This window comes from Paracoccus sp. MBLB3053 (assembly GCF_031822435.1).
Classification (GTDB): domain Bacteria; phylum Pseudomonadota; class Alphaproteobacteria; order Rhodobacterales; family Rhodobacteraceae; genus Paracoccus; species Paracoccus aurantius.
In genome coordinates, this window is the sequence record NZ_JAVQLW010000002.1 from 341018 (window position 1) to 398688 (window position 57671).

General features: G+C 63.9%; 42 protein-coding genes (1 of these 42 cut by a window edge). 16 read left to right on the plus strand and 26 right to left on the minus strand.

Annotated features, from left to right (window positions below):
• Positions 1–45: 45 nt before the first annotated feature.
• Complete coding sequence (speB, locus tag RGQ15_RS15780) at positions 46–996, minus strand: agmatinase (protein WP_311161526.1); 951 nt, start codon at positions 994–996, stop codon at positions 46–48.
• Between the two features lie 267 nt (positions 997–1263).
• Here speB and RGQ15_RS15785 point away from each other — a divergent pair, with 267 nt between their 5' ends.
• Both RGQ15_RS15785 and RGQ15_RS15790 read left to right on the plus strand, forming a co-directional pair.
• Positions 1264–2715 carry an aldehyde dehydrogenase family protein gene (locus tag RGQ15_RS15785; protein WP_311161527.1) on the plus strand — a complete coding sequence of 484 codons (1452 nt, stop codon included), beginning with the start codon at positions 1264–1266 and terminating at the stop codon, positions 2713–2715.
• Positions 2716–2806: 91 nt separating this feature from the next.
• Positions 2807–3778 (plus strand): LysR family transcriptional regulator, encoded by a 972-nt coding sequence (locus tag RGQ15_RS15790; protein WP_311161528.1) that lies wholly within the window; start codon positions 2807–2809, stop codon positions 3776–3778.
• Here RGQ15_RS15790 and RGQ15_RS15795 read toward each other — a convergent pair whose 3' ends face one another.
• Positions 3779–4351, minus strand: coding sequence for a cupin domain-containing protein (locus tag RGQ15_RS15795; protein WP_311161529.1), 573 nt, complete (start codon positions 4349–4351; stop codon positions 3779–3781). It lies immediately after the preceding gene.
• Positions 4352–4493: 142 nt separating this feature from the next.
• On the opposite strand from RGQ15_RS15795, the gene RGQ15_RS15800 reads away from it, so the two are divergent.
• Together RGQ15_RS15800 and RGQ15_RS15805 are read left to right on the plus strand one after the other, a co-directional pair.
• A complete protein-coding gene (locus RGQ15_RS15800) occupies positions 4494–5771 on the plus strand; it encodes a 4-aminobutyrate--2-oxoglutarate transaminase (protein WP_311161532.1) in 1278 nt (425 codons plus the stop codon).
• Positions 5771–7237 (plus strand): NAD-dependent succinate-semialdehyde dehydrogenase, encoded by a 1467-nt coding sequence (locus RGQ15_RS15805; protein WP_311161534.1) that lies wholly within the window; start codon positions 5771–5773, stop codon positions 7235–7237. The genes RGQ15_RS15800 and RGQ15_RS15805 overlap by 1 nt, the downstream gene beginning before the upstream one ends.
• Positions 7238–7289: 52 nt before the next feature.
• Here the strand turns inward: RGQ15_RS15805 and epmA are convergent, their stop codons facing one another.
• A complete protein-coding gene (epmA, locus tag RGQ15_RS15810; RefSeq protein WP_311161536.1) occupies positions 7290–8336 on the minus strand; it encodes an EF-P lysine aminoacylase EpmA in 1047 nt (348 codons plus the stop codon).
• A gap of 135 nt (positions 8337–8471) precedes the next feature.
• On the opposite strand from epmA, the gene efp reads away from it, so the two are divergent.
• Positions 8472–9038 (plus strand): elongation factor P, encoded by a 567-nt coding sequence (gene efp, locus RGQ15_RS15815; protein ID WP_311161538.1) that lies wholly within the window; start codon positions 8472–8474, stop codon positions 9036–9038.
• Between the two features lie 64 nt (positions 9039–9102).
• On the opposite strand, the gene mprF is transcribed toward efp, so the two are convergent.
• Positions 9103–11748: a bifunctional lysylphosphatidylglycerol flippase/synthetase MprF gene (gene mprF, locus RGQ15_RS15820; protein ID WP_311161539.1), complete on the minus strand. Its 2646-nt coding sequence runs from the start codon at positions 11746–11748 to the stop codon at positions 9103–9105.
• Between the two features lie 292 nt (positions 11749–12040).
• Here mprF and RGQ15_RS15825 point away from each other — a divergent pair, with 292 nt between their 5' ends.
• The 4 genes from RGQ15_RS15825 (at position 12041) to RGQ15_RS15840 (ending at position 20853) form a co-directional block, all read left to right on the plus strand.
• Positions 12041–12808, plus strand: coding sequence for a 3-hydroxyacyl-CoA dehydrogenase (locus RGQ15_RS15825; protein ID WP_311161540.1), 768 nt, complete (start codon positions 12041–12043; stop codon positions 12806–12808).
• 11 nt (positions 12809–12819) lie between these two features.
• Positions 12820–14007, plus strand: coding sequence for an acetyl-CoA C-acyltransferase (locus RGQ15_RS15830; RefSeq protein WP_311161542.1), 1188 nt, complete (start codon positions 12820–12822; stop codon positions 14005–14007).
• Between the two features lie 223 nt (positions 14008–14230).
• Positions 14231–20056, plus strand: a complete 5826-nt coding sequence (locus RGQ15_RS15835; protein ID WP_311161544.1) for a DUF3320 domain-containing protein — start codon at positions 14231–14233, stop codon at positions 20054–20056.
• 143 nt (positions 20057–20199) lie between these two features.
• Positions 20200–20853, plus strand: coding sequence for an RraA family protein (locus RGQ15_RS15840; RefSeq protein WP_311161545.1), 654 nt, complete (start codon positions 20200–20202; stop codon positions 20851–20853).
• Between the two features lie 60 nt (positions 20854–20913).
• Here the strand turns inward: RGQ15_RS15840 and RGQ15_RS15845 are convergent, their stop codons facing one another.
• From RGQ15_RS15845 to RGQ15_RS15865, 5 genes are all read right to left on the minus strand, one after another.
• Complete coding sequence (locus tag RGQ15_RS15845) at positions 20914–21837, minus strand: asparaginase (RefSeq protein ID WP_311161546.1); 924 nt, start codon at positions 21835–21837, stop codon at positions 20914–20916.
• Positions 21834–23297 (minus strand): amino acid permease, encoded by a 1464-nt coding sequence (locus RGQ15_RS15850; protein WP_311161547.1) that lies wholly within the window; start codon positions 23295–23297, stop codon positions 21834–21836. The genes RGQ15_RS15845 and RGQ15_RS15850 overlap by 4 nt, the downstream gene beginning before the upstream one ends.
• A 205-nt stretch (positions 23298–23502) precedes the next feature.
• Entirely contained in the window at positions 23503–24702 is a 1200-nt protein-coding gene (gene pcaF, locus RGQ15_RS15855) for a 3-oxoadipyl-CoA thiolase (protein ID WP_311161549.1), read from the minus strand.
• Position 24703: 1 nt separating this feature from the next.
• Positions 24704–25372, minus strand: coding sequence for a 3-oxoacid CoA-transferase subunit B (locus RGQ15_RS15860; protein WP_311161551.1), 669 nt, complete (start codon positions 25370–25372; stop codon positions 24704–24706).
• Complete coding sequence (locus RGQ15_RS15865) at positions 25369–26103, minus strand: 3-oxoacid CoA-transferase subunit A (protein ID WP_311161552.1); 735 nt, start codon at positions 26101–26103, stop codon at positions 25369–25371. Before RGQ15_RS15865 ends, RGQ15_RS15860 begins: the two co-directional genes overlap by 4 nt.
• 120 nt (positions 26104–26223) lie before the next feature.
• Between RGQ15_RS15865 and RGQ15_RS15870 the strand changes: the two genes are divergently transcribed.
• Positions 26224–26985 (plus strand): IclR family transcriptional regulator, encoded by a 762-nt coding sequence (locus RGQ15_RS15870; RefSeq protein ID WP_311161553.1) that lies wholly within the window; start codon positions 26224–26226, stop codon positions 26983–26985.
• Here RGQ15_RS15870 and RGQ15_RS15875 read toward each other — a convergent pair.
• Positions 26982–27692, minus strand: coding sequence for a FadR/GntR family transcriptional regulator (locus RGQ15_RS15875; protein WP_311161555.1), 711 nt, complete (start codon positions 27690–27692; stop codon positions 26982–26984). The genes RGQ15_RS15870 and RGQ15_RS15875 overlap by 4 nt on opposite strands.
• Positions 27693–27850: 158 nt before the next feature.
• Between RGQ15_RS15875 and RGQ15_RS15880 the strand changes: the two genes are divergently transcribed.
• The 4 genes from RGQ15_RS15880 (at position 27851) to RGQ15_RS15895 (ending at position 34250) form a co-directional block, all read left to right on the plus strand.
• The gene (locus RGQ15_RS15880; RefSeq protein WP_311161556.1) at positions 27851–28423 is read left to right on the plus strand and encodes a TetR/AcrR family transcriptional regulator; all 573 of its coding nucleotides are present in this window, start codon (positions 27851–27853) and stop codon (positions 28421–28423) included.
• Between the two features lie 83 nt (positions 28424–28506).
• Complete coding sequence (locus RGQ15_RS15885; RefSeq protein WP_311161557.1) at positions 28507–29658, plus strand: efflux RND transporter periplasmic adaptor subunit; 1152 nt, start codon at positions 28507–28509, stop codon at positions 29656–29658.
• Positions 29659–29665: 7 nt separating this feature from the next.
• Positions 29666–32785 carry an efflux RND transporter permease subunit gene (locus tag RGQ15_RS15890; RefSeq protein ID WP_311161558.1) on the plus strand — a complete coding sequence of 1040 codons (3120 nt, stop codon included), beginning with the start codon at positions 29666–29668 and terminating at the stop codon, positions 32783–32785.
• Between the two features lie 76 nt (positions 32786–32861).
• Positions 32862–34250 (plus strand): efflux transporter outer membrane subunit, encoded by a 1389-nt coding sequence (locus RGQ15_RS15895; protein WP_311161559.1) that lies wholly within the window; start codon positions 32862–32864, stop codon positions 34248–34250.
• A gap of 4 nt (positions 34251–34254) precedes the next feature.
• Here the strand turns inward: RGQ15_RS15895 and RGQ15_RS15900 are convergent, their stop codons facing one another.
• The 8 genes from RGQ15_RS15900 to RGQ15_RS15935 all read right to left on the minus strand — a co-directional run bounded on the left by RGQ15_RS15900 (position 34255) and on the right by RGQ15_RS15935 (position 43906).
• On the minus strand, positions 34255–35238 hold the full coding sequence (locus RGQ15_RS15900) for a phosphate acetyltransferase (protein WP_311161126.1): 984 nt from the start codon (positions 35236–35238) through the stop codon (positions 34255–34257).
• A 243-nt stretch (positions 35239–35481) separates the two neighbouring features.
• Entirely contained in the window at positions 35482–36480 is a 999-nt protein-coding gene (locus RGQ15_RS15905; protein ID WP_311161732.1) for a YeiH family protein, read from the minus strand.
• 825 nt (positions 36481–37305) lie between these two features.
• Positions 37306–39087 (minus strand): sulfoacetaldehyde acetyltransferase, encoded by a 1782-nt coding sequence (gene xsc, locus RGQ15_RS15910; protein ID WP_311161127.1) that lies wholly within the window; start codon positions 39085–39087, stop codon positions 37306–37308.
• A 13-nt stretch (positions 39088–39100) separates the two neighbouring features.
• Positions 39101–40492, minus strand: coding sequence for an NAD(P)/FAD-dependent oxidoreductase (locus RGQ15_RS15915; RefSeq protein ID WP_311161560.1), 1392 nt, complete (start codon positions 40490–40492; stop codon positions 39101–39103).
• Between the two features lie 11 nt (positions 40493–40503).
• Complete coding sequence (locus RGQ15_RS15920) at positions 40504–40899, minus strand: nuclear transport factor 2 family protein (RefSeq protein WP_311161561.1); 396 nt, start codon at positions 40897–40899, stop codon at positions 40504–40506.
• A 15-nt stretch (positions 40900–40914) separates the two neighbouring features.
• The gene (locus RGQ15_RS15925; protein WP_311161563.1) at positions 40915–42255 is read right to left on the minus strand and encodes a TRAP transporter large permease; all 1341 of its coding nucleotides are present in this window, start codon (positions 42253–42255) and stop codon (positions 40915–40917) included.
• Positions 42252–42815: a TRAP transporter small permease gene (locus RGQ15_RS15930; RefSeq protein ID WP_311161565.1), complete on the minus strand. Its 564-nt coding sequence runs from the start codon at positions 42813–42815 to the stop codon at positions 42252–42254. Before RGQ15_RS15930 ends, RGQ15_RS15925 begins: the two co-directional genes overlap by 4 nt.
• An 89-nt stretch (positions 42816–42904) precedes the next feature.
• Positions 42905–43906: a TRAP transporter substrate-binding protein gene (locus tag RGQ15_RS15935; protein WP_311161567.1), complete on the minus strand. Its 1002-nt coding sequence runs from the start codon at positions 43904–43906 to the stop codon at positions 42905–42907.
• Between the two features lie 113 nt (positions 43907–44019).
• Between RGQ15_RS15935 and pdxR the strand changes: the two genes are divergently transcribed.
• Positions 44020–45501 (plus strand): MocR-like pyridoxine biosynthesis transcription factor PdxR, encoded by a 1482-nt coding sequence (gene pdxR / locus RGQ15_RS15940; protein WP_311161569.1) that lies wholly within the window; start codon positions 44020–44022, stop codon positions 45499–45501.
• Between the two features lie 72 nt (positions 45502–45573).
• On the opposite strand, the gene RGQ15_RS15945 is transcribed toward pdxR, so the two are convergent.
• Positions 45574–48543 carry a PAS domain-containing protein gene (locus tag RGQ15_RS15945; RefSeq protein ID WP_311161570.1) on the minus strand — a complete coding sequence of 990 codons (2970 nt, stop codon included), beginning with the start codon at positions 48541–48543 and terminating at the stop codon, positions 45574–45576.
• Positions 48544–48671: 128 nt separating this feature from the next.
• Complete coding sequence (locus RGQ15_RS15950) at positions 48672–50078, minus strand: hypothetical protein (RefSeq protein WP_311161572.1); 1407 nt, start codon at positions 50076–50078, stop codon at positions 48672–48674.
• A 244-nt stretch (positions 50079–50322) separates the two neighbouring features.
• On the opposite strand from RGQ15_RS15950, the gene RGQ15_RS15955 reads away from it, so the two are divergent.
• Positions 50323–51204 (plus strand): DMT family transporter, encoded by an 882-nt coding sequence (locus RGQ15_RS15955; RefSeq protein WP_311161573.1) that lies wholly within the window; start codon positions 50323–50325, stop codon positions 51202–51204.
• 24 nt (positions 51205–51228) lie between these two features.
• Here the strand turns inward: RGQ15_RS15955 and RGQ15_RS15960 are convergent, their stop codons facing one another.
• The 6 genes from RGQ15_RS15960 to RGQ15_RS15985 all read right to left on the minus strand — a co-directional run.
• Positions 51229–52851 (minus strand): glucan biosynthesis protein, encoded by a 1623-nt coding sequence (locus RGQ15_RS15960; protein WP_311161574.1) that lies wholly within the window; start codon positions 52849–52851, stop codon positions 51229–51231.
• A gap of 154 nt (positions 52852–53005) precedes the next feature.
• Complete coding sequence (locus RGQ15_RS15965; protein ID WP_311161575.1) at positions 53006–54232, minus strand: four-carbon acid sugar kinase family protein; 1227 nt, start codon at positions 54230–54232, stop codon at positions 53006–53008.
• 18 nt (positions 54233–54250) lie between these two features.
• On the minus strand, positions 54251–55507 hold the full coding sequence (locus RGQ15_RS15970; RefSeq protein WP_311161576.1) for a RuBisCO large subunit C-terminal-like domain-containing protein: 1257 nt from the start codon (positions 55505–55507) through the stop codon (positions 54251–54253).
• Between the two features lie 3 nt (positions 55508–55510).
• On the minus strand, positions 55511–56050 hold the full coding sequence (locus RGQ15_RS15975; protein WP_311161577.1) for a VOC family protein: 540 nt from the start codon (positions 56048–56050) through the stop codon (positions 55511–55513).
• 3 nt (positions 56051–56053) lie between these two features.
• On the minus strand, positions 56054–57331 hold the full coding sequence (locus RGQ15_RS15980; protein WP_311161578.1) for a TRAP transporter large permease: 1278 nt from the start codon (positions 57329–57331) through the stop codon (positions 56054–56056).
• Positions 57328–57671 carry the 3' portion of a TRAP transporter small permease gene (locus tag RGQ15_RS15985; protein ID WP_311161579.1) on the minus strand. Its footprint extends 169 nt past the window's final position, so the window shows 344 of its 513 coding nt (coding positions 170–513); its start codon lies beyond the right edge, outside the window — the gene reads right to left on this strand; its stop codon occupies positions 57328–57330. The genes RGQ15_RS15980 and RGQ15_RS15985 overlap by 4 nt, the downstream gene beginning before the upstream one ends.

A 57671-nucleotide genomic window follows, 5' to 3' on the forward strand; every position in this document is an offset into this window, starting at 1 on the left:
CCGAAGCCGCGCCTCATCGTTGAACCTAGGCCTATGGCTGCCCGGTCAACGGCGCTTCACCCCCGGAAGGGCGCAAAGCATTTCGTAAAGGAAGTTTGCGGCGATCACGGCGGTGTTCCCGGCCGGGTCATAGGGCGGCGAGACCTCGACCAGATCGCAGCCGACAAGGTTCAGCCCGGCGCAGCCACGGATGATCTCAAGCCCCTGTATCGTCGTCAGACCGCCGACCTCGACAGTTCCCGTGCCCGGCGCGAAGGCCGGATCAAGGCTGTCGATGTCATAGGTGAGATAGACCGGCGCGTCACCGATTTCCTCGCGAATCTTTGCCATCAGGGGTGCGAGGCTCTTGTGCCAGCATTCCTCGGCGGGAATGACGGTCCAGCCCTTGTCACTGCCCCATTCAAAATCTTCGGGCGAATAGCCCGACCCGCGCAGGCCGATCTGGTAGACCTTGTCGTTGATCAGGCAACCGTCCTCCCAAGCGCGGCGGAAGGGGCAGCCATGCGCTTCGCGTTCGCCGAACATGTGCTCGTTGGTGTCGGAATGCGCGTCGACATGGATCAGCGCGACCGGGCCGTACTTTTCGCGGATGGCCCGCAGGATCGGCCAGGTCAGAGTGTGGTCACCGCCCAGCGTCAGCGGGATGACATCATGGCTCAGCACTTCGCGGTAATGCTCGGTGATGATGTCGACCGACTTCTTCAGATCGAAGGTGTTGATCGGAACGTCGCCGATATCGGCGACCTGCAGGCTATCGAAGGGCGCGGCCCCCGTGGCCATGTTATAGGGCCGGATCATCCGGCTTTCGTCGCGGATCTGACGTGGCCCGAGGCGGGTGCCGGGACGGTTCGAGGCGCCGATATCCATCGGAATGCCGATGAAAGCCGCGTCGAGCCCCGCCGCCGTCTCTTGCGAAGGCAGGCGCATCATCGTTGCTGGGCCGCCGAAACGGGGCATGGTATTCCCGCCAAGAGGTTGATTCAGATTGTCTTTCATGGGCGACGTACTCCTGCCTGCCTGATCGTTTCCGGTCAGAATAGGCCAGATTTTCACTTCGATAAAATCATTGCTGATCGAACCTTGCTTCGGGAAATTATGGAGTAACCCGGAGTGTGTTACCGGGCTCATCGTCCGATTCACTTCTTGATTGGTCGAAATGAAGATGGATAGATCATGATGTTTTCCAAACAACCGCCAAGGCATTGAATGAACTAGCCACGGGCGGCGACCGCCCGGCACGAAACGGAAAATACGAGATTTATGTTGGACAACGCCCTGCTTTCCCGCGACCGAACGGTTTTCCTCGATGGCGAATGGGTCAATGGCCGTGGCAAGCCGATCCGTTCGGTTGATCCCTCGACGGGCTCCGCGCTAACAGAGCTGAACGGCGCGCGCGCGGAAGACGTCTCGCTTGCAGCTGCGGCCGCGAGCCGTGCCTTCGGGTCGTGGCGCAGGCTTCCCGCAGCCAAGCGCGCCACCTATCTGCGCGGGTTCGCGGCAGGGCTGCTCGCGCGGAAGGAGACGCTTGTTGCGCTTCAGATGCTCAACAACGGCAAGCCGCGCATCGAGGCCGAGATCGATATCGATGACGCCGTTGCGACATTCGAATACTATGCCGGGCTCGCCGAGACGCTCGACGCGCGTCAGGATGGCATCATCGAATTGGCTGACCCGACCCTGAGTGGACGGACCAGGTTCGAACCTGTCGGCCCGGTTGCGCTGATCGTTCCCTGGAACTTTCCACTGGTCACAACCGCATGGAAGCTTGCTCCGGCGCTGGCAGCGGGTTGCACGGCGGTGCTGAAGCCGTCCGAGTTCACCACCCCGGCCGAGCTTGTCTATGGCGATATCGCGCTGGAGATCGGCCTGCCCGCAGGTGTGCTGAGCATTCTGCCCGGGGCCGGAGATGTCGGGGCCGCGATGACGACCGAGGCGCGCTTCCGCAAGATCAGCTTCACCGGATCGAATGCCACGGGCCGACGGGTCATGGCTGCCGCCGCAGAACGTTCGCTGCCGGTATCCCTTGAACTGGGGGGCAAGTCTCCGATCGTCATCATGGAAGATGCCGATGTCGCGCAGGCAATCGAAATCGCCGCGCTGGGGATCTTCTTCAATGCCGGGCAAATGTGTTCGGCGACCTCGCGGCTGATCGTCGCGGACAAGATCGCCGATGACGTGATCGCAGGCCTGCGCCGCCATGTCGCGGGCATGGTTGTCGCCGGTCACGAGGATTCCGCCGCCGAAATGGGGCCGCTGACCACGGCGGCACAACGTGACAAGGTGCTCGAGTACCTGCTGCGAGCCCGGCATGACGGGCTCGATTGCCTGGCGGGCGGGGCTTCGACGGGACGCGAAGGAGGCTTCTTCGTCGAACCGAGCATTTACACCGATGTTCCGACCGACCATCCGATCTGGCGCGAAGAGATCTTTGGCCCGGTACTGGCCATTCGCCGCGCCGCCTCGGAAGACGAGGCGCTGACCCTCGCCAATGACAGCGATTTCGGCCTGGCCGCGACCGTTGTCGGCGGCGAACGCGCCGATGATCTGGCCAATCGGATCGACGCGGGCCATGTCTGGGTGAACTCTCCCCAGATCATCTTTCCAAACACCGCCTGGGGAGGTTTCAAGGCCAGCGGCATCGGGCGCGAGCTCGGGCCCTGGGGTCTGGCCGCATATTCCGGCGTCAAGCACGTCACCTCTCGGGTTGGGGCCTGACTCGTTCGGCAAAACACCGCCGCACGGTCTTTGCGTCGCGCGGCGGTGGGTTTAGATGGGGATGAACGCAATTCCACGAAATTCCCGAGCCATGACTGATACTGACCCTCGGACCAGAACCACCCCCACCGCGGCACGCAGAAGCAAGAGCCGGGGTGCCATCCCCGTCGAAAGCGCCGATATCCGGTTGATCCGCATCTTTCTGCGGGTTGTCGAGGCAGGCGGGCTTTCGGCCGCGCAGTCCGAATTGAACCTGGCGCTGTCGAGCATTTCCGAAAAGATTTCGGCGCTTGAGGCGCGATACGGGCTCAAGCTGTGCAAGCGTGGTCGCAGCGGCTTTTCCCTGACCCCGGCAGGCGAGGATTTCTACAAGGAGGCGCAGCGGTTGCTGGGCTCGCTTGACCAGTTCTCGAACCGGGTTGCGGGGTTCAGTTCGCAAATGCCGCGCAGCCTTGCTGTCGGGCTGGTCGACACGATCATCTCGGACCCGCTTTGTCCCGTCTCGCGCGCGGTCGCGAAATTTGCCGAGGCCGCTCCTTCGGTCCACCTGGAGATCGCGACCCTTTCACCCGGAGAACTGTTGCGCGAAGTGATCGGTCAAAAGGTCGATCTCGCGGTCGGCAGCTTCCCGCGTGCGGCGATGGGGCTCGATTATCTCAGCCTGCATGACGAACAGCACAACCTTTATTGCGCTTGCACTCATCAACTGTTCGACATGCCCGACCCACAGATCGGGATCGACAGCATTCGCGAACATCGTATCATCGCCCGCAGCTACTGGGCGTCTCGCGATATCCGGGTCTTTGCCATATCCGCACCACATGCCACGGTCAGCAACATGGAAGCCGAAGCGCACCTGATCTTGTCAGGGGCCTATCTGGGCTACTTGCCGGACCACTACGCCGCGAAATTCCCAGGCCAGTTGCGCGCGATCCGCCCGGATCTCTTTTCCTATGTGGCGAAGTTCCAGGTCGCGGCGCGGCAGGACTGGCAATCCCGTCAGGCCACCCGCGCCTTCATCGAAGCCTTGCAGGAAGCCAGTAGCGAGTTGCGAGCGCGCTGATCAGAAAGTCGGCGGCGTGCAGGCGCTGACGATGACGCAGGGCTCGGCCCCGACCTGGCGGAAGCGATGCGGCTTGCGGCTGTCGAAGTAATAGCCGTCGCCAGGGCCGAGGATGCGGCGCTCTTCGCCCACGGTGATCTCGATCTTGCCCGAGATGACGATGCCGCCCTCTTCGCCCTCGTGGCGATACATCACCCGCCCGGTATCCGCGCCCGGCTCGTAGCGCTCGTGCAGGATGGTCATGGCGCGGCCGAACTGGCTGTTGCCGACCCGTTTCAGCGAGAGTTTCCCCTTGCCGATCTCGGGCAGGTCCGAGGCCTGGTAGAAGATCACCTGCTCGGGCTCGGGCTCGAAGGCGAAGAACTCGGACAGGCTTACCGGGATGCCGTCGAGGATGCGCCGGAGCGCGCCGACCGAGGGGTTCATCTTGTCCGCCTCGACCAGCGAGATGGTCGCATTGGTGACATTGGCGCGCTTGGCCAGGGCGCGTTGCGACAGGCCGGCGCGCTCGCGCAGGATTCGCAGCCGCTCGCCCAGGCGCAGATCGCCGAGTTCGGTGTTTAGGTCGTTCATGATCGTTAACAGTCCGGCAGTCACTCGATAAATTTCAACGCGTTGCGCAGAGCAAGAATTAGACTGTAAAAACCATTTTGAACAGGGCATCTGCGAGGACAACCGGGCGAAAATCAGCCCCGGACCTTTCAGGAGGCATCACATGCTCAACGCCGAAATCGCCGCCCGTCGCCAGACGACCATCGCCCGTGGCGTCGGAATGCAGACCCAGATCTATGCGGCCAAGGCCCGCAACGCCGAGGTCTGGGATGTCGAGGGCACCCGCTACATCGACTTCGCCGCCGGCATCGCCGTGGTCAATACCGGTCATTGCCACCCGAAGGTCATGGAAGCCGTCAAGACCCAGGTCGAGGCCTTCACCCATACCTGCCACCAGGTCCTGCCCTATGAGAATTACATCGCCCTCGGCGAGCGCCTGAACGCGCTGGTCCCCGGCGATTTCGACAAGCGCACCACCTTCGTCACCACCGGTGCCGAAGCCGTCGAGAACGCGATCAAGATCGCCCGCGCCCATACCGGCCGCAATGCCGTGATCGCCTTCGGCGGCGGCTTCCACGGCCGCACCTTCATGGGCATGTCGCTGACCGGCAAGGTCCAGCCCTACAAGGCCGGCTTCGGCGCGATGATGCCCGACGTCTTCCACGTGCCGTTTCCGATCGCGCTCTACGGCCAGTCGACCGCGGATGCGATGGCCGGCATCGAGAAGCTGTTCAAGGCCGATCTCGACCCGTCGCGCGTCGCCGCGATCATCTTCGAACCGGTCCAGGGCGAGGGCGGCTTCAACCCGGCCCCGACCGAATTCGTCCGCGCCATCCGCGAGCTTTGCGACAAGCATGGCATCGTGATGATCGCCGACGAGATCCAGACTGGCTTTGCCCGCACCGGCACGCTCTTCGCGATGGAGCAGCACGGCATCGCCGCCGACCTCGTGACCATGGCCAAGGGCCTTGCTGGCGGCCTGCCGCTGGCCGCCGTCACCGGCCGCGCCGAGATCATGGATGCGGCCAATCCCGGCGGTCTGGGCGGCACCTATGGCGGCAACCCGCTGGGTATCGCAGCGGCCCATGCCGTTCTCGACGTGATCGAGGAAGAAAACCTTTGCGCCCGTGCCAATGAGTTCGGCTCGCGCCTGCGTCAGCGTCTGGAATCGATCCGCGCCACCACCCCGGAACTGGCCGAAGTGCGCGGCCCCGGCATGATGGTCGCCGCCGAGTTCACCACCGCCGACGGCAAGGCGCCGAACGCGGACCTCGTGAACCGCATCCGCACCGAGGCGCTCAACCGCAAGCTGATCCTGCTGACCTGCGGCGTGAACGGCAACGTGATCCGCTTCCTCGCGCCGCTGACCATCGACGAAGGCCACTTCGCCGAGGCGCTGGACATCCTTGAGGAATCCATCACCGCTGCAAAGGCCGCATGATGCTGGACGACAAGCACATTCTGGATCTGAAAGATCCGAGCCTGCTGACCGGCAGCGCCTATATCAACGGTGCCCGCTTCAAGGGCGACAAGGTCTTCGCGGTGACGAACCCGGCCACCGGCGAGGAACTCGCCCAGGTCGCGAATATGGGGGTGGCCGAGCTTTCGGCCGCCATCGACGCCGCCCATGCCGCGCAAAAGCCCTGGGCCGCGCGCACCGGCAAGGATCGCGCCGCGATCCTGCGCCGCTGGCATGACCTGATCCTCGCCAATGTCGAGGACCTGGCGCAGATCCTGACCGCCGAGATGGGCAAGCCGCTGGCCGAGGCCAAGGGCGAGATCGCCTATGGCGCGGCCTATGTCGAATGGTTCGCCGAAGAGGCCAAGCGCGTCTATGGCGACACCATTCCGGGCCACATGCCGGACAAGCGCATCATCGTGCTGAAGCAGCCGGTCGGCGTCGTCGGTGCGATCACGCCCTGGAACTTCCCCAATGCCATGCTGGCACGCAAGATCGCCCCGGCTCTCGCGGCGGGCTGCACCATGGTCGCGCGCCCCTCGGAACTGACGCCGCTTTCGGCGCTGGCTCTGGGCGTTCTGGCCGAGCGCGCGGGCATCCCGGCAGGGGTCCTGAACATCGTTCCGGGTCTTGATGCGGCGGGCATGGGCGCCGAGCTTTGCGCCAACCCCAAGGTCGCCAAGATCTCGTTCACCGGCTCGACCCGCGTGGGCAAGATCCTGATGCGCCAGGGCGCCGAGACGATCAAGAAGCTGTCGCTGGAGCTCGGCGGCAACGCGCCCTTCATCGTCTTCGACGATGCCGATATCGATGCGGCGGTCGAGGGCGCGATGGTCGCCAAGTTCCGCAACAACGGGCAGACCTGCGTCTGCGCGAACCGCATCTACGTCCAGTCGGGCGTTTACGATGCCTTCGCCGAGAAACTCGCGGCCCGCGTCGCGGCGATGTCGGTCGGCAATGGCCTGACCGATCCAGTTCAGGTCGGCCCGTTGATCAACACCGCCGCTCTGGCCAAGGTCGAGGATCACATCGCCGACGCCCTTGCCCATGGCGCGACCGTCGCCACCGGCGGCGCGCGGCACGAGCTGGGCGGGACTTTCTTCCACCCGACCGTGCTGACCGGCATGACCCCCGAGATGAAGATCAGCCGTGAGGAGACCTTCGGTCCCGTCGCCCCGATCTACCGCTTCGAGACCGAGGACAAGGCGATCGCTCTGGCCAATGCCAGCGAATTCGGCCTCGCGGGCTATTTCTACGCCCGCGACCTGAGCCGCGTCTGGCGGGTGGCCGAGGCGCTCGAGACCGGCATGGTCGGCGTCAATACCGGCCTGATCTCGACCGAGGTCGCGCCCTTCGGCGGCATCAAGCAATCGGGCCTCGGCCGCGAGGGCAGCCATTACGGTCTCGATGACTATCTCGAGATCAAGTACATGTGCCTGTCGGTCTGACACGAAAACGCCGCCCTGCCGAGTTCGCTCGGCGGGGCGAGCCGGTCGCACGCTAACCCGCGACTGGCGTCCAGATCACCTCGTCGATCCTTGGCGCTCCGGTCGCCAACATGACGAGCCGGTCAAATCCAAGCGCGCAGCCTGATGCCGGCGGCATGAAGGCCAAGGAAGCCAGGAAATCCTCGTCCAGCGGATAGCGCTCACCATAGACGCGCTGCTTCTCGTCCATTTCCAGAAGGAAGCGGCGCCGTTGCTCTTCCGGGTCGGTCAATTCGCCGAAGCCGTTCGCCAGCTCGACACCGCAGGCATAAAGCTCGAACCGCTCGGCCTCCCGGTTGTCATCGCTCGCGGGGCGGGCAAGAGCCGCCTCGGCCGCGGGGTAGCGATCCAGGATCAGGGGGCGTCCATGCCCCAGATGCGGCTCGACCTTTTCCACCAGCACGCGCGACAGGATGTCGGACCATCCATCGTCATCCGACAGCCGGACACCCTGTCTCTCTGCCTGCTTCCTCAAGGCATCCACGTCGGTGTCCTGCCCGTCGCAGGTCGAAAGCAGGTCGATCCCGGCAAACTCGCGGAACGCGTCGGCGACGCTCAGGATGTCGGGTCGCGCGAACGGATCGCAGCTCTGGTCGCGAAAGCGCAGCATGTCCGCACCCGCCGCCTCGGCCGCGAGTCGCAGATACTGCGCGCAATCGTCGAACAGCAAGCGATAGTCCGCGCCCACGCGATACCATTCCAGCATCGTGAATTCCGGGCTGTGCAAGGCGCCACGTTCCCGGTTGCGCCACACGTGGCTGAAAGCAAAGATGCGTTGCTCGCCCGCCGCCAGCAGCTTTTTCATGGAGAACTCCGGGCTGGTATGCAGGTACATCTGCTGCGGCAGCCCATCATTTCCGATCATCGAGGTGGCAAAGCCATGCAGGTGGGCCTCGTTCCCCGGGCTGAGCGCAAGCGCAGCCGGGTCAACCTCGACGAAGTCCTGCGCGCCCAACCAGTCCCGGATCGCGGCCTGAGTGCGGTTCCGGGCCAGCAGGACAGGTCGCCGTTCGGCATGGCGCTCACGATCCCACCAGGGGGTGTCGGGCTGCTGATTCATGGCGTAAACTCCATCTTGGCCGGGAAGCGCCGCTTGCGACTGGCAATGCCCGGCGGAAAGCGATATGGGACCCCATCTTCGCCGGTTTCGCATAGCCGGCCTTCCGGTATTTGAAAAGCACGCTAGGAACCAGCCTTGAAAGTCATCGCTTCAAGCCTCCGCAAAGGCAATGTCGTCGAGATCGACGGTCGCCTTCATGTCGTCCTGACGGCGACAAACTTCCACCCCGGCAAGGGCACTCCGACCACCCAGGTCGATCTGCGCCGCATCTCGGACGGCAACAAGGTGTCGGAGCGGTGGAAGACCACCGAGCAGGTCGAGCGCGCCCATGTCGACGAGCGGGCCTACAACTTCCTCTATGAGGATGGCGAAGGCTTCCACTTCATGGAGCCGGAAAGCTACGAGCAGGTCACCGTCTCTCCCGACGTTGTGGGCGACGACAAGGTCTTCCTCGAGGATGGCATCAGCGTCTTCCTGCAGGTCCATAACGGCGTCGCCATTGCCATCGAACTGCCGCAGAAGGTCACGGTCGAAGTCGTCGAGACCGAGCCAGTCGTCAAGGGCCAGACCGCTTCGTCCAGCTACAAGCCCGCCATGGCACATAATGGCGTGCGGATCATGGTCCCGCCCCATATCGGCGTCGGCACCAAGGTGGTGATCAATACGGCCGACCTGACTTATGTCGAACGGGCCAAGGGCTGATCGAAAGGGGCGCCTCGGGCGCCCCTTTTCATTCGGGTGATCTCACGACGCGCTGGCTTGCCGTTCACGCCAGTTCGCGGACCGCGCTGCCCGCTCCGGGCTGGCGGGCGATCAATCGGGCGGCATCCGCCAGAGGAAGAAGCGGCGGCAGGGAAGTCGGCGTTGCAAGATAATGCGGCGTCCAGTCGGGATCGAACTTGTCCTTGAAGGCGCGAAGTCCTTCGAACTTGTAGAAACTTCCGCCATGGCGGAAGATCAGCGCGCCGAACCGGTCCCAGACCCGACGCGACCGGTTCGGATCAAGCCCGGCAAGCGGTGCCATGCCAAGCGAGAACGCCGGATATCCGCGTTCCTTCAGCGCCAGCATCAGCGCCGTGAACATGAACTCCATTGTCCCGCTCGGCGTGTTCGCGCGGTGCCGCATCAGATCGATCGAGGCAACCTCGTGCCTGTCGGTCGTCATGATATTCCCGAAGGCCACGACCTTTCCGTTGTGGCGTACCAGCGCAAGCGCCCAGCGGTCCAGCCACTCGGGTTCGAAACGACCGACCGAGAAGCCTTTCTCGCGCGATTTCTTGGACTCGAGCCATTCATCCGAAATCATCCGCAATTCGGTGATCAGGGCAGGGTCATGCGGAGGCATGACGATTTCAAGTGCCAGCCCGTCTCGCCCGGCGCGCGCGTAGCTCGTGCGCAGCCGCTTACGTTCGGGACCGCTGAGCGAGAATCTGCGCAGATCCACGACGGCCTCTTCGCCCATCTTGTGCAGCGTCATGCCCAGATCAAGCATCAGGGGCACGTCGTCTGGGCCCACCTCATAGAAAATGGGTCGCGCGCCGGAACGGCGGGCCGCGTCGACGAAGCTGTAGGCGACCTCTTCGCAGGATTCCTCTTCGCCGACAGGCGGCCCAAAGGCGATCCAAGACGACCCGGCAACTCCGAACATCAGGAAGGCCTGCTGATCGTCCGAAAGCATGATCGCCTTGTCGCCTGTCAGCGCGAAGCCTGCATCCGGGTTCAGCCCCCGCATTGCGATGCGCCCGGCGGTTTCCAACGTCCGGGCATCTGGCGCCTCGGGCCTGAACCTCGGGATGCGCAGCAGCAAGAACAGCGCACCCAATCCGACCATGAGCCCCGCGAGCAGCGCTGAACGCAGGGCCCTTGGTGCCCGCTCGTCGGTGGCGAACTGCCACCACAGCTCGTTCGAATACGGGGTTTCCTTATGCGCGAAGAACAGCACGAAGCCGAAACCCGCGATCGCTGCCACCATCAACGCGATCCATCCCGGCGTCAGGGCCGAATGAGTCAAGAGCGAGCGGCGATGAAAGGCGCGGCGGAACGGCATCAGGATCATCACACCGATGATCAGCGCGGCCGATTGTCCCGGCTCGACCCCTTCGATGATCGCGAAACCGGCCCCGGTGAGCATGGCGATGACTGTCAGCCAGAAGGCGCCCAGACTGCGTCGCACGACGCCCAGGGACAATACGATCAGCCCCGCGCCAAGCGCGCTGGTTAACAGGATCGATCCCTCGACGAAGGCAAGGGGAAAGAGAGATTCCGCGAGTTCGGCGGCTTCCGTCATCGGGGGCAACAGGGCCGACACACTCATCCACAAGCCCGACCCGAACACCATGACCGCAAGCAGCAGCGGAGCAAGTGGCGAAACCGCGCGCATGGCAGGCTCGATCGAGGCAAGCCCGCGACCGAATGCCGTTCTTGGCCGGCGACTGCCAAACAGGCGCCATCCCTCGTAGAGCGCGAGCAGCATCAAGGCGACGGCGAATGGAAGCAGGTAATAGATCAGCCGGTAGAGCAGCAGTGCGGCGGCCACGTTGTCGATGGGCACATCGCTTGGCATCGCGGCGATGATAACGCTTTCGAACACCCCGACACCGCCCGGCACATGGCTGAGCACGCCTGCCATTGTCGCGGCGGCGAAGACCGCAAGGAATGTCGGAAAGCTCATTCCGGCATCCGGCAAGAGCACATAAAGCGTCAGCGCAGAAAAGGCGACGTCGCCAAGACAGATCAGCAGTTGCGTTCCCAGCACCGGCAGCGATGGCGCATGCAGGCAAAACCGGCCGATCCGCAGTTCGCGACGGGTCACCGCCGCCCACAGCAGGGGCAGCACCACCGCGCAGATCGCCGCGATAGAAAGAAGCCTGATCGTGGGTTCCGGCAACGGAAGGATTGGACCCAGCGCCCCGGGATGCATGGCAAGCGCCGAAAAGCCGATAAGAGATGCAGATATGCCGAATGAGGCTGCGGTGAATGTTGATATCGCCGCGATGTCGTATCCATCCAGTCCCAGTCCCGAATAGACCCGCCACCGGACCGCGCCACCGGAAATCGCCGAAAGCCCGATCGTATTGCCGAAGGCATAGGCCATCAGTCCGCCGGTCATGGCGACGGGCAGGGGCAGGGGCTTGCGAATATGGCGCAAGGCCGACCAGTCATAGCCTGCCAGGAAAAGGTATCCCGCGATCGTCGTCAGGATCGCCATGCCCGTGACATGCCAGGGCGTCGATCGGATCTGCTCGGCGACCTCGCGAATATTGACGGGCGCGAGCAACCGGTTCAACGCGTAGAGCCCCCCGCCGAACAGCAGGATTGCCACGATATACGGGAGAAACTGCCGCCACAGCGCGGGGCGGGCGAGGTCAACCTCGGTCTGGGTCGGCCCGGACTGCATTTTCGGAACGCTCACCTTTTGCATCCATTCGGCGAGACGGATCGAGCGCCGCTTCAACCGAGATCACGCGCTCCATAATCCACAGATGCGTCGCGCGAAAGATGCAGACGCATGAAGCGCCTATCTCGGGGTCATGAATCCGCACCCCCAATCACCGTGACGCAAGGTCGCGGCAGCGCGGGGGAAGCGACCATGCCACCAGGGTGTCTTTGACGTTGTCAGGAGTTTCCCAGCCGCTAGTCTTGCCGCTGAGGATCGCGCGGCCTTTTCCGACAGGCCGGGCGGGTAGCGGAGGAGGAGGATTGGTTTGCGGATTGAAGACCGTGTGTTCCTGATTACGGGGGCGGGCTCGGGCCTGGGGGCTGGCGTGGCGCGCATGGCCATTTCAGCGGGCGCGAAAGCGATCCTGCTTGATATCAACGCCGCGGCCGGATCAGCCATGGCGGACGAGTTGGGAGAGGACAGCCTGTTTGTGAAGACGGATGTGACCAGCGGCCCCGAGTCCGAAGCGGCGCTCAAGGCGGGCATAGACGCCTTTGGCCGGATCGACATCGCCGTCAACTGCGCAGGGATCGCGCCGGGTGAAAGGATTGTCGGCCGGGATGGGCCGCATGGCCTGGATAGCTTTTCGCGTGCCATCCAGATCAACCTCATCGGTACGTTCAACCTGCTGCGTCTTGCCGCGAATGCGATGACCGGCAATGAGCCCGGTGAAGGGGGTGAGCGCGGCGTGATCGTGAACACGGCGTCGGTCGCGGCGTTTGACGGCCAGATCGGGCAGGCCGCCTATGCCGCGTCGAAGGGAGGGGTGGCCGCCATGACGCTGCCCGCCGCGCGCGAGTTGGCGCGACATGGCATCCGGGTCGTGACCATCGCGCCGGGGATCTTTGCCACGCCGATGATGTCGGGACTGCCGCAAGACGTGCAGGACAGCCTTGGCGGCACGGTGCCTTTCCCGTCTCGACTGGGCCGCCCCGAGGAATATGCGGCTCTCGTTCGGCACATTGCCGAAAACCAGATGCTGAACGGTGAGGTCATCCGGCTGGATGGCGCGCTGCGCATGGCGCCGAAGTGAGGGAGAGGGACATGAACGATGATCCGATCGTGATCGTGGGTGCAGCGCGCACTCCGATGGGGGGCTTTCAAGGCGATTTCGCCGGGGTCGGTGCCGCCGCGCTTGGTGCGACGGCAATTCGCGCGGCCGTCTCGCGGGCCGGGTTAGGACCCGAGGCGATTCAGGAAATCATCATGGGCTGCGTGCTGCCCGCAGGCCAAGGGCAGGCCCCCGCACGTCAGGCAGCGCTTGGCGCGGGATTGCCGCTGGGGGCAGGGGCCACCACCGTCAACAAGATGTGCGGTTCTGGAATGAAGGCCGCGATGCTGGCCCATGATCTTCTGATCGCGGGCTCTGCCGATGTGATCATTGCGGGCGGAATGGAAAGCATGTCGGACGCGCCCTACCTGTTGCCAAAGGCGCGCGCGGGCTACCGGATGGGCCACGGGCAGGTGCTGGATCACATGTTCCTCGATGGGCTCGAGGATGCCTATGACAAGGGGAGGTTGATGGGCACTTTCGCCGAGGATTGCGCCGAGGCCTATCAGTTCACGCGCGAGGCGCAGGACGACTTCGCGATTTCCTCGCTGAACCGCGCGCAGACAGCGATCGAAACCGGGCGCTTCAAGGCAGAAATCGCGCCTGTAACAGTGAAATCCCGGACCGGCGAGGTTCTGGCTTCAGTCGACGAACAACCCGGCAAGGCTCGGATCGACAAGATCCCCAAGCTGAAGCCAGCTTTCCGCGACGGCGGCACGGTCACCGCTGCCAATTCGTCCTCCATCTCGGATGGTGCCGCCGCCCTGGTTCTCATGCGGCAATCGGAGGCCGAACAGCGCGGTCTTACCCCTCGCGCCCGCATCCTTGGCCACGCGAGCCATGCCGACAAGCCCAGCCTATTCCCGACGGCGCCCATAGGGGCGATGACAAAGCTGCTAGATAAAACAGGACTTTCCAAGAAAGACATAAATCTTTTCGAAGTAAATGAGGCATTTGCCGTCGTTGCCATGGCCGCGATGCGCGATCTGGATCTGCCCCACGACATCGTGAATATACATGGCGGCGCTTGTGCATTGGGGCACCCAATCGGCGCCTCGGGGGCGCGCATCCTCGTCACCCTGCTTTCAGCTTTGGAAAGCCATGATCTGCGGCGGGGTGTCGCCGCTCTCTGCATCGGGGGCGGAGAGGCAACGGCTATGGCCATCGAGCGGCTGAGCTAGCCTGCGCCAGGCGCTTTGTCAGCGGTTAAGACATGCGGGCAACATTGTGCCCCCAACATCGGCATCGGCGCGAAATTTCGTAACTTGAATCAATACCCTTGCCTGAGACAGCTCGAATGTGCAGTCTCGGGCAAACGGAACATGGCGCGAACATCTGTTTGTGAAAGCTCATCTCACGCGATATTCCCGGCCAACATATTCAAGTGACGACCGATCCAGTTTGATGCAAGACTACTTAACGCCTATTCCCGCATATGAAATCCCATCGACCGACGAGCATCTGCCCCGTCTCGGACTGACCGCCGAAATCCGGAGCAAGATCAATTTTGCGTCGTCGCAAAATGGCGTATCGGTGCTGAGGGGCCTGCGTGTCGCAAACCACGGCAAGGCAGCTGTTCGGGATGTGACACTGCATCTCAGCGCAACTCCGCCCTTCCTGCGTGAGAAAAGCTGGCGCCTGGACAGTGTCGCGCCGGGCGGGGAAATCGTCCTGACCGATTTGGACACCACCCTTGATACCGCGATCCTCGGGGGGCTGGACGAGGCCGAGCTGGGTCAGCTGCATTTCCGTCTGACTGTCGAAGAGGCGACGATCCACGAGGCAAGCGTAGGGATCGAACTGCTCGCTCGTGACGAATGGGGAGGGCTGGCAGAGATGGAGAGCATCCTTGCCGCCTTCGTCTCGCCGAACCATGCTCAGGTGGCCCGTCTGCTCAAGGAAGCGTCGCAGCTTCTGGAAGCCTCGGGCCAGGCCGCCGGGATCGAGGGATATCAGGCTGATGACCCGCGCCGCGTCTGGATGATCGCAGGCGCGATCTGGTCGGCCGCCACTGGTTTGGGGCTGAGCTATGCCGTGCCTCCGGCGTCCTTCGAGCGTCAGGGACAGAAAATCCGCGACCCCGAGCGGATCGTTTCCGAGGGGCTGTCGACCTGTCTGGACAGTTCTCTTCTGCTGGCCGCCGCATATGAGGCAGCCGGCCTGAACACGGCGATCCTGTTTTCGCAGGGCCATGCCTGGATGGGGGTCTGGCTGGTCAGGAAGGATTTCGGTCACTTGATCGAGCCCGATGTCGTCGCCGTGCGCAAAGCGGCAGTTTCGCGCGAGTTCCTGCCGATCGAGACGACCCTGCTGACAAAGCGCCCTAGCGTTGGTTTCGAAGAGGCCGTGCTTGCCGGGCGCGACCGGCTGTCCGAAATTTGGGAAACCGATTTCCTGCGCGCGGTGGATATCAGCCGCGCCCGCGCCGCTCGAATTCGGCCAATGGCCAGCCATCGGCCGCATTCCGACATGGAAGCCGAGCCCGAGGCGCATAGTCCCGCAGCATTGCCCCGTCCCCTGGATCTGAGGCTATTGCCCGGAGAACTGGCCGAGAATGCCCCGACCACCGCGCTTGGCCGGATCGAACGCTGGCAGCGCAAGCTGCTGGACCTGTCGCTCGCCAACAAGCTGCTGAACTTCCGAGAGACCCGGCTGAGCATTCCGATGCTCTGCCCCGACCTCGCCGCGCTCGAAGATCAGCTGGCGCGCGGCAAGCAATTCCGCCTGCTTGCGCTCAAGGATGAAAACGGCCTTTCTGGCCGCGACCTTTCCGCCGACGAGGCCCGCGGAATCGAGTCGGAGCTGGCGAGCGATGCCTTGCTGAGAGGGCAGATCGCGATTCCCCTGACCGCGGATGACATGACATCGCGCCTGACCGAGCTTTATCGCAAGGCGCGCAGCGATGTTCAGGAAGGTGGAACGAACACGCTCTTCCTGGCCGCCGGGTTCCTGCGCTGGAAGCGCAGCGACAGCGACAGCCGGCATTACCGCGCTCCGCTGATCCTCATGCCGGCGCGGCTGGAACGGCGCTCTGCCCAGTCCGAGTTCCGGTTGGGTCAGATCGAGGACGAGATCCGCGTCAATGCCACCCTGCTGGAAATGTTGAAGCGCGATTTCGAATTGCCCATTCCCGAACTCGAAGGAGAGTTGCCACGGGACGAAAGCGGCTTGGACCTGCCGCGGATCTTCGAGATCGTTCGCCAGCGTGTCCGCGATGTTCCCGGGTTCGAATTTGTCGAGGAATGTGCGATATCGACTTTTTCTTTCTCCAAATATTTGATGTGGAAGGACCTGGTGGATCGGGCGGACAGCCTGCGAGAAAGTGCGCTTGTGCGCCATCTTCTGGACAGTCCAAGCGAAATTTTCTCTGGCGCCGCGACGGCCATGCCGCAGCCATCGGATATAGACCGCCACCACGCTCCCGGAGACCTGTTGGCCCCGATGCCCGCCGACAGCTCGCAGCTTGCGGCCGTCGTCGCTGCGGCCGAGGGAAGGGATTTCGTGCTGATCGGCCCGCCCGGCACCGGCAAGAGCCAGACCATCACGAATATCATCGCCGACCAGATTGGTCGGGGCCGAACTGTCCTTTTCGTGGCCGAGAAAGCGGCCGCGCTTGATGTGGTGCAGCGTCGTCTGGAAAGGCAAGGTCTTGGCTCGGCGGTGCTGGAACTTCATTCGAACAAGGCCGATCGCAAGGCGGTGCTTCAGCAGCTTGGCCGGGCCTGGGACCGGGCAAGCGGCCGTGACGGCAGCGACTGGGTCCGGGTCACCGCGGATCTGGAGCTGAGCCGCGATCAGCTCAACGCGTATGTCACGGCCCTGCATCAGCCAGGAACGCAGGGGTTCAGCGTCTTTCAGGCGATCGGCAGGGCCGTCGGCGGCTCTGATCCGATCCGCTTGAGCTTTTCGGGCAAGGATTGCCACGACGTGGAAAGCTGGCAGCGGCTGTGCGATCTTGCCCGCGATCTGGGCCAAAGATATGCGATCGTGGCCGATCTTGATCCGAAAGGGCCGCTTTCGGTGCTCGAGGCGCAGGAATGGTCCTTTGGATGGCAGGACGGATTCCTTTCTGCCGCTCAAGACTTGCGGGCAGCCCTGACACAGCAGGCCGACGCGCGCGACGCCCTCGCGCAGGCGCTTGGGTATGAAGGATTCCCCCAAGGATCGCGGATGCTTGACGGCCTGCCTGCCTCGCGACTGAACCGACCCGGCGTAGAGCAGGCGGCGTTGAACGATTTCACCTGCCTGCGCGAAGCGGCACGGGAATTCGCGCAACAGCTTTCGGAATGCCAATCCGCAAGGCGGGGCCTCAAGGGGCAATATTCCGATGAAATAATCGCCCAGATTCCCCTCGATGCGCTGGAGTTGCAGTGGCGCGATGCGCAGACGAAGTTCTGGCCGCTGAGCGTGATGGCGCAGGCGAAGATGCGCAAGCTTCTGCAGACTTATGCCAGCAGCGGTGGTGCCGACCCGGCGACCGACATCGCCGCCCTGCGCCGGATCATTCCTTTGGCAGCGGCGATAAAGGCGTCGCCCCTGTCCGTTCTGACGGACTTCTCTGGCGAAACCACCGATCTTGCAGCCATGAACGCGGCGCTGGACGAAGCCGAGACTTATCTCGCCCTGGAAGCCGATCTTGCCGCCGGAGGCTTCCCCTCCGAGCGACTTGGTCCCGTCCGCAGCGAACTCAGTGCGGCGAATGGGGGCAGGTTCGCCCCGCTCTTGCAAAGTCTCGACAAAGCGAATTGCGAGGTCGCGAATGCGCTCTTGCGCTTCTCGGAGGCTGGGGGGCGCGTTCCGGCGAGTCCGAAGGATCTGGTCGTTCTTCTAGGAGAGATCGACGCGCTGCGACCACGTTTCGCCGATTGGCTCAAATGGCTCCGCATCCGCCGTGAGGCTGAAGAGGCCGGATTGGGGCCCATTGTGGCAGCGGTTGTCAGGGGTGACTGCCCTGACGAAACGGGGCCGGCCTTCGAGCGAGCCTATATGGCCTGGTGGCTCAAACTCGCCATCGACGCCTCACCGGTTCTGCGCGGTTTCGCCCATTGGGAACATGATGCCTTGATCCGGCGGTTCCGGGAACTTGACCAGGCCATGACCGATCTCGCCTCGGCCGAGGTGATCCGCAGGCTCGGAAATGATCTCCCCGCGCGAGACAGCGTGCCCCGCCGCTCGGAACTGGGGGTGCTGCGGCATCAATTGGGCCTGCAGCGTCCGACCGCGACGATCCGCAATCTCATCGGGGAAATGCCGACGACCTTTTCAAGGCTTGCGCCATGCGTCCTGATGTCACCGCTGTCGGTCGCGCAGTATCTTCCCCCCGGACAGGCACAATTCGACGTCGTCATCTTCGACGAGGCGTCGCAGATTTCGACCTGGGACGCGATCGGTGCGGTTGCAAGGGGGCGACAGGCGATTATCGTCGGTGACCCGAAGCAGCTTCCCCCGACGAATTTCTTTGGCCGCAGCGAGGCATCGGAGGAAGAGGCAAGCGAGATCGCCGAGTTCGAAAGGGACATGCCATCGATCCTCGACGAGGTCGGCGCGGCGGGCATTCCCACCCATCGGCTGAACTGGCATTACCGCAGCCGTGACGAGGCGCTGATCGCGTTTTCGAACCACAACTATTACGATGGACGGCTCGTGACCTTTCCGTCTCCGGATGCGTCCGGTCAAGCGGTCCGGCTGCACAAGGTCACGGGCGTCTATCAAAGAGGACAAGGTCGGACCAATCCGGAAGAGGCCCGTGCCATTGTCGCGATGATCCGCAAGCGGCTGGCCGACTGGTTGCGACTGCCCGAGGATGATCGCCCCACCTTGGGCGTGATCACCTTCAACAGCCAGCAGCAGGGGTTGATCCTGGACCTCCTCGACGCCGAGCTGAAGGCGGAACCAGAATTCGAATGGTTCTTTTCGGATGATCGCGAAGAACCTCTCATCGTCAAGAACCTGGAAAATATCCAGGGCGACGAACGGGACGTGATGCTGTTCTCGATCACCTTCGGCCCGGACCTGGCCGGCAAGATCGCCATGAGCTTCGGTGCCCTGAACAATGACGGCGGCGAAAAGCGTCTGAACGTGGCGATCACGCGCGCCAGGGCCGAATTGCATGTCTTCAGCTCGATCACCGCGGATCAGATCGATCTCGGCCGGGCCCGCGCGCGTGGCGTCCGCGATCTGAAGGCATTCCTTGACTATGCGGCGCGTGGCGCGGTCGCGCTCGCTGCGCAGGACGAGGGGTCGCTTGGGGGCGTCGAGTCCCCCTTCGAAGCCGCAGTGCGCGATGCGCTTGCGCTAAGGGGGTGGGACGTTCATTGCCAGATTGGCGTTTCGGGCTTTCGGATCGACCTAGCCGTACGCCATCCAGACCATGCGGGCGCCTGGCTTGCTGGGATCGAATGCGACGGGGCGGCATATCACAGTGCGGCGACCGCGCGCGACCGGGACCGCATCCGCCAGTCCGTTCTGGAAGGTTTGGGATGGAAGATCCTGCGGATCTGGTCAACAGACTGGTTCCGCCATCCCACGGAAACCGCGCAGCGAGTGGATAGCGCGCTGCGGGAAGTGCTGGATGAAGATCGCGCCCGCCGTGTCCGCGATAAAGTTGCCCAAGGGAACGATAGCGCCGCGAACTCGTCGGATTGCCTGATCCGCGAGGCGTCCGAACCCGTCCTTACTATCGAGGCAGAGCCGTTCGCGGCATCGGATATGTCTGACCCCAGTCCCGAACGCTTTGCCGCCTCGCATGGGGCAGTTGAGGACACCGCGCCCGATCCGGAACAGTTTTTCGAGCCTGATTACTTCCCGAAACTGCTCTGGCTGGTCGAAAGCATCGTGGCAGGTTCAGGCCCGATGACAGAAGCCGCGCTGGCGCGAAGGATCGCGCAGGAACATGGCTGGCAGCGAACCGGCGCGCGCATCCAGGCCCGTGTTGCCGAAACGCACCGCTTTCTTGACGCGACGGAAGAGAATGGCGTTCGCTTTCTCTGGTCAAAAGGGCGGATCGTCGAACGCCTGCCCTTCCGCGGGATGAACGGTCGCATCCTTCGCGAGATCTCGCGCGCCGAGATTGCATCGCTTGCCGAACTGCGCATGGACGAGATCCAACACGCCCAGGATCGCGAAGCGGAGCTTGCCCGCATGCTGGGAATTGCCCGGCTTTCCCAAGACGCCCGCGCCTATCTCCGCAGCGTGATCGACTGGATGGAGGCGCAGGAACATGCGATCTGACGTTCATGGCCTTTGTGTCACAGTGCGTTTCCCCCACGTGTTCTCTTCTTCATTCCGGCGGAATTAGAGGACAGTCTCAGCCCCGTTCTAACCGCCAGGTGCATCCGGTCATGCCTGTGCGAAATTTCCAAGGAGCCAGCCAGATGAGCGTGACGATCAACACCCCGCAAACCGACCCGATTGACCCCGAGCTGCTGGCGCGCTGGCGCCGTATTCCGGTCCCGGTCATTGTCGATCTCGCATCGGAATGCCAGATCGATATCGCGCTGCGTCCCCTGCTTCCTCCCGGCCGCCAGCCCAGTCTTTTCGGCCGCGTCGTGACGGCCCGCTGCTCACCTCCGGACTTCGGGTCAGTCCTGCACGCGATTGCCACGATCCGGGAAGGCGACGTTCTGGTGATCGATGCGGGCGGTGAACCGGGATGGGCAATGATCGGTGACGTGCTGGGCGGGCATCTGCACCGTCTCGGTGTCGCGGGCATTGTCTGCGACGGGGCGGTCCGCGATACGGGCGCGCTTGCTGGAATGGCGGGACTGTCTGTCTATTCCCGCCATATCAATCCGCGGGGGCCGGTCGGTGCCTCGCAGGGGGAAGTGAACGCCGCCGTGCGGATCGGGGGCTGCACCATCGCGCCCGGTGATCTGATCATCGGCGATGATGACGGGCTCGCGGCGCTGAGACCGGCGCATCTGACCGACCTGATCGAACCGGCCGAAACGAAACTGTCCCTTGAGGCACGCTGGATCTCGCGACTGGCGGCAGATGAGCCGATTACCCGGATTTTCGGCTTGGAATGACATAATCAACGAAAGGGCGGAGCGGCGAAAGGCAGCGCCGCCCTTTGGTCTGTTCTTCGCTCAGGCAAAGGCTTGGGCAATCGTTTCCCTGTCGGCGCCGTTTGCCAGAAGTGCCGCAAGAAGAATTCGCGCCTGACCCGGGCGAAGCAGGCGGGAATGGATTGCACCCGCGTCACGAAGATCATGCCCGCCACCGCCGCCGCCATAGACGGGGGCAAGCTCACCTTCGGGAACCCGGCTGCTGACGATCACAGGAATATCGTCGGCAATCGCGCGCGCGACCCCGGCAACGACCGCTGGGGTCGTATTGCCCGACCCCAACGCCGCAAGGACGATGCCCTGTGCGCCAGCAATGCGGCTGGCATCCAGATGCAGGGCATCCGCGCCGGGATAAAGTGCCACGATGTCAATCCGCAGGTCCGAGACGGGACGAGGCAGCTCACTCATCGGCGGCACACCCGATCCCGCTAGGCGGAACGCATCGACCCGGTCCGATACGGCCTTGTAAAGCCCCCAGGCCGGAAGCTCACGCTCACCGAAGACCAGACGCACGCCCTTGCCCTGAAGTGCCGTACCGATCGCCGCCGCGAGGTTTTCGGGACCGTCGGACTTCGGATTATCCGCCGAGAATTGCGCTCCGGTGAAAATCACCGGCTTTCCTTTGCCGTGCTGCAGGTGAACCAGCAGCGAGGTTTCCTCCATCGCATCAGTGCCATGCAGGACAACGACGCCGCAAACCGCCGGATCGGCCAGTTGCTGACCAACCGCGTCGCTGATCTGCTGCATGTCGGAAAGGGTCAGGCTGGAGGAATCCTTGGCGAGAATCTCGACCGCGCGAAGTCTGACAGAAAGTGGCGGCAACAGGTCCAGCAAGTCCTGACCGGTCAGGTTGGGGCGGGCGGCACCCCTTGCATCCTTGCGGCTGGCAATGGTCCCGCCCGTCGCTATGACGGCGACGAGGGGCAGCTTTTGCGGACTTGTCAAACTCTGAACTCCGTTTCTTCGTGGGCGCGTACCTCGGCAAGAATGCGATCGCGCGACATATGCCAGCCGATGACCAGCGCAGGCACTATGACGATTAGCGAGGCAACCGTCCACGTGCCAATCGGATAGTCAAAGGCCATCAGGACGATGACGCCCGCAAGAAAGGCCAGAGTGGCGACGCCCGTCACTGGTGCGCCAAACATGCGGAATTCGGGACGCTGCATCCGACCCTGACGCGCCAGATGCCAAAGCTTGAGCTGGCACAGGATGATCACGCCCCATGCGGTAATGATCCCCAGCGCGGCCAGGTTCATGGCGATTTCGAAAGCGGCATCAGGAACCAGTCCGTTCAGGATGACCCCCATCACGGTGACGATCGCCGTGACGGCGATGCCCATATAGGGAACGCCTTGGCTATTCATTCGGGCCAGTACCGCAGGTGCCGATCCCGAAACCGCCATGGAATGCAGAATGCGCCCTGTCGAGTAAAGCCCGGCATTCAGCGAAGAAAGCACCGCCGTCAGAACCACGAGGTTCATGATGATATCCGCGCCCTCGACCCCGATTGCGCCGAAGAAGGTGACAAAGGGGCTCTCGCCGGCCTTGAACGCGTCATAGGGCAGCAACAGCGACAGGAGCATGACCGATCCCACATAGAAGACGACCAGCCGGAACACCACGGTCCGGATCGCGCGGGGCATGACCTTGCGCGCATCCTCGGTCTCACCTGCAGCGGTGCCGATCAGTTCGACCGAGGCATAGGCGAAGACGACCCCCTGGATGACCAGGAGTGCCGGCAGCACGCCATGGGGGAAAAGCCCGCCCCCGTCTGAAAGCAGCTGAATTCCCGGCGTATGCCCGTCGACCGGGGTTCCGGTGATGACGAACCAGATGCCCACGCACAGGAAAGTCAGCAGCGACAAAACCTTGATCAGGCTGAACCAGAACTCCAATTCGCCGAAGACCTTCACCGAAAGCATGTTCATCGCCAGGACGACGATCAGCGCGACCAGCGCGAAGACCCATTGGTCAATGCCCCCAAGCCACGGGACGTAGGCTTTGAAGAAGTTCATGTAGAGCGCGACTGCGGTCACGTCCGCGACCGAGGTCATCGCCCAGTTCAGCCAATACATCCAACCTGCGACAAAGGCGAGCTTTTCACCATAGAACTCCCTCGCATAGGAAACAAACGAGCCGGAGCTTGGTCGGTGCATGATCAGCTCGCCCAGTGCGCGCAAGACGAGGAAAGCAAAGAAACCGCAAAGCGCATAGACCAGGACAAGCGAAGGCCCCGCGGTCGCCAGCCTGCCACCTGCTCCAAGGAACAGCCCCGTCCCGATCGCGCCGCCGATCGCGATCATCTGGATCTGACGAGGCTTCAGGGCCTTTTGAAAACCCGCTTCCTCATCGGCATAGACATGTGGTCCCGGTGACATGGCATTCCGACCCTCTCCCGACATCGTGCTCTCCCTTCCATCCTCGACGGGCCTCCACCTCAGGCGAAGCTTCCGTCGGCGCGTCGCAAATTTGTAAAGCTGTCTTACAGCTTGGGCGTGTTATTACGAGAACCTGGACGGGGGCAAGAAAAAATGCCGCGGCCTTTGGGAGGCAGCGGCAGGATCTTGGTGCAAGGGGTAAAGGAGTATCCGAAAGACCGCGAAGGGGTCAGACCCGTTCAAGCGCGATCGCGATCCCCTGACCGACGCCAATACACATCGTGGACAGTGATCGCTTTCCACCGCTGAGCTGAAGTTCCAGTGCGGCGGTCCCGGTGATGCGCGCGCCGGACATGCCCAGAGGATGCCCCAGCGCGATCGCGCCGCCATTGCGGTTCACGCGCGGATCGTCATCGGCGATGCCGAGCTGGCGCAGGGTGGCGAGGCCCTGGGCGGCAAAGGCCTCGTTCAGCTCGATCACGTCGAAATCGGCCTGGTTCATGCCCAGCCGCGCCATCAGATTCTGCGAGGCCGGCGCGGGGCCGATCCCCATGATGCGCGGAGGCACCCCCGCCGTCGCGCCGCCGAGCACGCGGGCGATGGGCGTCAGGCCGTATTTCTTCGCCGCCGCCTCGCTCGCGAGGATCAGCGCCGCCGCCCCGTCATTGACGCCCGAGGCATTCCCGGCGGTGACCGAGCCACCTTCGAAAAGCGGCTTCAGCTTGGCTAGGGCCTCGACCGAGGTTTGGCGCGGGTGCTCGTCGCGGTCCACGATTAGCGGCTCGCCCTTGCGCTGCGGAATGGTGACCGGCGTGATCTCGCGGGCGAGACGCCCATTGGCCTGCGCCTCGGCGGCCTTGGCCTGCGAGGCCAGCGCCATGGCGTCCTGGTCCTCGCGCGAGATGCCGAAATCATCGGCGACGTTCTGCCCGGTCTGGGGCATGGAATCGACGCCATATTGCTTCTTCATCAGCGGGTTGACGAAGCGCCAGCCGATGGTCGTGTCGTGGATTTCGGCATGGCGCGAAAACGCCGTCTCGGCCTTGGGCATGACGAAGGGCGCGCGGGACATGGATTCGACGCCGCCCGCGATCATCAGCTCGGCCTCGCCCGCCTTGATGGCGCGGGCAGCGGCGATAATCGCATCCATGCCCGAGCCGCAGAGGCGGTTGATCGTCGTGCCCGAGACCTCGATCGGCAGGCCCGCGAGCAGGGCCGACATGCGGGCGACGTTGCGGTTGTCCTCGCCGGCCTGGTTGGCGCAGCCATAGATCACGTCATCGACGGCGGCCCAATCAACGCCTGCATTGCGCTCCATCAGCGCGCGCAGCGGGATCGCGCCCAGGTCATCGGCCCGCACCGGGGCCAGCGCGCCGCCGAAACGGCCGATCGGGGTGCGGATATAGTCGCAGATATAGACTTCGGTCATCTCAAAGCTCCGGCACGATCAGGTCGACCACATCGCCGTCCAGATGCAGCGTGGCGCCCGTCAGGGATTGCAATTCGTCGAAGGACATCGACGCGAGCTTCTCGCGCAGGACGAAATGGCCGTCCTGAATGTCCACCACGGCGAGCGAGGTATAGACCCGCGTCACGCAACCGACGCCGGTCAGCGGCAGCGAGCAGGCCTTGACCAGCTTCGGCTTGCCGTCCTTGGTGACGTGATCGGTGATGACCGCGACGCGCTTCGCGCCATGCACCAGATCCATCGCGCCGCCGACCGCCGGGACGCCCTTGGGACCGGTGGACCAGTTCGCGAGGTCGCCATTCTCGGCCACCTCATAGGCGCCAAGGATCGCGACATCGAGATGGCCGCCGCGCACCATGGCGAAGCTGTCGGCATGGTGGAAGAAGGCGGTGCCGGGCTTGATCGTCACGGCCTTCTTGCCGGCATTGATCAGGTCCCAGTCCTCGGTGCCGGGGGCAGGGGCCTCGCCAAAGCCGAGGATGCCGTTCTCGGTATGAAAGATCGCCTGACGACCGGGGGGCTGGAATTTCGCGACCATCTCGGGGAAGCCGATGCCGAGGTTCACATAGGCGCCGTCGGCAATGTCCTGCGCGGCGCGCCAGGCGATCTGGGTCGAGGAAAGCTTGGTCATGCCACGGGCTCCGGATAGACGGCATTGGCGCGGTTCAGGTCTTCTTCCTGCGCCGGGTTCGCGACCTCGACGAGGCCCTGGACGAAGATGCCGGGGGTGACGACGGTCTCGGGGTCGATGGTGCCGGGCGCGACGATGCGGCTGACCTGCACGATGGCGGTGGCGGCGGCCATGCACATCAGCGGGCCGAAATTCCGCGCGGCCATGCGGTAGGTCAGGTTGCCTAGGGTGTCGCCCGTATCGGCCTTGACCAGGGCGTAATCGGCCTTGAGCCAGCGTTCCTGCACATAGGGCCGCCCCTCGAATTCCTCGACGGGCTTGCCCTTCGCGAGGTCGGTGCCATAGCTCGTCGGCGTGTAGAAGGCCGGGATGCCCGCGCCGCCCGCCCGGATGCGTTCGGCCAGAGTGCCCTGCGGCACCAGTTCCAACTCGATCTTGCCGGCAAGGTAAAGCTCGGTGAAGACGCGCGGATCGGCCGAGCGCGGGAAGGAGCAGATCAGCTTCGCGACCATGCCCTGCTCGATCAGCGCGGCGAGGCCGACATGGCCATTGCCCGCGTTGTTGTTCACCACGGTCAGGTTCTTCGGGTGGCCGGTCGCGAGATAGCGGTCGATCAGGGCGTGGATCAGCTCGATCGGCGCACCCGAGCCGCCGAAGCCGCCGATCATCACCGTCATTCCGTCTTCGATCCCCGCCACGGCGGCGGCAAGATCGGGAAGCGTCTTGTCCATTCTTCCTCCTGTGCGGACCGGCCGCATCTTTGCTGCCTCGGCCTACACAAAAGGCCGCGCTTCCGTCCATGGCGTTTGTGCGATATAGTGCATTTGTTGACATATCGCACACGAGGCCGCATGACCATCAATGAACGCGACATCATGGGCGGCCTCGCCAAGGGTCTTGCGGTGATCGAGACCTTCACCGCCGAGCGCCCGCGCCAATCCATCGCCGAGGTCTCGGCGGCATCGGGATTGGACCGGGCGACGGCGCGGCGCTGCCTGCTGACGCTCGCGCAGGGGGGCTATGCGGATTACGATGGCAAGTTCTTCACCCTGACGCCGCGCATCCTGCGGCTGGGCACGGCCTGCCTTGCGACCATGCCGCTGCCGCAGATCGTCCAGCCCAACCTCGACCGCCTGTCCGAGGAGATCGGCGAGAGTTCGTCGGTCTCGGTGCTCGACGGCAATGAAATTGTCTATGTCGCGCGCGCCGCGCAACGCCGTGTGATGTCCATTGCGCTGATGCCCGGCTCGCGGCTGCCGGCCTACTGCACGTCGATGGGACGGGTGATGCTGGCCGCATTACCCGAGCCGGAGCTGGCCGGGCTTCTTTCCCATGCGCCATTTCCGGCGCGCACGATCCATACATTGACCGAGGGCCATCAGATCCGCGCAAGGCTGGATCTGGTGCGCCGCGACGGTTTCGCGACCATCGACCAAGAGGTCGAGATGGGCCTGCGCTCGATCGCAGTACCGCTTTTGAACGCGAGGGGCAGGGTGGTCGCAGCCGTCAATATCGGACTGCCTGCAGCCCATGCGACGATCGAAGAATTGCGCGACCGCTTCCTGCCCCACCTTTTTCAGTTGCAGGCCGAACTCCGCCGACTTCTGAACTAGGCAGGATCGCCGCGATTTGCCGAGGAAGAAATCCAGGTCATCGCGCGCTCAACCTCGCCCAGATGTCGGCGCATCGCATCGGCGGCCTGCGTCTCACTGCCAAGCGCGATTGCCTCGGCGATCAGGCGGTGCTCACGATTTGAGGCGATGCGCCGATCGGCCATGATATTCACCAGCTCGGATTGCTGCATAAGCGCTTCGCGCGATTCCAGTACGACCCGCGCGAAAAGCGCATTCTGCGACGCCTCGGCGATCAGGCAGTGAAAATCGGAATCGTGCCGCACCCAGGTCAGCGAATCCGTTTCCTTTTCCATCAGGTCGCAAAGTTCGACCAGCCGGGCCAGCTGGCCGTCACTGCGGCGGAGCGCCGCCCATCCGGCAGAGGGCACTTCGACATGGGGGCGGGCTTCGACCAGATCGCGCGCTGAAAGTCCGCCATATGCCAGTTCGGCGCGTTGGATCGTGGAAATGACGTAGCTGCCGCTGCCGCTGCGGCTACGTGTCAGACCAAGTGTCTGCAGCGAACGCATGGCTTCGCGGATGATGGGCCGGCTGACCCCATAGGCTTCCGCCAGCCGGGTTTCCGAAGGCAGTCGCGTGCCGACCGCCACCCGTCCTCCAAGGATCGCGCCGCGCAGATCCTCGAAGACAACCTCGGCCGCATTCTTCCGACTGATCGGAGCTCTTTCTGTCAACCAGTCAGCCAACTCGCGTCTTCCTTCACCTTTTGAAGCGTTACAGTCTGGCTGATAGAATGACGGGGGGCAATGCCGCCGGCGCAATGACGCTTCGACCAAATTCTGCTGGCTTGACGCGTCGCTGTGATTTATTTACGAACGATCGTATTGAAAAACGGACCGGCAAGATGGGACGCAAGCGCACGATCAACCGCGACGAGCTGATGCAGGCTGTCGAAACCGTCGCCCGCCGTGACGGGATCGGGGGGCTGAGCATTGATGCGGTGGCCAAGGAGGCCGGCGTCAGCAAGTCCAGCGTCGTTTATGATTGCGAAAGCAAGGCGGGACTTCTTGCCGCCTTCACCCGACAGAAGCTGGCCAAGCATCAGGAAAGCTTCGAAGCGAAGCATGTGCTCTTCGAAGGCCAGCCGAATGGTTATCTGCGGGCCTTGATCGAGGAATTCAGAACTGCACCCACGGATGAAGACGTGGCCACGGCGCTGCTGATCAGCGTGGGCATGGGGGCGAATGCCGAGTGCCGCCAGATCATGCGCGAACAGATGTCCTTCGATGCCGAGCGTGTCCGCGAAGAGGCTGCCGAGCCGCACAGGATGCTGCGGACGCTGCTGACGCTGCACGGCATGGCCTTTCTTGAATATTACGATCTTCATCGTTTCGACCAGAAAACCCGCAATGAGATTCTCGACGAACTCATGGCCATTGCGGAAAGCGACAAAGGCGCTAACCAGCCTCAAGACTGAATTTTTTCTCCCCTCCCCTCCCTCCTGATCCGAAGGTCAGAACCATGCTTTTGACAAGAATGCCTGGCAGGTCCGCCTGCCTGATGGCGGGATTTGCGTTGCTTGCGACGCCGGTCTTCGCCCAGCAACAGCTTCCTCCCGCCATCGTCAGTGTCCAGACGCTGCAGCCCGAACCGCTGCCGATCGTGAACGAACTGCCCGGCCGGGTCGCCGCAACCCGCACTGCCGAAGTAAGGCCGCGCGTGGGTGGCATCGTGCTGAGCCGTGTGTTCGAACAGGGCAGCATCATCAAGGAGGGCGACGTCCTCTACAAGATTGACCCGGCATCCTACGCCGTCCGCGTGGCCAGCGCCCAAGCGACCCTTGCCCGCGCCGAGGCGACGCGCCAGAACGCCACCGACCAGCTGAAGCGGGCCGAGGCCCTGCGCGAACGAAAGGTGACAGCCGGGGTCGATCTTGAGAATGCGACGACAGCCATGGCCCAGGCCGAAGCCGATGTCGCCATTGCCCAAGCCGCGCTGCAGGAAGCCCAGCTCAATCTGGGCTATACCGATGTGACCGCTCCGATTTCGGGTGTGGTCGGCCGCGCTCTCGTGACTGAAGGCGCGCTGGTCAATGCCCAGACCGACGTCATGGCGACGATCCAGCAACTTGACCCCGTCTATGTCGACGTGACGCAGTCCTCCTCCGAACTCTTCGCCCTTCGGCGGGCGCGGGATGCGGGCGAGCTGATGATGGCAACCTCGGATGATGCGAGCGTCCAGTTGATCTTCGACGATGGCAGCGAATACGCCCATTCCGGCAAGCTGCTTTTCTCGGAAGCCAGCGTCGACAGCTCGACGGGTCAGATCACCCTGCGGGCCGAGTTTCCCAATCCCGACGGAGACCTGCTGCCGGGCCTCTATGTCCGCGCCCGGATCGAACAGGCGGTTCGTGAAAGCGCGCTGACCATTCCCCAGATGGCGGTGCAGCGCGACCAGAACGGGCAGGCCTATGTCTATGTCCTGAAGGATGCCGACACGGTCGAACGCCGCAATGTCCGACTGGGGCAGACGACTGAAAGTCGCTGGCTGGTCGAGGACGGGCTGAAGGCAGGTGACCGCGTTGTCGTCGCGGGCGCACAGAAGCTTTACCCCGATGCCAAGGTCGTTCCCGAGCCGGTCGAAGGCCGTGACGGCGAGAAGGCCGAGGCAGCACAGGCCGAACCTGTCGCCGGGTCGGAAAAGCAGGGATAATCAAATCATGGCGCAGTTCTTCATCAACAGGCCAGTTCTGGCCTGGGTGATCTCTATATTCATCGTGATCGCTGGCCTGATTTCGCTGCCTTCGATTCCGGTCGCCCAATATCCGCAGGTCGCATGGCCGCAGATCACCATTTCGACGTCCTACACCGGCGCGTCGCCGGGCGAGATCAACCAGTCGGTCGCCCAGCCCATCGAGGATGAGCTGAACGGTGTCGAAGGTCTTGTCTATTACGAATCCGTTTCGGACAGTTCCGGCGCGATGTCGATCACCGCGACATTCGAACCCGGATCGGACATTGCCCGCGCGCAGGTCGACGTCCAGAACGCCGTCGCACGGGTCGAGCCACTGCTGCCGCAAAGCGTGGTAGATCAGGGCGTGCTGGTGGAAGAAGCCGGCTCGGGCTTTCTGATGATGGTCGCGCTGACCTCGGAGGACGGGTCCTTCGACGACATCGCGCTAGGCGACTATATCAACCGCAACGTCGCGGGCGAAATCCGCCGGATCGAGGGCGTGGGCCGGGCGCAGGTCTTCGCGCCGGAACGCGCGCTGCGGATCTGGATCGATCCCGACAAGATGACTGGCCTGAATCTGTCGACTGCCGAAGTCGTCGCGGCGATCAGGGCGCAGAATGCGCAGGTCGCGGCGGGCAAGGTCGGGGCGGACCCGAACCCCGTGGCCCAGCAATTGACAGCGACGGTTCTGATGAAGGGCCAGCTCGACGATCCCGAAGAGTTTGGTCAGATCGTGCTGCGCGCCAACGAGGACGGCTCACGCGTGCTTCTGCGCGATGTGGCCCGGATCGAGGTTGGTGCCGAGACCTACAGCTTCGCTTCGCGCATCAACGGCAAGCCTGCCGCCGCCATCGGTATCCAGCTTTCGACGACAGGCAACGCGTTGAACACGTCCGAAGCCGTGCATCAGAAGATGGAGGAACTTTCCAGCTTCTTCCCGGAAGGGATCAGCTACGCGATCCCCTATGACACGACCCCTTTCGTCGAAGCATCAATCGAAAAGGTGCTGCACACGCTCGTCGAGGCCGTCGCACTGGTTTTCGTCGTGATGTTCCTGTTTCTGCAGAACTTCCGCTACACGATCATCCCGACCATCGTCGTGCCCATCGCCCTGATGGGAACGATCGCGGTGATGCTGGTCGCAGGTTTCTCGATCAACGTGCTGACGATGTTCGCAATGGTGCTGGCGATCGGCATCCTGGTCGATGACGCCATCGTCGTGATCGAGAACGTCGAAAGGATCATGGCAACCGAAGGCTTGCCCCCGCGCGAAGCAACAAAAAAGGCGATGGGCCAGATTTCGGGCGCGATCATCGGGATCACGCTGGTCCTGGCGGCAGTGTTCATACCAATGGCCTTCTTTCCCGGCTCGTCGGGGATCATCTACCGCCAGTTCGCGCTGACGATGGTTGTCGCCATCCTGTTCTCGGCCTTCCTTGCGCTGACCCTGACGCCCGCGCTTTGCGCGAGTTTCCTGAAGCCGGTGACCGGGCATCACGAACGCAAGGGCTTCTTTGGCTGGTTCAACCGCAATTTCGACCGCCTGACCAATCGCTACGCCGCCAGCGTCACGCTGGTGACGCGCAGGCGTCTGGTGATGATGGCTTTCTACCTCGTGCTCGTGGGTGCCACGGCAATGGGCTTCATGCGCCTGCCGACAAGCTTCCTGCCGAACGAGGACCAGGGCTTCATCATCACCGATGTGCAAACCCCGCCGACCGCCAGTTCGAACCGGACCGACGAGGTGCTCGCACAAGCCACCGACATGTATCTGCGCAATGACGCGGTCGAGAATGTGGTGGCCATTCGGGGCTTCAGCTTTTCCGGGCAGGGGCCCAATGCCGGCCTGATCTTCGTCACCTTCAAGGACTGGGCAGAACGCACGCAATCCGCCCAGCAGATCGCGGGTGGCGCGAACATGGAGATGTTCACCTACAAGGATGCGCAGGCATTCGCGCTGTCGCCTCCGCCCATTCCGGGTTTCGGCACGACCGGGGGCTTCAGCTTCCGGCTGCAGGATCGCGGCGGGCAGGGTCAAGACGCGCTCAAGGCCGCAGCGCAGCAGATCATTGCCGAAGCACAAAAGGGCGGGGTCGTCACCGGCCTCAGGATCGAGGGGTTGCCCGATGCGGCGCAGGTCTTCGTCACCATCGACCGGGAAAAGGCCAATGCCTTCGGCGTGACCTTCGCCGACATCTCGGCGACGATCTCGCAATATCTCGGTTCGGCCTATGTCAACGACTTCCCCAATTCGGGAAAGATGCAGCGAGTGATGCTGCAAGCCGAAGAGGGCTCGCGCATGCAGGCAGAGGATATCCTGAAGCTGACCGCCCGGAACTCGAACGGGGGCATGGTGCCCTTTTCGTCATTCGCCAGCGTGACATGGGAACAGGGCGCGTCGCAGGTCGTGGGCTATAACGGCTATCCGTCGATCCGCATCGCCGGGGCGGCCGCGCCGGGCTTCAGTTCCGGTGCCGCCATGGCCGAAATGGAGCAGCTGGCCCAGGCTCTGCCACAGGGCTTCGGCTATGAATGGACCGGACAGTCGCTTGAAGAAATCCAGTCGGGTTCGCAATCAACTTTGCTCTTCGCAATGAGCGTTCTGTTTGTTTTCCTGCTGCTTTCCGGCCTCTACGAAAGTTGGGCGATCCCGCTTTCGGTGATGCTGGTCGTGCCTTTGGGGGTTCTGGGCTGCGTTCTTGCGGTCATCCTGCGCGACATGCCCAACGACATCTACTTCAAGGTCGGACTGATCGCGATCATCGGGCTTTCTGCCAAGAACGCCATCCTCATCGTCGAATTCGCGAAGGAATTGCGCGAAGATGGCAGAACCCTGATCGAGGCAGCAGTCGAGGCGGCACGCCTGCGGTTCCGCCCGATCCTGATGACATCGATGGCATTTACCCTCGGCGTGGTTCCCCTGGCCATTGCGACCGGTCCTTCGGCGGCCAGCCAGAACGCGATCGGCACCGGCGTCATCGGCGGGATGATCGCGGCAACCGTTCTTGCGGTGTTCTTCGTGCCCGTCTTCTTCGTCTTCGTCATCGATCTCGTCAGCCGGCTGAAAGGCCGCAAGCACGGGGCCGAGGCCAGATCGGCAGGCTGAATTTGACCTGCCGTCGCGCGGGCGGGATCGCTCCGGTCTTGCCCGCGCTTTCTTCCCTTCATTCGAAGTGACACTCATGACTGATTTTCCGAACGTTTCGCGTCGCCTTATCCTGGGGGGCCTTGCCTCGACATTGGCTCTCGCGGCCTGCTCTCCGGGCGCCTATACCGCCCCCGAACCGGACCTTCCCGCACGCTTCGCCGCAGATTCCCCGGCTCGGAGGGCCGGATCGAACGCCTGGTGGGCCGCGTTTCGCGACAGCCAGCTCGATGCCCTGATCGCGGCCGGTCTTGGCCGCAACCTCGACGTCCAGACCGCCGTCGCCGTGATCCGCGAGGCCGAGGCGAATGCCCGGCTCGTCGGCGCAAACGATCTGCCCCAGGCCACTCTTTCTGGCGCCGGAAATCGTGGTGTCAGCGAAGGCGGCGCCACGCTGACCGAAACCAGCTCTGCCACCTTCGGCGTGTCGTGGCTGATCGACGTCTTCGGGGCAAATCGCGCCGCCCGGCGGGGCGCCGCTGCCCAGGTCGACGCGGCCTATCTTTCGGCCGAGGTCGCGCGCCTGACAGTCGCAAGCGCCATCGCGCAGGCCTATATCGACGCGCGTTATTACCAGGAAGCGGTTTCGCTGACCCGCCAGAGCCTGAGCAGCCGCAAGCGCACGCTGTCCTTGACCCGCGAGCAGGATCTGCTGGGCAGCGTCTCGCGGGTCGAGGTTCTGCAGGCCGAACAGCTCGTGACGCAGGCCGAGGCCGCCTTGCCCGCGCTTGAAATGGGCTTCGACCAATCCGTCAACCGGCTCGCGACCCTGACCGCCGGACGCGGCGCCGACCTGTCGGCACGACTGCGCAAAAGCGGCAGCCAGCCACGGGCGCGCTACCGTGCCAGCGTCGGCGTTCCGGCCGATGTCGTGCGCGTCCGTCCCGACGTGCGGGTGGCCGAGCGCAGCCTTGCCGCCGCCGTCGCCGCGGTGGGCGAGGCCGAGGCCGCCTTCTACCCTTCGCTCACGCTCACTGGCTCGGTCACGCCGATCAACCTGGCCGGCGGGGGCAGCCTCAAGACATGGGGCTTCGGACCGCAGATCTCGGTTCCGCTTTTCACCGGAGGAGCCAACAGGGCGCAGCTTTCCGCGGCCGAGGCCCGCGCCGAACAGTCGCGCCTTGCCTGGCAGGCCGCGGTGCTGAACGCGGTGGAAGAGGTCGAGAACGCCCTTGCCGGCTACAATCGGGATGCCCGTTCGGTCGATGCCCAGACCCGTCTCGTCGCCAATGCAAGCGAATCGGTCGCGCTGGCGCGCACCTCCTATGAACTGGGCGAGGCGGGCTTTTTCCCGGTGCTCGATGCGGAACGCACGCTTCTGTCGGCGCGCCAGGACCTGGCGGAAGCGGTGCGCCAGCAGGCCTTGCATTTCGTGCAACTCAGCGCCGCTTCCGCCGGGGGCGTCGGGGTCGCGGCACGGGCCTGACGTTTCATTCTGCGGGGGTTGGGGTTTTTTGTTTTTGTGCGCAGATTGCGGTTATTGCGGCTGCGTTGACGATGTCTTGTGTCGAGCATCCGCGCGAGAGGTCGTTTGCGGGCTTTGCGAGGCCTTGCAGGATGGGTCCGATGGCGGTGAGGCCGCCGAGGCGCTGTGCGATCTTGTAGCCGATATTTCCCGAGGCGAGGTCGGGGAAGATGAAGACGTTGGGCCGGCCGGAGAGCCGGCTTGCCGGGGCCTTTTTCGCGCGGATGGCGTCATCGAGGGCGGCGTCGAATTGCAGCTCGCCATCGACCTCGAGCGCGGGATCGGCCTCGCGGATCAGCCGCAGCGCCTCGCGGATGCGGCCAAGGCTCGGATGCTCGGCCGAGCCTGCGGTCGAGAAGGAAAGCAGCGCCACGCGCGGGGTTTCGCGCAGGACCTGGCGGCAGGAGCGCGCGGCGGAAAGCGCAATGGCGGCAAGCTCGGCGGCGTTCGGTTCGATCACCAGGCCGCAATCGGCAAAGATCATCCCGCCCTTGAAGCTGGAGGTCGAACCACATGAAAGCATGAGGAAAAAGCTCGATACGATGCCCGCATCCGGGGCCTTTCCGATGATCTGCAGCGCGGCGCGGACGGTGTCGGCAGTGGTCGCGACCGCGCCGCCCAGCGTGCCGTCGGCCTGGCCCAGCCGGACCCGCATCGCGGCCTGGCGGATCGGGTCGCGCATGTCCTCGAGCGCCTGTTCGGCGGTCATGCCGCGCGCGGCGCGCAGGGCGTGCCAATGGCGCGACAGCTCGACCAGATCGGGGGCCTCGGCGGCGCTGAGCGCGGTCACGCCGGGCAGGTCCGGGCCATCCATCAGGGTGACGCGGGCCAGCCCCTCGGCGACCAGCCGGGCGGCGGCCTCGGCCACGCGGGGGTCGCGGCCCTCGGGCAGGATGATGTGGCGCGGCTGCGCGCGGGCTGTGCGATAGATCAGCTCGAGAGGCTTCATGGCGGGCTCTTTCCGGGGGTGGCAACGGCTGCGCGCGTTGCGGGACGGGGGTGGGGCGGCAACGGGCCGGGTGGAAGGGGGTCCTGGCCCAGCAATTGCTGGGGTTTTGGCTGTGACCCGCGTCGGACCGGCGTACAGCGCGCGTACACAGGGCGTACACCGGCCTGTACACCGGCATGCCCACCGGCCTCTCCACCGGCCTCTCCACCGGCGCGGGCAGAGAAGGGGGCCAAGAAGGGGGCCTCAGCCAAGGGCATGCAGGCCCGCGACGACGAAGATGCCGAGGAAGGCGGTCTCGGCGACGAGGAGCGCGATGGCGCCGGGGCCGACCTCGATCATGCGCCTGAGCGAGGTCTTGATGCCGACGGCGGCGATCGCGACGAGCAGGGCCCAGCGGCTGAGCAGGCCCGCGAGCTCGCTGAGCCAGGGCGGCAGCAGCCCGGCCGAGTTCACCGCCGCCAGCGCGAGAAAGCCCAGCACGAAGCCCGGCAGCAGGGGCGGGCGCTTGCCAGAGGCCGGATCGGCAAGGCCGCGCGCGCGGATCACCAGCGAGAAGCACAGCACCACCGGGGCCAGCATCGAGACCCGGATCAGCTTGACCAGCGTCGCGGTCTCGCCGGCCTCGGGCCCGATCGAGAAGCCGGCGCCGACGACCTGGGCCACGTCATGGATCGTGCCGCCGAGAAAGACCCCGCTGTCGCGCGCGTCAAAGCCGAAGACCTGGGCGAGCATGGGATAGAGCACCATGGCCACGGTCGAAAGCACGGTGACGGAAAGCACGGTGAAGACGAGATCGCGTTCGGATTTCTCGTGCCGGGGCAGGACGGCGGCGATGGCCATGGCGGCCGAGGCGCCGCAGATCGCGACCGCGCCGCCGGTCAGCAGGGCAAAGCGCCAGTCGCGGCCGATGAGGCGCGTGACCAGCAGCGCAAAGAGGATGGTCAGCACCACGCCCGCGATGACCAGCCCGATCGCGGCCCCGCCCAGCCCGACGAGCATCCCCGCCGAGATCCGCGCGCCAAGCAGCGCGACCCCCAGCCGCAGGACGGTGCGGGCGGTGAAGCCGATGCCGGGGGCGGTCTTGCTGCCCTCATCGGCCAGGAAGTTCAGCGCGAGCCCGAGAAGCAGCGCCATCAGCATGGCGGGGGCGCCGTAATGTTCGGACAGGAACTGCGCCGTCGCCGCGACCAGGACCGAGACGGCCAGGCCGGGAAAGACCTGAGCCGGGCCGAGCCCGCCCAGGAGCCGGCCGAGCGGGCCGGAACGGGCCGCGAAAGGGGCGCCAGAGAGGGAGCCAGAGGAGGCGCCAGAGGAGGTGGGGGTGGGCGCATCCCCCTCGGGACGGCCCTCGGGACGGCCCTCGGGACGGCCCCCGGCGAGGGCGCCCGAATGATTGCCCGGATGATCGCCCGAATGATTGCCCGAATGATTGCTGGGGGGGGACGCCCCGCCCGGATCGGGCCGCGCATCCTGCAAGCTCTCGGGGTCGTGGCACGAGGGGCACGAGGGACGCGAGGAGCGCGAGGGGCGCGAGGGGCGCGAGGCCGGGCTGGAGGGGGGCATGGTCTCTCCTTCGGGTGGTCTTCCACCGGGCCGGATGGGGGCGGCAACAATCGGCGGAAACGGTCGGCGGGGGCAAGCGGTGGAAACAGGCGGTGGACACAGGCGGTGGACACAGGCGGCGGGCAGTCTCGGGGTTCAGTCTCGGGTTCAGTCTGGGGGCCAGTCTATCTGGGGTTCAGTCTCGGGTTCAGTCTCGGGTTCAGCTTGCGGGCGTTCGGGTCGTCCTTGCGGTCATGCCGGGTCCAGTGCCGGCTGCCGTTCCGGGGATCTGCAGCCCCCCGCCCGGACATTCCGCCCGGACATTCCGCCCGGACATTCCGCCCAGACATCCGCCCGGACATTCCGCCGGGGCATCCGCCGGGAAAGAGGCTGCGGGGATCGCCCCAAGGCAGGAGCCCGAACATGAAGGCCGAACATGAAGGCCGGACAGGAGCCCCGAAGATGGGACCCCGAACCGGCCCCGGAAACCGGCCCCGGAAACTGGCCCCGGGACCGCCTCCTGCCTCAGGCCATGGCGACCTGGGGCCGCATGTCGGCCGGATCGATCCCCGCGACCACGACCGGCTTCTTCATCGCGTCGCGGCGGAAGGGCTCGCCCAGTTCCTGGTTCAGCACGACCTCGATGAAGGTGGTCTCGCGGTGCTTCATCTGGCGCTCGACGGCCTCGTGCAGGGCTTGGGTCAGTTCCTCGGCCCCGCGCACCTGCACGCCATGCGCCCCGCAGGCCTGGGCGATCCCGGCATAGGTGGTGCCGCGGTCAAGCTCGGTGCCGACGAAGTTGTTGTCATACCACAAGGTCGTGTTGCGCTTTTCCGCGCCCCATTGGTAGTTGCGGAAGATCACCATGGTGATCGCGGGCCAGTCCTCGCGCCCGCAGGCGGTCATCTCGTTCATGGAAATCCCGAAGGCGCCGTCGCCCGCGAAGCCGATCACCGGCGTGTCGGGGTTGCCGATCTTGGCGCCGAGGATCGCCGGGAAGCCGTAGCCGCAGGGGCCGAAGAGGCCCGGCGCAAGGTATTTCCGCCCCGCCTCGAAGCTCGGATAGGCATTGCCGATGGCGCAATTGTTGCCGATGTCGCTGGAAACGATCGCGTCCTTCGGCACCGCCTGCATGATCGCGCGCCAGGCCTGGCGCGGGCTCATCAGGTCGGCTTCGCGGTCGCGCGCGCCCGAGTTCCATTCGGTGCCGGGATCGTCATCCTCGTGATCGAGGCTCGAAAGCTCCTGCGCCCAGCGGGATTTCGTCTGCGCGACCAGGGCCTTGCGATCAGCGCGGCCGGCATCGCCCGCCACGTCCGAAAGCTGGCCCAGGATGCCGCGCGCGACCTTGGCCGCGTCGCCCTGGATGCCCACGGTGACCTTCTTCGTCAGCCCGATGCGGTCGGCATTGATGTCGACCTGGATGATCCTGGCGTCCTTGGGCCAATAGTCGATGCCGTAGCCCGGCAGGGTCGAGAAGGGGTTCAGACGCGTCCCCAGCGCCAGCACGACATCGGCCTTCTGGATGATCTCCATCCCGGCTTTCGAGCCGTTATAGCCCAAGGGGCCCATGGCCAGCGGATGCGAGCCGGGGAAGCTGTCATTATGCTGGTAGTTCGAGCAGACCGGGGCATCCAGCCGCTCGGCCAGCTTCACGAGATCCGGGATCGCGCCCGAAAGGACCACGCCCGCGCCCGACAGGATGACCGGGAATTCGGCTTCCGACAGCAGCTTCGCGGCCTCGGCCACGGCCTTTTCCCCGCCCGAGGGGCGCTCGAAGGCCACGACCTGCGGCAGGTCCACGTCGATGACCTGGGTCCACATGTCGCGCGGGATGTTCATCTGCGCCGGCGCCGAGTTGCGCCAGGCCTGCATGATGACGCGGTTCAGCACCTCGGGGATGCGCGAAGCGTCGCGGACCTCTTCCTGGTAGCAGACGCAATCGGCGAATAGCCGCATCTGCTCCATCTCCTGGAAGCCGCCCTGGCCGATCGTCTTGTTCGCGGCCTGCGGCGTGATCAGCAAAAGCGGCGTGTGGTTCCAATAGGCGGTCTTCACCGGCGTGACGAAGCCGGTGACGCCCGGCCCGTTCTGCGCGATCGCCATCGACATCTTGCCGGTCGAGCGCGTGAACCCGTCGGCCATCAGCCCGGCATTCGTCTCATGCGCGCAATCCCAGAACGTGATCCCCGCCTTCGGGAAAAGGTCCGAAACCGGCATCATCGCCGAGCCGATGATCCCAAACGCATGCTCGATCCCGTGCAATTGCAGAACTTTGACAAAAGCCTCTTCGGTGGTCATTTTCATGGCATTGGCTCCCTTATGCCCGCTCGTCGCGGTAGTGATACAGGTGATAGAGGCCCCACTGGCCGAGACGGCGGAACGGCGTCCTCCAGCCTTCGTGGGGGAGTTCGGAATTGAAGATCGGCAGGCCGGGCAGGCTTTCGCCCGCCACAAGCTGGGCCATGCGACGGCCTGCCATGGCGGAATACATCACGCCATTGCCGCCGTAACCCATGGCGTAGAAAGCGCCGGGAAGATCGGGCAGGCCGGTGATGCGCGGCATCATGTCATGGCTGACATCGACCCAACCCCACCAGCTGTAATCGAGTTCGATTCCGCGAAGCGCGGGGAACTTGCGCCCCATGCCCTCACGCAGCCCGGCCAGATGCGCCGGATTGGCGGCATCACGACCGGTAATCGCGGCCCGCGAGCCGATCTGCAGCCGGTTGTCGGGCAAGAGCCGATAGTAGTGGCGCAGGGTTCGCGTGTCGGTCAGGGGCGAAAGCTTGCGGATGCCGATCGCGTCCAGTTCGGCAGGCGAAAGCACGCGCGTGACGACGCTGTTCGACATGATCGGCATGACCCGGTCGCGCAGGCGCGGATGCAGGCCCCGCGGCGCATAGGCCGCGGTCGCCACCGCGACGCGGCGGGCGCGGACGGTGCCACCGGGCGTGCGCAGGTGGTGGATGCCGCCCTTGTAGTCCCAGCCCTGGACCGGGCTGTCGGGATGAACCGTCGCACCCAGTTCCCGCGCGACGCGCAGGTAGCCGAAGGCGAGCCTTGCCGCATGAATGCCGGTGCCGTCCGGCTCCCACATCGCGCCCTGGGCCTCGTGGTCTCGGGCGACGGTTTCGACCACCTCTTCGCGGGTCAGCATGCGTGCGCCATAGCCGAAGCTGTCGTTCAGAAGCCGGGTTTCCTTTTCAAGTGCCGCGAGCAGCCCCGGCTTGTGCGCGATATAGTAATGCCCGCCGTCCTGCGGCTGGCAATCGATCGCATGGTCGCGGATCAGGCCGCGGAACAGCTCGAAGGCCTCGACCATCTCGTGGTGCAGCCCGCGGGCCACATCAAGCCCCCAGCGCTCGATCCACTGGCTGCGTTTCAGCCGCCCGGCGCTGATCTGCGCCTGCCCGCCGTTCCGTGTCGAGCAGCCATAGGCCACCCCGTTCGCTTCCAGCACCGTCGCCTTGATGCCGTGCATCTTGGCAAGATGGATGGCACAGGACAGCCCGGTATAGCCCGAGCCGATCACGGCCACGTCCACATCCATGTCGGCCGAGACGGGGCCGTCATCCCGTGGCGCGGGGCCCGCCGTCCCGATCCAGTAGGTCGGCGCATAATCGCTGCGCGGACCCAGGGCGCGGGCATGCATGGGGTCATAGAGCGGGTCGAAGGCAACCGAACCCGCACGTCGTGCAATCACCTGCATTTGCGTAAGTCTCACTTCACCGGAATGGCCGGACGTTGCTTGCGGATGGCCTGTTTCTCGACGATCTGGCCATTTTGGATGCGGAAGAGGTCGGCCCCCTGCACTTCGATGCGGGAACCGTCCGGATTGGTGGCGCGAAACGTCCATTGCGAGACGCCGCGCGTGCCGTCCTCGGACAGGAAATGGCTGTGCTCGGCCCATTGGACATCGGGCATCGCGGTCCAGACGCCTTCGAATGCGCGGGCGATGGCCTCCCTGCCTTGGATCCTGTTGCCGAATTCGTGGTCCCCGGCGACGGTGTAGAACACGCAGTCATCCGCGAAATGGGTCATCACGCCTGCGATATCATGGCGGTTGAAGGCATCGAACGTGGCCTTCAGATCAGCGGCGGTCAGCGTTGCGGACATGGATGGTTTCCTTTCTCAATAGCCCATGATGCGGGGCAGCCACAGGGCGATTTGCGGGAAGCAGGCGATGACGAAGATCGCGATCGTCGAGGCCAGCGCGAAGGGCATCGCGCGCAGGCTGATCCGTTCGATCGAGACGCCCGAGATGCCCGAGGCGATGAAGAGGTTCTCGCCCAGCGGCGGGGTCTGGAAGCCCACGGAAAGCGTGCAGATCATCACGATGCCGAAATGGACCGGGTCGATGCCGACCATGTAGGCCACCGGCAGCATCACCGGCACAAGGATCATGATCGCGGCAAGCGTTTCCATGAACATGCCGACGATCAGCAGCAGCATGATGACCATGGCCCAGATCGCGTAGATATTGGTGGTCAGGTTCAGCACGCCCCCGGCAATCACGCTGGGAATGTCGTTTTCGACCAGGATGCGGCCAAAGATTGTGGCGGTGAACAAGACCAGAAGCACGCGGCCCGAAAGCCAGGTCGTCGCCTCCAGCGCCTTGACGATTTCGCCAAGGTCGAGCTCGCGATAGATCACCGCGCCGACGAAAAGCGTGTAGAAGATCGCGACGATCGCGGCTTCGGTCGGGGTGAAAAGCCCGGCATAGATCCCGCCAAGGATGACGAGGGGGGCCAGGAGTGCCCAGAACCCGTGATAGCAGGCCTTCACGAACTTGCTCAGCGACAGCGGCTCGGCCGAGCCGTAGAAACCCCGCATCCGGCAGCGGATGTAGTTCATGGTCAGCAGGCAGGTCGCCATCACGACGCCGGGCAGGAAGCCTGCGATAAAGAGCTTCGAGATCGACACCGACTGGAACTGGCCATAGGTCTCGACCGCCTCGGGCGGGGGCATCATGCCCATCGCCGAGATGCCGAAGATGACCATCGGGATCGAGGGCGGAATGATGATCCCCAACCCGCCCGACGCGGCGGTGACCGAGGCGGCATAGCCCTTGCCGTAGCCTGCCCGCGCCATCGCGGGGATCATCAGCATGCCCACGGCGGCGGTGGTCGCCGGGCCCGAGCCCGAGATCGCGCCGAAGAACAGGCAGGCCACGATCGTCGCGGCGGAAAGGCCGCCGGTGAATGGCCCGGCCAGGCTTTCGGCCACGTTGATGAGGCGCCGCGACAGGCCCGCGGCCTCCATCAATGCACCCGCCAGAATGAACGAGGGCAGCGCCATCAGCGGGAAGGACCCGACCGAAGACCAGGCCATCTGCACCATCTTGATCGGGTTGTCGCCAAGGTAGAACATCGCGGCAAGTGCGGCCACGCCCAGCCCGACGGTGATCGGTGCGCCCAGCAGCAGAAGGCCGAAGAAGGAGCCGAAGAGAATTTCGATGAGATGGGCGTTCATTGTACCTGTCCCCGCATCTGGCGATGGGTTCCATCGTCCTCGGCCAGCTCGATCATCTGCTCGACCTCGACCTTGTCGGGATCGCGCGGATCAATGCCGCAGACCAGCTTGAGATAGTTCACCTGGATGATGCGGATCGTCATCAGCGTGAAGGCGATCGGCAGGACCATGTAGACCCAGCGCATTTCCCAGCCCAGCGTCTGGGCCTTCACGAAGGGTTTGAGCCGGCCGATGAAGACCGAGGCCTGCCAGATGAAGACGATGTTGAAGCCGATCCAGAACAGGTCGCCGATCGCCTCGATCGCGCGGGCCATGCGGCGCGGCAATGCGTTCAGGTGGAACGAGACGCGGTTATGGGCCGCCATGCGCGCCGCATAGGAGGCGCCGAAATACGCGAACCAGACGAAAAGGATGACCGAGAGTTCTTCGATCCAGGTGATCGAGAAGCCAAAGATTTGCCGTGCGACGATCTGGACGAAAAGCAGGGTCACGAAGATCGCCAGAAGGACGCGGCAGATGTAGCTTTCGAGCTTGTCGAGATGTTGCCAGAATGCAGACATGACCAGCCTCGGGATGAGGGGAGACGAGGAGGGGGGGGGAACAGGCGCAGAGCGGGACGCGCGGACGGCCCGCGCGCCCGTCGTCAGGCTTATTGCACCGGGTCGCGACCCAGCGAGGTCAGCACGTTGTTCAGGACGTCCTTGCCGCCGATCTGGTCATAGAACTTGGGCCAGACCGCGTTGGTGGCAAGTTCGATGAATTCCTTCTCGCCCTCGGCGGGCTCGGTGATGTCCATGCCGCGCGCGACCAGCTCGTCGCGGATCTTCGCTTCCTCTCCGCGCAGGAACTCCGCGCTGAAGGCGGTGGCTTCCTTGCCCGCATCCAGCACCTGCTGCTGTTCTTCGGGCGAAAGCGACTGGAAAAGGCTTTCCGACACGATCAGCGGCTCGATCGAGAAGATGTAGCGCAGGTTCGTGATGTGCTTCTGCACCTCGTCGAACTTCATGGCATAGATCGTCATGTAGGGGTTGTCCTGCCCGTCGACGACCTTCTGTTGCAGCGCCGCAAAAGTTTCGCCCCAGGCCATCGGGGTCGGGTTGATGCCCCAGGACTTGTAGGTTTCGATCATGATCTCGTTCTTGGGCACCCGGACGACCAGGTCCTTGAGATCGGCGACGGTCGAAACCGGCTTTTTCGAATTCGTCAGCACGCGGAAGCCGGAATAGGCCCAGCCGATGATGCGCACGCCCGCATCCTCGATCGTCTGGTCGATCATCTGCTGGCCGATGTCGCCCTGCGTCAGCTTCTCGGCATCTTCAAGGCTCAGGATCACATAGGGCAGCGTCATCGTGCCGACCGAGGGCGAGAACGGGGTGATGTTGTTGATCGCAAGGATCGAGAAATCCAGCGTGCCCGTCGCCGCCGCGGTCACGGTATCCTGTTCGTCGCCAAGCTGGCCGTTCAGGAACAGCTTGCCGGTCATGTTGCCGCCGGATTTCTCTTCAAGCGCGGCCACGAAGGCCTTGCCAAGCGCTTCCTGGGTGCCGCCCGCGCCATCGCCGACGGCAATGCGATACTCGGCGGCATGTGCTGGCAGCGACAGGGCCAGCACGGTCGCGGCACCGGTCAGAAATCGCGTCATCATGTTCATGTTCATTTCCCTGTCGTTGAGTGCGACGCGTTGATCGCGTTCGCTTGATGACAGAAATATTGCGCTGCGGCGTGCCCGAGGATATGTCCAGTTCAAGCCGAATATAGGTCCAGATGCGCAACCGTATCCCCCCCGAGATGATCATCCTGCGCCAGGGGGATGCGCTGTCCCTGCAGGGGCGTCTGGCTGCGGCGATCCTGCGCGCGATCAACGACACGCGCGCGCGACCGGGCTTCCGGTTGCCGTCAAGCCGGGGGCTTGCCGAGGCGCTGAAGATTTCGCGCATGACGGTGACGCTGGTCTATCAGGACCTCGTCGCGCAAGGCTATCTCGAGACGCTGCCCCGCTCGGGCGTGGCCGTCGCGGAAAATGCGCCGAACTTCGACCTGCGCCCCGCTTCGGCCGGGCCTGATGGCGGGCGCGAGCCGGATTGGGGCGCCTGGCTCAGCGGGCAGGTCCAGCCGCAGCGGGTGATCCGCAAGCCATCGAACTGGCGCGATTTTCGCTTTCCCTTCATCTACGGTCAGGCCGATCCCCGGCTCTTCGATCACAACGCATGGCGCGACTGTGCCCGTCGGGCATTGGGAACGCGCGATTTCGCGGAACTGGCGGCCGACAGATATGGCGCGGATGATCCGCTGCTGGTCGATTACATCTGTTCGAACACGCTGCCCCGACGCGGCATCGAGGCCGGCCCGGATGAGGTGCTGGTGACCATGGGCGCGCAGAACGCGCTGTTTCTCGCCATCGAACTGCTCGCCCGCGCCGACCGGCTCGCGGTGACCGAAGAGCCGGGCTATCCCGACTTCGCCGAGACGCTGCGGCGCGCGAAAAGCCCGACAAGCTTTCTTCCGGTCGATGACAAGGGGCTGGTGCCCGCGCTTCTGCCCGAAAGCACGCGACTGGTCATCGCCACGCCCAGCCATCACATCCCGACCGGGGCGACCATGCCGCTGGCTCGAAGGCATGAACTGCTGCGCCGTGCGATCGAGCAGGATTTTCTCGTCATCGAGGACGATTACGATTTCGAGATGTCCTATCTCGCGCCGCCCGAACCGGCGCTGAAGTCGCTCGATCGCTCGGGGCGGGTGATCTATATCGGCAGCTTTTCGAAATCGCTCTTTCCCGGACTGCGCATCGGCTATCTAGTCGCGCCCGCGCCGATGATCGCCAAGGCGCGCGCGCTGCGGGCGATCATGCTGCGTCATCCTCCCGGGCATCTGCAACGCATCACCGCCTATTTCCTGGCATTGGGTCATTACGACGCGCATATCGAAAAGCTGCGCGCCGCGCTCAAACGCCGTCGTCAGGTGCTGGAGGACGCGTTGGCCGGGACGGATCTCAGGATCGAGGGGGCGGCGGCATCGGGCGGTTCGAGCCTTTGGGTCCGCAGCACCAATGGCTGCGACAGCGCACGGCTCGCCTCGGAGCTGCGCGACGAAAGCGTGCTGATCGAACCCGGAGAGGTGTTCTTCGAACGTCCGCCGCAGCCCTGTCCGCTGTTCCGCCTCGGCTACGCCTCGATCGACGCAGCCGCCATTCCCGCCGGGATTGACCTCATCGCCCGCGCCGAACGCCGGATCACGGGCGGCTAGGCCGGGCCAGGGCGGCCCCGCCACCGTCACGCAACGCGCGCGGGCGCTTCCCCCCGGACATAGCCTGATCCGTCAGGCCCGAGCGGCGGCCATCGCCTGGTCGATCGCCTCGCGGATCTCGTTCTCGGAATAGGGCTTGACCAGCAGGACGGCGCGGGCGGGGCTGCCGACGGGCAGGCTGCCTTCGCCGGTCGGATAGACGATCGCAAGACGGGGATGCTTTTCGAGAACCTGGCGCGCCAGCTCATCACCGGAAAGATCCGGCAAGCCAAGATCGGTCAGGAGAAGATCGAAACCTTCCTCCTCGAAGGCTGTCAGCGCCTGTTTCGCGGAATTGGCCTGGCGCACCTTGTGACCCATATCCTCGATCAGCATGGCGGTATCGGCGCAGATCAGGAAGTTGTCCTCGACCAACAGGATCCGAAGCGGGGCAGGGCCGCTTTGTTCGTCATCGGTCCCGGCTTCGGCCATCGCGGCGGTCGGCCCCGGCCGGGGCGCACCAGATGCCTGCGCCGCCTGGCGCGCATTGGCGATCACATGGCGCAGCCGTCTTGCGAGCGCTTCATGGGAATAGGGTTTCGAAAGCAACTCGACCCCTTCATCCAGCCGGCCTCCATGCACGATCGAATTCTCGGTATAGCCCGACGTGAAAAGCACGGCGAGCCCGGGGATCAGGCTTTGCGACCGGCGCGCCATCTCGCGGCTGGTGAGCGGCCCCGGCATGACGACATCCGTGAAAAGCACGTCGATCGGGACGCCGCTTTCGACCACGCTGAGCCCGGCCTGTGGGTCCTTGGCAGTCAGGACGTGATAGCCGAGTTCGGTCAGAAGCTGGACCACCGTATCGCGGACGGCCTCATCATCCTCGACCACGAGAATGGTCTCGGTGCCACCAAGGACCGGGCCTGTGCGGGGCTGCGGATCGTGATCCTCTTCGCCAAGCGAACGGGGCAGGAAGACCTTGACGGTCGTTCCAATGCCCGGCTCGCTATAGATCGAGACATGGCCGCTGGATTGCTTGACGAAGCCATAGACCATTGAAAGCCCAAGGCCCGTGCCCCGGCTCTCGGGCTTGGTCGAGAAAAACGGCTCGAATACCTTGTCAAGAATATCCGGCGTCATCCCGACACCGGTATCGCTGACGGCAAGCATCACATATTCACCGGGCACGACTTCGGGATTGGCGGTTCCATAGACCTTGTCGAGCGTGGCATTCCCGACTTCGATCGTGAGCCGGCCGTTCCCGTCCATGGCATCGCGCGCATTGATCGCAAGATTGAGCAATACGTTCTCGACCTGTCCCGGATCGACGCAGGTATTCCAAAGCCCCCTGCTGACCGCCACCTCGACCTCGACCGCCTCGCCGATCGTCCGGCGCAGCATGTCATCCATCCCGGTCACAAGCTTGCCGACATGGATGACGCGCGGCTCCAGCGCCTGGCGGCGACCGAAGGCGAGCAACTGACTGGCAAGCTTGGCACCTCGCTGGACACCGGAAAGAGCGTTCGCGACCTTCTGCTCGGCTCCGGGATTGCCAGCCACATCGCGGGCCAGCAGCTGCAGGTTTCCTGAAACAACCTGAAGCAAATTGTTGAAATCATGGGCTACGCCGCCGGTCAGCTGACCGATCGCATCCATCTTCTGGGCCTGTTGCAAGGTCCGCTCTGCCTTGCGGCGCTCGGCGATTTCGGCTTCGACCCGCGCCTCGAGCCCCTCGTTCAATTCGCGCAATTGCTGTTCGGCACATTTGCGGTGACGGACCTGCCGCTCCAGATCGATCGCGCGTTCGACGAGTTGGGCCTCGGCGGCGCGCTGTTCGGTTATATCGGTATGGACACCGACCCATTCGCGAATGCTGCCGTCCTGATCAAGGGTCGGAATGGCCCGGATCGCGAAATTCCGCCAGCTTCCATCCCGGCTGCGAACCCGATGTTCCCATGTATAGGTCGACTTTGTCTCAACTGCGCGCTGCCAGGATTCAACCGACCCGATCTGATCGTCCGGATGAACCGCGCTGGCCCAGCCGTAGCCCTGATATTCTTCATAGCTCTGACCGGTCAGCGATGCCCATCCGGCCTGCTCGCCCTCCATCCGGCCATCGGGCGAATTGGTCCAGAGCACGCCATGGATCGCCTCGACCGCAGCCGCGAAACGCTGGTTGCTCCGCCGCAGGTCCTCGGCCGCGCGTTTTCGGTCCTCGACATCGACCATAAGGACATAAAGTCCCACGACCTGTCCCTTGGGATCACGGCGGGGAATGTAGCGCACTTCAAAGGTGTGCACGGTTCCGTCGGGCAAGGTCACGGGCGCATCGCCGATCACCGTTTCGCCGGCCAATGCCCGCTGCAAGGACGGCTCGCGCGAGGCGAAATATGCCTCGCCCACGATCTCGCGCTTGTGGCGGCCGATCACCTGCTCGGGCGGCACTCCGAAGACATCGAGGTAGCGGCCATTGGCGAGCCGGAAGATCAGGTCGCAATCCATGAAGCCGACCAGAATGGGCAAGGCGTCGGTCAACGAACTCATTTCGCTTCGGCTGGCCGCCAGCTCCGCGCGCGCCTCGACCGCCTCGGTAATCTCGAGCACCGTGCAAAGCACGCCTTCAACCTGCCTGCCATCATCGCTGTAGACAGGTGTATAGTAGAGATCGAAGATCACATCTTCGGGCTTGCCGTGGCGATGCAGCGTCAGGGTCTGTTCCGTGAAGGACTGGACCTTCCCCTGAAAGCCTTCTTCAAGGATACGTCGGTTCCAGTCCCAGATTTCGGGCCAGATGCCGCTGACAGTGCCGCCAAGCGCGCGCGGATGATAGCTGCCGGCGATCTCGATATAGCCGTCATTGTAGAGCATGACATTGTCACTGCCCCACATCAGGACTTGCGGAATGGGCGAATTCACCATGGAATTGACCATGGTGCGCAGAGTACTGGGCCAATGCTCCAGCGGACCGAGCGAAGTGCGTGACCAGTCGAACTGCCGGATCAACTCCCCGGCGATACCACCGTCGATCGGCCATGACGGCGGCCTATACTGGCTTTGCAATGCTTCCTCCTTGCCGGATGGCGGTTTTACCCGTGCCACGAAGGCAGGGCGATCAGCTACGGACACTTGCATGGAAACGGCACGAAGTGCCAGCGCCTTCCGCAGAATGACCCGCCGTCACGAGCATATCAAAGGATCGTGGGCAGCCCCGCATGAACCGGGGTCGCCCGGCCCGGTGTCTCGACCTGCTGAGTGCCCGTTTCACTGGCCAGTCTTCTGGCATTGCCCAGCACCGCACCCGCAAAGAGATAGGTGAGCGGGGTGATCGTCGCGTTGGGAATGAGATCGAGAAGGTTCACCGCAAGCATCATGGCAAGCGCGCTCAGAAGCAGCGCCTCGGGCGGCAGGGCGTCACGCCGCTTCCGCAGCGCGCCACCAAGCACGACGATCGGCATCAGCAGCAGCAGGAAATGTGCCGAATATCCGAAGATCCCATATGCTCCCATCCAGATCACCCACAGGCCATCCGGAATAACCGCCAGCTCGCCGCTATCGGGATCAAGAAAAAGCGATCTGGCTTCGCCGCCCCAGCCGAAATACGGCCGCTCCATTGCGCGTTGCAGCAACTGCTCTTCGTTGACAAACCGGAACTCAAGAGAATGGCCGCGCTCTGGCGAGATCGAATTGGCGAGTTCGACGATCCCCTCGAGCGGAAACAGGGACGCGCTGCGCAGAACGGGATAAAGGAAGGATGCGACCGCTATGATCAGCGCGACCCTTGTGATGGTCGCTGGCTTCACAAGGATCAGCAGGGGAAGCGTAACCAGAGCTTGTATCAGCACGCCGGCCGATCTGCACAGCAGAAGCATCACGATAAGGTAGAGGGTGATGGATATGTTTCGGGTGTCAGGCTTCTCGCGCGCGATCACGCCCGCAGCCATGACAGACAGCACCGTCAGCGAAGCGACCCATAGGGGATGCTCGAGAAAGACGATCGGTCGAAAACCGCCATATCTGACCGTTTGCATGAAATCGTGCTGGAAATATCCATAGATCCAGACATTCATCTGCGGGCTCAGTCGAACCTCGACCAGCATGAAAAAGGAATAGATCAACAGCCCCAGCACCATCGTGCGCATGAGCACCCTGAGCCCCCTGGCGTCCCAGAGCAATGCAAAACCAAGGATGAAGGGCAGGATCTCGCAACAAACGCGAATCGTTTCGGCGATCGTGAAGGAAATGGACAGCCCGGGTCTGTAGGTCTGCCCCTCGATCAGCGGATCGCCATTGGTCGCGGCCGTGAACACAGGCGCGATCAGGTTCACCATGATCAGCGCCGTGATCATCCACCCCATGGCAGGCGGACCAGCCTTCGGCGCCAAGTTGTCACGCGTCATGAACACCATGAAGCCCGCGGCAAGCGCGGCCATCATGTGCTTGTTCACCCCCGGCACGGCAGGCAGGTCGATGACAAATGCGGGCGGCAGGAAAAGGTATCCGGCAAGCAGCGCCCAGACCAGCGCTGTCTGGCGATCCATGCGAGAGAACATGAATGCGACGATGGCGGGCCATGACAGCATGACGATCAGCGGCATCGACGCACCTTCGGTCCATTTTCTGCGGCCGAATCCGGGGGCCTCGTCCGATCAGTCTTCACCCAGTTCCTCGCATCGGGGGCTGACCGGCAGGAATGGGGTGACCATCGTAGCCGGAAACAGATATGTCGGTTTGATGCTAGCTGTTTCGACATCGAAGCCGCAATTCAAAATTCCCTCATCGGGGGCCGCTTGGCTTTCCCCCGCAACAAAGCTACGCGGCGATGAGATCAGAGGGAACATCATGAGCAGCAATTTTCGGGGCGCGGCACTGATGGTGGCCGCAATGGCAGGCTTTGCGGTCGAAGACATGCTGCTGAAATCCGTCACAGATGAGTTGCAGGTTGGCCAGATCCTCATCATGTTCGGCAGCTTCGGCACCATCCTCTTCGCGCTCCTCGCGCGTTCGCGTGGTGATCGCCTGCTGCATCCAAATCTGCTTCATCCCGTCGTCGGGGCGAAGGCGCTGGCGGAAATCTGCGGACGTCTGTTCTTTACGCTTTCGCTTGCGCTGGCACCGCTTTCCACTGTCTCTGCGTTGCTGCAGGCAACACCGCTGGTGGTCGTGGCAGGGGCGGCCATCTTCTTCGGCGAGCGGGTCGGCTGGCGGCGCTGGACTGCCATCGCCACGGGCTTCGTGGGTGTGCTCATCGTCCTGAGGCCCGGCGTGGAACTGAGCTGGGGGGCACTGGCCGCCCTGGCCGGGATGCTTGGATTTGCGCTGCGTGACCTTGCCACGCGCGGCGCACCAAAAACACTTTCGAACCTGGTGCTGGGCGTCTACGGCTTTCTCGCCCTGGTGCCTGCAGGAGCCGTGCTTCTGGCCGTCACGGGCGGAGCGGTCTGGCCGACGTCCGCCGCATTCGCCACGGTCGGGACGGCTTCCGTCGTCGGCGTTGCCGCCTATTATGCGCTGACGGCAGCCATGCGGGTCGGCGAGGTCGCCGTCGTCACACCCTTCCGCTATACGCGGCTGGTCTTTGCGCTGATCCTTGCCTCGATCGTCTTTGCCGAACGACCGGATGCGATGACGCTTCTTGGTAGCGCCGTGATCGTCGCAAGCGGCATATACACCCTGCTACGTTCACGGCGCGAAACCCAGCTGACGGTTGCGCAGGACGCCTGACGTCCCCCCAGACAGTTCCGCCGATCAGTTCCCGCCCGAAGGGCCGGCTCCGGGCCGGATACGGTCGAACTGCGCCGGATGGACCTGGCCCAGCCAGGTCTCGGTCAGGGGCTGGCCATCGCGTACGAGATAGGCGCGGATGTCCGCGGTCTCGACACCTTCTGCCGCGATATCGAAGATCATCCGCCACCGGCCAGTGCCGACGACCGGCAGAGCATAGGATTGAACGATCTCGACGCCTTCCGGCACGGTCACGACAGGTTCGACGCCATCCTGCTGACCAAGCCCGGAAACCGTCGGGCCTTCAAAGTCGATCGCGATCTTCAGATGCTCCTTGGGTCGGGGATGGCCGGGAACGCCGCCCGCTCCGATGCGGGTGGCGACGGTGCGCGCCAGCGGTTGGGGAACCGGGGCATCGTTCATCCAGGTCAGCGTATAGTCGAAATCCATCTGCTGCCCGGCCTGCGGTTGCTGCTCGGGATTCCAGAACGAAACGATGTTATCATAGATCTCGTCATCGGTCGGGATCTCGACCAGCTGGACCTGGCCCTTGCCCCAGTCACCCTTCGGCGCGATCCAGACAGAGGCCCGCTTTTCGTAGAATACTCCGTCATCCTCGTAGTTTTCAAAGCGACGGTCACGCTGCAGAAGGCCGAAGCCCTGCGGATTCTCGGTGACATAGCTCGATGTCACGACGCGCGGCGGGTTCATCAGCGGGCGCCAGATCTGCTCGCCATTCCCGGTCACCATCATCAGCCCGTCCGCATCATGCACTTCCGGGCGCCAGTCAAAGCCCAGCACGCGGTTCGTTTCCGAATACCAATACATCGAGGTTAACGGCGCGATGCCGAGCCGCGCCACCGCATTGCGGAAGAACAGGCGCGACGAAATCTCCATCCGCTGGCCTTCACCGGGCCCGCCCTTGCTGATGTCCATCCGATAGGCCCCGGCAACCGAGGGGCTGTCCATCAGGGCATATATGGTGACATCGGCTTGCCCGGACTTGGGCTTTTCGATGTAGAATTCGGTAAAGCTGGGAAACTCTTCTGGCTCGGTCATGCCGGAATTGATCGCAAGCCCGCGCGCCGACATCCCGTATTGCCCCTGCGGTCCAGAGGTCCGGAAATACGAAGCCCCGAGGAAGCTGATCCAGTCGGTCTTCAGATCCGTGTTCATGAGGCGGAACCCGGCAAAGCCCGTGCCGCGCGTCAATTCGTGGGCGGGACTGTCCTCGGGCATGTCGAAGAAGGCGGGATCATAACCGATTTCGCGGGATTTCCCGTTCTCGACCACGCTGATCTTGACGGGGTTCCTGAAATAGGTCCCGAGATGGAAGAACTGGACCGGCACGTCGCCCACACGGACCGTGGTCTCGGGGCGGAAGGCGATCTTCCAATGGGCGTCGTAGTCGATCTTTTCCAGAACTTCGGGCTGTTCGACGTTCGGCGGAACATAGGGCTCGGCAGCGATGGCCCGAGCACGCGAGGTCAACTCGTCAAAACTGAAGACCTGCGACTGCCCCAGTTCGGGGGCAAACTTCCCCGCGGCCTGCTCGGCCCGCGCCGGGCCGGACATGATCGGCAGAACCGGTTGGCCTAGCGTGATGGCAGCCAGTGCGGCGTAAAGTGCGGGTTTGCGAAGGCGCAAGATAAAACTCCGTCTGATCGGCAATGCAGAGAACCCCACCGAAACACCAAATGGGACTTCGCATCGCTAGGGCCAACGATACCGTGATGGCAAGACACTTGCGCACCAGACCGCGGGACTTTGCCGGTCTCTGCCACCATAGCACAAAGGATGCTCAGGCCGGTGGGGAGCTTTCCTGCCCCTTGAGGCAGCGAACCGCCCTGTCGAAGAAATCATCTCCGCCCATCTGTCCGCCTTTCAGGGCAAGGGGCAGATAATCCTCGGCGAGCCTTCCGATCAGGATAGGCACGCCCGGGCAGATATCCGCGGCATAGTCCAAACAATCGGGCGCGAGGTGTCCGACTACCGCGCTCGACGTATCACCTCCAGCCACGATCAGACCCGCAACCGCCACGTCCCGCAGCGAATCCCGGACGAATTCGGCGCTGGCATCGGCAATGCATGCCGGGCTCACCCCGGCAACATCGGCCGTCAGATAAACAAGACAATCCTGACCGCGCGACAAGCGTTCCCGGACCCAGCCTAGCGCGAGATCCCGTGCCGGAACACCCGGCAGGATGTCCGCTGGCGCGACTGGCAGGCGGGTCATGTCGCGCGCTGCCGCGATCTGGGCGGTCGTGCCGGGCGAGCGGCTGCCGGCAAAGGCGAATACGGGACCGTCTCCGCGCAGATCGTTCCTGCCCGATATCGCGGCTGGCGGCCGGTTTGCGATCCACGCCTCGGCGACCGAGGAGGGACCGATCACCAGAACCGGCCCTTCTTCGGCCAACAGCGCTCCGCCGGCAGCGATGACGTCATCCTGGTCGAAGATATCGTAAAAACGCGGAAAGGGTGCACGGAGCCGCGCACCACGATCGATACGCGCAAGACCCGCAAGTCCGATCCGCGTGAAATGGCGGATCAGATCCGCCTCATCCATGGGCGTCACGGGGTGGCAGGACATCACGGGATGCCGGTCAATCCGGTGAACGGCACCATCCGGCCCCTGCGCGAAGAGCGTGCCGAAGACGGCATATCGTCCAAGCGACGGCTGCCCCCCGATGACCGCGACTTTCCCGATGCCGAGCGAGGCCGACAGCCCGAGTGCAAATGCGGCAATATTACCGGTTCCTGCGCTGCTGTCGAAGGTAGAGCAAACCTTCACATGCACGAAATCGGGCGCATAGCCAGCGAGCCCCCGGCCGATTCTTGCCGCCAGCGCCGTAATGTCGGCAGAGCCGAGAGAGCGCGCATTGGTGGCGATGCCCCAGGCGTCCAGCCCATTGATTTCCGAGGGGTCGGGAAGGTCTCGGAAAAGCCGCGCGCGAAACCCCGCTCGCGCCAGGGTCGCCAATGTATCCGAGGCCCCCGTGAAATCATCCGCAACGAAGACATATGTCATCGGCGAGCCTCCAGATCCTCAGCCGACATGACCGAAACGCTCAAGCGCAGCTGCCAGCTCGGGATGGGTTTTGGCATGATCTGCCAGCGATGTCCCCGCGCGCATCGCGGCGTGGGCCTGCTGGAGGCTCGCCAGACCGGCCGAAGGTCCAAGGGGATGGGCCATGATGCCGCCGCCACACAGGAACATCAGGTCGTCCGAGCCGACCTTGCGCAATGTGTGCGGCAGCGTGCCCGCCCACTGCCCCGACGAAAAGACGGGCATCACCCGGTCGTCTGCATCGCTCATCCGCTCAAGACATTGCCGCGCTGCATCGGTCACGTCGTCATCGAGGTCCGAGAACTTGCCGCCCATCCCATGGACATGCATGTGGTCGATTCCCGCCAGACGGTATAGTGCCTGATAGGCGCGGACGCCCATGCCCAGCAGCGGATGCCGACCCATGCCACCATATCCATTCCGATGCCCGTGGATCGCCAGTTGCGTATGCCGCCGAAGGGACTGGACCGCCGAAAGACCGCACCAGTTCAGCGAAACCATCGCGCAACTTCCTCCTTCGACTTCGATCAGGTCGGCGTGGCGACGCATCGCGTCGGTTTCGTCGGTGATGTTGAAAGCCATCATCACGAGCTTGCCGGTACGGTCGCGATGGCGGCGCAGGCGCTCCATCACGGCTCTGATCCGGGCGTCGACCGGCGCATGGGGATGGGTTCCAGCAATTTCATCATCCTTGATGAAATCCGCCCCGGCATCGCAAAGCCGCTCGACCAGATCCGCAATTTCCTCGGGGGAAAGGCCGATATTCGGCTTGATGATCGTGCCGAAAATGGGCCGACCATCGACCCCGATCGACGCACGGGTGCCCGCGATACCCTGAGCAGGCATTTCGTAGCGCGCGCGATAATCCGGTCGCAGCGACACATCGATCAGCTTCAGCCCCGACACCTCGCCCAGATCATAGAGATTGCCTGCCACGACCGATGCCAGAGTGGGCAGGTTCACGCCAACGTTTTCCTCGGGGTAGTCGATCACCACCCGGAAGATGCCGCGCGGGCCGGTCAGGCCCTTGCGCTCGGCCCAGGCGCTGCGCAGGGACGGCTTCTCGGATTGGCCGATCTGCTCGGTCGAAATGACCCGCGCCCCGAAGCGCGCACGCAGTTCATCAGTCTCGCCTTCGACACGAACGAAGGTTCCGGCGCTTTGCTCGCCCGCCATCATCGCCGCGACATCGGCAATCGGGCAGGGGGTTTCGACATGATAGGTTGTGCGGATCATGGCTCAGAGCGTCGCAAGATCGGGGAAGGGACGGACCGGGTTGCTGCCATCCCAGTCCTGTGATGCCTCGCGGATCAGATCGAACAGCCGCCCCTTGGGGCCCTTGACCTCGGACAGCTCGATCACCGTTCCGGGATGGGTCTCGCGGTCGAAATAGGCGAAGCGGCCGTCGATGCCGACCCTGCCGGACATGCGAACGCGAAAGCCCTCGTCCTCCATGCGACGAAGGTCGCGGTCATAGTCCTGCGTCCAATAGGCGGTATGCTGAAGGCCCCAGTTCCCCGCGTCGCGGAATTCCTTGTACATCGACGGCACGTCGTTTCGGCACTGGATCAGTTCGACCTGCACATAACCTGCATTGGCAAGCGCGACCGAGTTTTCGGGTTCGTGGCGCTCACCGTCATGCAGATAATCCTCGATCGGGACGCGGGGATTGTAATAGAAGGGGCCAACACCCATCACACGGGTCCAATGATCCATCGCTTCCTCGATATCGGGAACAACGAAGCCAAGCTGGCGGATCGGGCCTAGAAAACGGCTCATGGGTTACTCCATCAGGAAATTGGGCAGCCAGGCGGTCAGACCGGGAAACAGGGTGACCAGCGCAAGCGCGGTGAAAAGCGGAACGAAGAACGGGGCCACCCCGCGCACGACTTCCGAGAAGGGCATCCGAGCAGCAATCGACATCATGTAAAGGCTCATCCCGACCGGTGGCGTCAGCAGCCCGAGCATCAGGTTCAGGACCATGACAATGCCGATCTGCTCGGCCGGGGCGCCGGCCTGGATCAGGGCGGGCGTAACGATCGGGGCAATGATCAGGATGGCCGCGATGCCTTCAAGCACCATGCCGGCCACAAGCAGCACGACATTAAGGATCAGCAGCAGCACGAGCGGATTGTCCGAAACGCTCAGCATCCATGCGCTGGCCCGCGCCGGAACCTGGTCCATGGTCAGAACCCAGGCAAAGACAGAGGCGGCCGCGACGACAAAAAGAATGTTGGCCGTCGCAAGCACCGTTTCGCGCGCCGAGGCGACCAGCGTCGAGAAACGCAGCCTGCGATAGACAAATACCCCGATAAGGATCGCATAGGCCACCGTCAGTCCGGCTGCCTCGGTGGGACCGAATACGCCAGACAACAAGCCGCCGATCAGCAGAACCGGCGTCAGCAGTGCCGGGAACGAGACCACAGCCAGCCGCAGGAAGGCAGGAAGGCTGGGCGAAACATCATCACGCGGCAGCCCCTGCCGTCGCGCGGCAAGCATGATGTAACCCATCAGCATGCCCGCGATCAGCAGGGCCGGCACGATCCCGGCAAGCAGAAGTTTGACGGCGGAAACCTCGGACGCGGTTGCAAAGATGATCAGAGGTATCGAGGGCGGGAAAATCGGCCCGATGGTCGCAGCCGCGATCGTGAGCCCGGCCGCGAAGCGGCGCGAATAGCCCTGGCCGACCATCTCGCGCACCTGCATGCCACCCAGGGCACCGATATCGGCAAGCGCCGCACCTGACATCCCAGAAAAAATCAGCGAAAGCAGAACGTTCACATGCGCCATGCCGCCCCGCACACGCCCGACGATCATGCGGACCAGATCGAACATGTAACTGGTGACGCCGGTCGCCGTGAGCAGGCTGGCGGCCATGATGAACATGGGCACGGCAAGCAGCGGGCCGCTGTCGATCGAGTTGACCGCGCGCTGCAGCAACACTCCGGCGGGCAAGTGATAGATCAGGATCGTCGCCGCGGCCGACAAGCCCAGGCAAACCGCAATCGGGGCGCCGATGACAAGCAGACCCACAAAGAACAGAAGCAGTGAGAGCGTCACTTCGCGGTTTCCTCCCCCCGCAAGATTTCGACCAATCTCCAGACCGAAATGACGGCAAGCAGCGCGAGGGCGATCATGACCGGCGTGAAAAGCCAGATGTTCTGCAACCCCAGCGCCGGCGTCTTGAACTTCCAGGCGCGCTGCAGGTAAAGCCAGCCGCCCCAGACCGACAGCACCGAAAAGGCCAGCGTCGACAGTTCGGCAAGGATGCGGCAGATCAGTTTCGGCAGGCGCGGCATGATGCCGGTGAAGACATCCACCGCGACATGCTGCCCCCTGAGCGCCAAGACGGGCGCGGTCAGATAGACCGCAAGCACGCCCGCGAGGCGCGAGATTTCTT

Excerpts from the sequence above, each read along its gene's own strand:
- speB (WP_311161526.1), bottom strand. The coding sequence starts at position 996 with ATGAAAGACAATCTGAATCAACCTCTTGGCGGGAATACCATGCCCCGT.
- RGQ15_RS15790 (WP_311161528.1), top strand. The coding sequence starts at position 2,807 with ATGACTGATACTGACCCTCGGACCAGAACCACCCCCACCGCGGCACGC.
- RGQ15_RS15795 (WP_311161529.1), bottom strand. The coding sequence starts at position 4,351 with ATGAACGACCTAAACACCGAACTCGGCGATCTGCGCCTGGGCGAGCGG.
- RGQ15_RS15800 (WP_311161532.1), top strand. The coding sequence starts at position 4,494 with ATGCTCAACGCCGAAATCGCCGCCCGTCGCCAGACGACCATCGCCCGT.
- RGQ15_RS15805 (WP_311161534.1), top strand. The coding sequence starts at position 5,771 with ATGCTGGACGACAAGCACATTCTGGATCTGAAAGATCCGAGCCTGCTG.
- epmA (WP_311161536.1), bottom strand. The coding sequence starts at position 8,336 with ATGAATCAGCAGCCCGACACCCCCTGGTGGGATCGTGAGCGCCATGCC.
- RGQ15_RS15830 (WP_311161542.1), top strand. The coding sequence starts at position 12,820 with ATGAACGATGATCCGATCGTGATCGTGGGTGCAGCGCGCACTCCGATG.
- RGQ15_RS15835 (WP_311161544.1), top strand. The coding sequence starts at position 14,231 with ATGCAAGACTACTTAACGCCTATTCCCGCATATGAAATCCCATCGACC.
- RGQ15_RS15840 (WP_311161545.1), top strand. The coding sequence starts at position 20,200 with ATGAGCGTGACGATCAACACCCCGCAAACCGACCCGATTGACCCCGAG.
- RGQ15_RS15850 (WP_311161547.1), bottom strand. The coding sequence starts at position 23,297 with ATGTCGGGAGAGGGTCGGAATGCCATGTCACCGGGACCACATGTCTAT.
- pcaF (WP_311161549.1), bottom strand. The coding sequence starts at position 24,702 with ATGACCGAAGTCTATATCTGCGACTATATCCGCACCCCGATCGGCCGT.
- RGQ15_RS15860 (WP_311161551.1), bottom strand. The coding sequence starts at position 25,372 with ATGACCAAGCTTTCCTCGACCCAGATCGCCTGGCGCGCCGCGCAGGAC.
- RGQ15_RS15865 (WP_311161552.1), bottom strand. The coding sequence starts at position 26,103 with ATGGACAAGACGCTTCCCGATCTTGCCGCCGCCGTGGCGGGGATCGAA.
- RGQ15_RS15870 (WP_311161553.1), top strand. The coding sequence starts at position 26,224 with ATGACCATCAATGAACGCGACATCATGGGCGGCCTCGCCAAGGGTCTT.
- RGQ15_RS15880 (WP_311161556.1), top strand. The coding sequence starts at position 27,851 with ATGGGACGCAAGCGCACGATCAACCGCGACGAGCTGATGCAGGCTGTC.
- RGQ15_RS15885 (WP_311161557.1), top strand. The coding sequence starts at position 28,507 with ATGGCGGGATTTGCGTTGCTTGCGACGCCGGTCTTCGCCCAGCAACAG.
- RGQ15_RS15890 (WP_311161558.1), top strand. The coding sequence starts at position 29,666 with ATGGCGCAGTTCTTCATCAACAGGCCAGTTCTGGCCTGGGTGATCTCT.
- RGQ15_RS15895 (WP_311161559.1), top strand. The coding sequence starts at position 32,862 with ATGACTGATTTTCCGAACGTTTCGCGTCGCCTTATCCTGGGGGGCCTT.
- RGQ15_RS15900 (WP_311161126.1), bottom strand. The coding sequence starts at position 35,238 with ATGAAGCCTCTCGAGCTGATCTATCGCACAGCCCGCGCGCAGCCGCGC.
- xsc (WP_311161127.1), bottom strand. The coding sequence starts at position 39,087 with ATGAAAATGACCACCGAAGAGGCTTTTGTCAAAGTTCTGCAATTGCAC.
- RGQ15_RS15915 (WP_311161560.1), bottom strand. The coding sequence starts at position 40,492 with ATGCAGGTGATTGCACGACGTGCGGGTTCGGTTGCCTTCGACCCGCTC.
- RGQ15_RS15920 (WP_311161561.1), bottom strand. The coding sequence starts at position 40,899 with ATGTCCGCAACGCTGACCGCCGCTGATCTGAAGGCCACGTTCGATGCC.
- RGQ15_RS15925 (WP_311161563.1), bottom strand. The coding sequence starts at position 42,255 with ATGAACGCCCATCTCATCGAAATTCTCTTCGGCTCCTTCTTCGGCCTT.
- RGQ15_RS15930 (WP_311161565.1), bottom strand. The coding sequence starts at position 42,815 with ATGTCTGCATTCTGGCAACATCTCGACAAGCTCGAAAGCTACATCTGC.
- RGQ15_RS15935 (WP_311161567.1), bottom strand. The coding sequence starts at position 43,906 with ATGAACATGATGACGCGATTTCTGACCGGTGCCGCGACCGTGCTGGCC.
- pdxR (WP_311161569.1), top strand. The coding sequence starts at position 44,020 with ATGCGCAACCGTATCCCCCCCGAGATGATCATCCTGCGCCAGGGGGAT.
- RGQ15_RS15950 (WP_311161572.1), bottom strand. The coding sequence starts at position 50,078 with ATGCCGCTGATCGTCATGCTGTCATGGCCCGCCATCGTCGCATTCATG.
- RGQ15_RS15955 (WP_311161573.1), top strand. The coding sequence starts at position 50,323 with ATGAGCAGCAATTTTCGGGGCGCGGCACTGATGGTGGCCGCAATGGCA.
- RGQ15_RS15965 (WP_311161575.1), bottom strand. The coding sequence starts at position 54,232 with ATGACATATGTCTTCGTTGCGGATGATTTCACGGGGGCCTCGGATACA.
- RGQ15_RS15970 (WP_311161576.1), bottom strand. The coding sequence starts at position 55,507 with ATGATCCGCACAACCTATCATGTCGAAACCCCCTGCCCGATTGCCGAT.
- RGQ15_RS15975 (WP_311161577.1), bottom strand. The coding sequence starts at position 56,050 with ATGAGCCGTTTTCTAGGCCCGATCCGCCAGCTTGGCTTCGTTGTTCCC.